The sequence below is a fragment of the Methanobacterium sp. BAmetb5 genome (genome assembly GCF_003491305.1).
In the GTDB taxonomy this organism is placed as follows: domain Archaea; phylum Methanobacteriota; class Methanobacteria; order Methanobacteriales; family Methanobacteriaceae; genus Methanobacterium.
In genome coordinates this window covers 732672-790342 of sequence record NZ_CP022706.1, presented here as the reverse complement: position 1 = coordinate 790342, position 57671 = coordinate 732672, and the positions used below count along the sequence as shown (strand labels likewise).

The window sequence follows — 57671 nt, the reverse complement described above, 5'->3', positions numbered from 1 at the left end:
GGAATGTTATTCTCTTAACCCTCTTTGGGGAATAATATTAACTAAAATTTAATCATTTTAATAATATCTCACCTTACTATAAATTGGTTTTTCTTTCCTGGTTCTACGGTAGACCGATGGAAAGTTTTCATGGTTCGGGTAAACCCAATAAATATGTCTTTATACTTCCCAATTTTTAGTTAGATATAGTTAAAATCATATTTTCAAATAGTGTGGTAATATCAGGGGATAAAACACCACAAACATATCTTACATGATTAATAATCTACAAAAGGTATTTATAGAAAGAGGAATAACATTTTTATCTTCTATTATAGTTGTTGGTCACATTTTAGTTAATTTTTTGGATGGTTTTAATGATTAAAGGCGTAAGAGAAATCTTTAAAAACGATATGAAAGCTATCAAGAATACTCCCGTAGTTTTAATTGTATTAGCGGCGATTATTCTTATTCCATCACTCTACGCGCTCCTGAACATCCAGGCTACCTGGGATCCCTATGCCACAACTTCCAACCTTAAGGTGGCCGTGGCCAATGGAGATTCTGGTTACACTCTTAACGGGACCCAGTACAACGTTGGCAACATGCTGGTTGAAGAATTGAAAAATAACGATAAATTCAACTGGCAATTTGTTGATGAAGAAACAGCACAAAACGGAGTTAAGAATGGAGACTACTACGCTGCTCTCATAATACCGGGTAACTTTAGCCAGGCTGTACTATCCATTGACACCACCAACCCCCAGCAGGCCACCATAGAATATGTGGTTAATGATAAAATCAATGCCATTGCCCCTAAAATGACCAACACCGGGGCAGATACCCTGCAGACCAAAATCAACAGTGAAATCGTGGAAACTGTGGATGGTATCATATTCGGTAAACTCAGTAATGTGGGAGAACTGGCCAAGGAAAACAAGGCACAGTTTCTTAAAACAAAATACATGTTAAATGAGTTGAACGGGAAGTTGGGAGAGGTAGATAACAGTCTCAACCAGGGTAACTCCCTTATGAATACAGTGAACCAGATCTGGCCCCAGTTCAGTGCTAAGTTACCCCAGATACAGAGTCAAGCTAATACCCTTAAAGCCAAATACGACACACTGTACAGCTACATTCAGAACAACCCCTCCGAGGCTCTTTCCACAGTTCAGGACATGGAATCAATTGACACTACCATCATAACTGGTTTGAGATATATTGACTCTCTTTTAACCGCACTTTACAATGCCACCGGGGATGAGGATCTTATACCCATCATAAACAAGGTTGAAGATGGCATTACCAAAGCAAACACAGTGCTCACCCTCCTGCAAGAAGTGGAGCAGGATATAAAAACCAGCAACGATCCTTCCGGTAAGTTAAGCCAGCTTAAAAGTTCCATTGACGAAATGGATGCTGCTATCAACTTACTGGCCAATAATCGAGACAATATAAACCGGATTGTCAGTGAAGCATCATCTAAACTGAGCATGGCCAATACCAAATGGCCGGAGGTTAAAAGTTCCGTTCAACTGGCAACGGCCAAGGTCAATTCCATTGATGAAGCCGATCTCGACCGGTTAATTGCCTTTTCCGAAACCGATCAAAATGGTGTGAAAAGCTACTTTGAAAGCCCGGTAAAACTGGAAAAAACCCATTACTATCCGGTGGATAACTATGGCTCGGCTCTTTCACCATTCTATATTGCCATATCCCTATGGATTGGCTGTATTATCGCAGTGGCCATGATCTCCATGCGGGTTAAATCCAAAAAAGAATACAGTGCCGAAACAGTGTATATGGGTAGGATGGGCTTATTTTTAGTGTTAGGACTATTACAATCGGTGGTAGTTGTAGTTGGGGCCTTGCTCATGCATGTCCAGGTCTCATCCCCGTTACTGTTTGCCTTAACCACGATTTATATTGGTTTGTGTGCCATGGTGGTGGTTTACTCCCTGACATCGGCCTTTGGAAACGCAGGAAAGGCTATGGCCATTGTAATACTGGTTCTGCAGATAACTGCCACGGGAGGCGTGTTCCCCCCAGAACTTTTACCTTCCTTTTTCCAGACCATAAATCCCTACCTCCCCCTGACCTACGCAGTGGGGGCTCTGAGGGAGGTAGTTGCCGGAGTATTATGGGGCAACTTCTGGAGATGCATGGGAGCACTGGCTATATTCCCGGCAGTGAGCTTTGTTCTAACCATGATTATCAAGGAAAAAGTTGATAAACGGGCACAGTGGACAGAAGAAAAGCTTAAAGAAAGTGGACTATTCTAAAACTACTTATTTTTTTTATTTTTTCTTATTTTCTTAGGTTTTTCTTGTTTTCTGAGGATGGATTTATCTCACCGTATATTACATTTATTTTCAAGTCTCGGGTGAGGTTCTATTTTTGTGAATTAGGGGTACTTCTCAACCACACTCTCTACCACAACGCCCATGTCCCGGGGGGTGTATAAATTAGGGCATGTACCTCAACAGAGCAGGTGATTCATTTTGAAAGTAAGCCAGGGAGTACTTTTTGGTAGGGAAGTGTATCTTTATCATCCGGAATACTTTAATGAACATGATGAAGTTATTATTTTCACCAGAGAAGAGTTCAGGCGGATGTACCAGTCTATGAGTGCCCAGATGGAGCAGATCAACCGGACGTACCTGACCATGGATCCGGGTGAAGAATGGAGGGTTATGGGGGTTTGGTTTAAAATCATGGAAAGTATTCACCGTTTAAATTTAAATCTGGATGATATTTTCAGTAATAAACCATTGCAATCCTACTTGGACGCCTATATTCAAGATACCATTGATTCACCACCAATGGTTTTCCCTTCTTCTTTGAACGAAATGGTTACTCCTGAATCCCTGGGTGTTAACTGGTCCCGGGGACAGGTAGAATACTGATAATCTTAGGTTCAGTGGTTATTTAAATAAACTGACATGATAATCGTCTAAGCGTTGATAAAAATGAGGTGCAGTTACGGAATTGTTCAGGAGAAGAAGATAATCACTTATCAACCCCATCTCTTCCAGAATCACCAGGATTTGCTGGTATTCCCTGCAGAGGATTTCCGGAAATGGCACAGCCAGATCACCGAGTACCTGGACGGGGTTTACCAGGTAAATGCCCATAAACAGGAGAAGAAAATACCCGTAGATGAGGATGATTTAAATCTGGTGCTGGGGGTGCTGTGTGAAATTACCCTGGAAATGGAAGAACTCTTTAACCCGGCAAAGGAGACAGATAAAACCTACTACTATATTTCAACCATGGATGAAGATTATAAAAAGATCAAAACCACATTCTATGGAAGATACCGCTATAAAATAGAGAGAAAAGCCCTCCCTATTACACCCGAATTAAAATACCAGCACATCCTGGAAATCGTGGAATACGCTCATAAATTATGGGGTCAGAATAACCGGGGCCTTAAACTGGACATGGGTCCCCGAAAGGAATAATCATTATGATTGAAGGTTGATTGGAAGAGTTTAGGTTCCCTATTTCCACGGAACTTGGCCCCTATAACAAACTATTACTCTCTTTCACAACATATACACAGTGGGAGATGAGTTATATGCGATCCATCTGGTCAGGCTCTATAAAATTTGGAACTATTTTTATACCCATCAGACTGTATGCTGCCAGTGAAAACCTCCATATCGGTTTTCACCTGGTCCATAAAACAGATTGTGGTCGAGTTCACTACAAAAAGGTTTGCGAAAAGGATGGTAAAGAATTAGAACCCCATGAAATCGCTAAAGCAATAGACATCGCCGGGGAATGCATCCAGTTCACCGATGAAGAGATAAAAAATCTCCACCCCTTCTCCACCAGAACCATGGAAATACTGGGATTCTGTGAACATGATGAAGTACCCCAGATATCCCTTTCCAAACCCTACTACCTGGGAACTGAAAACCCCAAAAAGGGGGGCACTGGTCAGAGTTTCCACCTGCTCCGGGAAGTTATGGAAAGGAAGGAGAAGGTGGCAGTGGTGAAATGGGTGCAGCGCAACAACGAGTATATTGGAATGCTACAGTCCTATGAGGAAGGATTCCTCCTGAAACAGTTACTGTATTTTGAACAGGTACGATCACCACAGGAGGTGGAAATCATTCCCGGAGAGGTTGACCCAACTCTCCTTAAAAAGGCTTCTGTGGTGGTGGAGAACATGATCTTTGATTTTGACTGGACCAGTTACACCGAAACCTACACCCAACAGTTAAAGGAACTTATTGAGAAAAAAGCTGCTGGTGAAGAATTAATACCTGAAATCAAGCCTCCAGAAACCAGGTCACTGGAAAAAGAACTGGAAAAAATGTTGGCCATGATGGAAGAGTAGGTGCAAGGCCATGGAAATGATGGAGCCCATGCTCAGTAAACTGGCAGAGGGGGATGTTCACCTGGAGGGTGTCTGGGTAAGCGAGCCTAAACTGGATGGTGAGAGGATCATCGCCATGCGCGAAGGGAACCAGATTGACCTGTGGACCCGCAGACACGTGGAAGTTTCATACAAATTCCCTGAAATCATTTCCAGCCTTAAAAAAAATATAAAGGGGGATAACTGGATTTTGGATGGGGAACTAACTGTTCCCGGGGGGTTCCGGAAACTTTTAAAACGTAATGTTGAAGATAGGTTTAAAATCTCTCTCCTGGCCAAGAAACTCCCGGCAACCCTTAACCTCTTTGATATCCTCCGGTTTCAGGGGGAGGATCTAACCTCCCAAGCACTGGTTCAGCGCAAGAAAATATTATTAAAGGCCGTTCAGGAAGAGGGTCATGTTAAGATAGTCCCCTTTAAAACAGTAAACTCAAAAAAAATTAAAGACCATTTCATTGAATCTATCCAAAAGGGTTATGAAGGATTGATACTTAAAAATGCCAGTTCAAAATACGAATCAGGGAAAAGATCACCCCACTGGTTAAAGATCAAAAGATCAGAGACCATAGATGTTAACGTAGTAGGAGCCACCAAAAGCACGGGAAGCATAGCCTTTGGGGCGTTAATACTGGAGAAAGATGGCCAGTACTTTGGCAAGGTAGGTACTGGATTCAGTGATTTAGATAGAAAGGAGATACTGAAATTTTTAGAAAAAAATAGGGGAGTAGCTGATATTCCATTTCCCTCTGATCTGGATATTCTCCTGACCACCCGACAGTTACCAGCTGAAATAAAGGCCAATGAAATTGTGAAGGGTAAACCCCGGGCCCCGGTATGGGTGCGATTTAGATGGGCTTAATAAATAGGGTTTAAAAAAATAATTTACCTAACATGGGAACCTAACACAATTGAAAATCTAACCCATTGGAAATCCAAACAGTTCTACCTTTAGGATGTTTGTTCTTGTCGAATGGGTGTTTTTTCAACTTTTTTTAGGTCTTACCCATTATAATTTTTCCCCACCAGAAGTGGTGGTTAATTTGACGTGTTCCACACCCTTAAGCCTCATGATCTTTTCGGTTAGGTCCCTGATTTGCTGGGCATCTCCCTTGACTACTATAACTTCCAGGCATTTATTTTCAGTCATATGGATATGCATATTGGCGTTTATATATTCCCGGAACTGGTGCTGGATATTGGTGAGATCTTCCATCACACCGGTGTAATGGTGGTCGTAGATAACAGCCACTATTCCCACCCGATCTCCTTCCATATCCCTCATCCACTGGTAGCGCACTATGTAGTCTTTCAAGGCATCTCTGATACCCTTTGATCGGGAATTGTATCCCCGGTCCTTTAGGACATCATCGAATTCAGTTAAAAGCTTTTTGGGCAATGACATGCTTATTCTCATCATATACACCACTAGTTAATATACTTGTTATAACTATTATTAAGTTATTAATTAATAAATATTTTCCTCCGAGGGCAAAAATTAGTATTAACACAACCCTGCTGTTTCATCTTTCCTTAAAGAACAGGGGTTATAAGGGATGAAAATTATTTTTTCAAGTTTTTCGTGATCTGTATCTGATTTTTTGGAAAATAAGGTCATCAAACTAAATTTAAGGATGTGGAAGAAGGTGAACACATCATTACATTTATATATGCTTCTCCATGATAGTAAGGATGATAATAATTTAAGGGGAGGTGAAATAATGGACAGAAAAATTATAGCCTTAATTATTGTTGTTCTGTTAGTCATTGTGGGAGTGGGGGCTTATTTTATTTATAGCAGTTCTCAAACCCCTAATATAACCGTGAATAATTCTACCAACTTACCAACCACTACTACCTACAAACACAATGAATCCAACCATCCCAGTCACACCAATGTAACCAACAACACCAAGACCAATATTACATCCCAGCAGGCCATGAGTATTGTTAATAAACTGTTAAAAGATGATGGATTCACTGACTACTCAGCATCAACTCCTCATCTAATGAAAGCACCGAACAACAAGATGGTATGGCATGTGCCAGTGTTGGACTCCAACAAAAAGTATGTATGGTCCGTGGATGTTGATGCCCAAACCGGTGAGATTTATACTCTGTATTAAACCCTCATCTAATCCTTATTTTTTTTGATTACAATTAAAAACAGTTTTTAGTTGTAAATAAAGCTTGATTTTGTTATTTGGTAGTAAAAAAGACTTAGCTTACTCTTTTTCAGTAAATAATTTAATAGAAGTTAATATTAACATCACGCCTAATATAATCTTTAACAATCCTGAAGGAGAATAAACAACTAAAATAGCACCTATGGAAGCTCCAATTATGGAACTTATGCCCATGGGCACCACTAACGAACTGATCTCCGACCGTTCAGAGTACATCTTATTGCGGCTATGTCTGGTTATTCCCACGATCATGGTGGGTACACTGATGATTAAACTCAATGTTCCGGCTAATTTAACATCTATCCCAAATATGAGGATCAATATGGGAATTATAACCTCTCCTCCGGCAACTCCTAAAAGGCTGCTGATAATTCCAATTAGTACCCCACAGGCCACCGCTACCAACAGCTCCATATACAGGGTACTGAATATTATTCCCGTTGATGGGAAGGGGAATAGACTCTCGCTGATTAATAGTAATCCCATAATGGCCAGCAGGGTTAGGAGTACTTTTTTAAACAGAACATCAGATATTTTAGTGGATATTCCAATTCCATAGTAGGCCCCGGTTGTGGAACCGGCAATGAGTGCCACCACCAACAGCATCTGGGGATAAATAGCCGAAATATCGAAGTTATTCATTCTAAAGTAAATAGCCGAAACTACGGTAATTAAGCTTACTAACATATTTAAGGCCACAGCCTTTTTGGCCGGTTTATTAAAGGTTTTTAAAAGGAAGGGTAACCTATACTCAGCCCCACCTAAACCTATTAAACCACCTAAACAGCCAATTGGCGCTCCGATAGCAAAAGACAAGAGTGATGTTTTTTTATCCATTGAAGGTACCTGAAAGGAATCTTTAAATTTATTATGGAATTTGTAATGAGAGTTAACTAATTTAGAAATCTTTATATATTTAAACTTTTACATTAATTAATGACGATGCCAATTAGAAAGAGGGGCACTTACCTCCGCTCCTCATCTCTTTTTGGTTTATCTAAATTTATTGATTCTAATTTAAATCTCTTAATTTTGTGCCCTTTTTTTAGGAACTTAAATAAGGAATTATCAAGACTTAAAAAAATCTCTCTTCGTTTAGGTTACAGGAATTACCTGGGAATAACTAATCTTTTAAAGGAATAGAAATCATTAAACCTTAACCGAAGGAAGAAAAGGTAAGAAATCAGGGAAATTTGTTAAATTAAGGAATGATACCAACTTTCAAATACTTTCCCACCCATAAAAAATAATCACACCTACCACGGGTAGCAGTCTGGGGGAAGTCATGAAGACCAAACAAGGAGAAGTTAACCCGAAAAAAGAACCAGGATTTGGGCGGGAACTTTATTCAGTTAGAGAATCTTACTGGATATTTTACCAGGGGATGCGGACCATTAGATTCATGTTTAAGGCCAGAAGGAACAGGGAATTAGACCAAAAATTTACAGAAAGACTCATGTTAAGGGTGACGGAGGTCAATGACTGTGCCCTGTGTTCCTATGCTCACTCCAAAAGGGCCCTGGAGAGTGGAATGACCAGTGAAGAAATCCAAAAAATGCTCCAGGGTATAATGGAAGATGTTCCTGCTTTAGAACTGCCGGCAGTGATGTTTGCCCAGCACTACGCCGATACCCGTGGAAACCCCACCCCCGAATCATGGGAACGTATAGTGGAAATCTACGGGCCATCCAAAGCCAAAGGTATCCTGGGATCCATACGCACCATAATGATTGGAAACACCTACGGTATTCCCTGGAGTTCATTTTTCAACCGGTTGAGGGGTAAAGCAGACCCCCGGAGCAGTTTATCCTATGAAATCAGTATGATTTTAGCCACATTTCTAATTCCCCTATCCTTTATCCATGCCTTACTGTCCGATATCTTTAGAGTGCCCCTCAAGTATTCCTAATCATTATTCCCATCCAATAATATCTTCCGGGAGGTTGAATTCATGGTATCAAAGAAAGTTCAAACAGTAGACGAGTACATATCTTCATTTCCCCCAGATATTCAGGGTATTTTGGAGGAAATAAGGGAAACTATCCGGGAATCAGCACCCGAAGCTGAAGAAACCATTAGCTACGGAATGCCCACCTTCCGTTTAAAAGGTAATTTGGTGCATTTTGCTGCCTATAAAAATCATATAGGATTTTATCCCACTCCTTCTGCAATAAAGGCCTTCAAGGAAGAACTTTCACACTACAACACGTCAAAAGGGACCGTACAATTTCCCCGGGAGGAACCGGTACCCCTGGACCTGGTGAGAAAGATGGTACTTTTTAGGGTGCAGGAAAACCTGAAAAAATAACTCTCCGAAGATACTTGGAATTTTTATTAAATCAGTTTATTTCAAACCCGGTTTATGTAGGGGATAGGGTCAAAAACATTGGAATAGGAATTTATTCCGGGGTGATGGCCACGGCATCTATTTCAACCAGCCAATCGGGATTACCCAGTCCGGATATGAAAAGAACGGTTACGGTTGGGAAATTAGTATTCCCCTTCCATTTTTCCTGGAAAACCTGAAAACCCTCCTGTGGATTCTGTCCCTGAACAAGGTAAATGTTGAATTTAACCACATTCTCCAGTTTAGCATGGCATTCTTCCAGAATGTTGTCAATATTGGATAGGACCTGTTCTGTCTGCTTTTTAAGATCACCCTTTCCTACCAGAACTCCCTTTTCATCAACAGCATTCTGTCCACCAATATAAATTGTCTGATGATTTCCCTTAACTGATATTGCATGGGAGTAACCCGTGGGTTTGACCATATTCTCCGGGTTTATGTAGTTTGTTTTCATTAAAACCCCTCCAACACACTCATTGCTGTTGAGTTTTCTCTTACACGTTTTTCCCCATTTCATAAGCTTCGGCCATGGCCTCACTTTCTTTGATGTCACCCACATTCCAGGCACCAGTTCCGTAGATAATACCCTTTTCATCTGCACCGTTAAGGCAGGATGTGAATCCCCGGAAACCTTCCACGGTTCTTTCCATGGCTTCTTTTTGGGGGTTGGCTGCGGTGAGAATGAAATACATTTCTTTGTTACTGATTTCAGTGTAACGGGCATAGGTTCGGTCAATGAGTGTTTTAAGCTGGGCGTTCATGGTGTAAAAGTAAACTGGTGTGGCCATGACAATCACGTCAGCGGCAGCCATTTTATCCATGATTTCGCCCATGTCATCATTTTGAGCACATTTACCACCGTTTCCCTGACAGGTATCACAGGCTATACAGTAGTTGATGTCTTTATCCCTCAGGAAAATTTTTTCAGCCTTATGACCTGCTCCTTCTGCTCCAAGGATGAACTCATCGCATAAAATATCTGAATTTCCGCCTTTTCGGGGGCTGGCCGATAACACTACTATATTTTTACTCATCAAGTTAACCTCCATTTTTATTTGGAATATCTAATAAAAGCTAAAATAATATCACCTTTTGGCTCGGATTCCCATTAATCCACCCAGGGCTCCCAGAGTGATGCTTATGATCAGGGATAGCTGAAGAATAATATAAGCTGCTACCACAGCATCAACTCCGGGTATCAGGTTGATATTTAGGGATATTAAATTTATGAGGCTGTTAATGGCTTCAAATCCGGTTATCAATATTAAAGTGATAATTAGACCACCAATCATTCCGGACATTGTTCCCACAATAACCCCGTCTTTTATATCTATTTTACTGTAATTTTCATATTTCTGGCTAAAGTACGCTGCCAGGAACCCTCCTATTAACGGGCCTAAAAAGAAGAGAGGGTAAAATAATATAATTAGAACGATAGTTAGGGCTGCGTTAAGGAGTCCACTTAGTCCGATGATTTTCCAGTCTGCCATTATAATCCTCAATTTTAATGATTTATAATATTATGATTATTGTTTTATGCTGCATTATTTTATCGCATTTTGATTAGCATAAATGTTTTAGTGTTTTTCACCGGAAATTATGTATTTGTAGATATGGTGAGAGGATAAGACAAAGTTAAGCATTGATTCAGTGTATTTTCTGGCGGCGTCAACATCTTCCAAGTCGTAATTTTTAAGGGACATGGCCTTATTGAATTTTTTTCTCAATTCTTCTTCTAAAACCCTTTTTAAAAACCCTATGGTTCCAGTGGGGTCTCCTTTTTCAATGTCTTCCTCTGCCCGAGGTACAACTGGCCCCCAATCCAAACCTGCTGGTTTAAGGTCGGTGTAGGGTGCTCCTTCACCTTCACGATGCAGTCGCACTGCGGTTTCAAAGAACCAGAGATCTGCAACTTCTGCTGCGTCTTCACCTAACTTCCTAGCCCTAAGCGTTTTATTAAAACTTTGGCTTAACTCTTTTTCTACAGTTTCAGGTACAAAGGGAAGTACATAATTCACATCCCTCATTTTTAAAGCCTTTTTACAGGCATTAACAACCGGTCCGTCCATGGTATCACAATGGGGGGCCATTTTAAACACCTCCAACTGGTTACATATAATAAAATATGGAGTTCAAAATCATTATCTCTTCCTATTTCCTAATCAGAGTTGATATTAACTCGGTAAGGATTAATGGGAGGAAGTGATGGTAATATTTGATATGTAGTTCTACCTAATGGAGTAAGCCATTTTCAGGAGTGGAACGGTCTAAAACTTAGGGGAGGACCATATCTGAAATTTTCACCTCAGGGTGATGATAATTTTTAATACCCAGATCAGAGTCTCCCGGGTTGATGGCTCCATTCGGGCACCAGTTTAGGCAGGCGAAACAACTTAGGCAGTGATCCGACCACTTTGGCTTGTTATCCACTAGTTCAATGTTGTTCTGGGTGCAGATTTTTTGACAAGTTCCACAGCCAGTGCAGTTTTCATTGGAGGTGAAGGCCAGTGAATCCACACCTTTAAAGAGCACCTGATTAAGGAATCTTAAATAAACAGGGATTAATTTCAAGTTTTGTGTTTTAAACATGTGGAAAAACAGGCTACTGGTCTCTATTTCCCCTTTTTGCCTGTTTTTTATAACCGCAGAAACCTTCTTGACCCTGTTTTTCCATTGACTGAACATCATTTCCTGTTGAGTTTCGGTCACCTTTCTGGATCCTAATCCATTCTGGGGCATACCCACGGCAAATCCTGCAGATAGGTGCCCGCCATATGAATTAATGATTGTTTCCAGATGTTTTAGAGATTTAGAGGTGGTTACTCCGTAGGTGCATAGAGCGAAAATGTACTTGGACTGGATATCTTTAATTTTGGAAATGAATTTTCCCATGAACTGGGGAGGTTTAAAGTCATAAATGGGAAATACAAACCCTATAATATTGGCTTCAGTCTCTATGCTTTCCTGATTGATAACCGCCATAATTGGGGTTAAAACAGCATTTAACTCTAGGGCAACATCTCGGGCTACTGCCAATGAATTACCGGAACCTGAAAAATAGTAGATTTCTACCTTATCCATATCCCCACCCCTGTAAAATGAGTTTCCAAGATTTTTTTGCTTATTATTATATGGTGTTTTCATATTATATCAACCTGAACTTTAGGTTTTAACAGAGGTGGATCCCCATGATCCCTCCCTAAACTAGCAAAGAGAAAAAATTACTTAAAAACAAGTTAAACAATCATTTTAAGGGTATCTGAAAGCATGAAATTTAATTTATAACTCTACAGTATCTCCCGTGGCAAAATACTCCACAATGTCTCCCATAACATTTTTCAAAAGGGGATAACCCTTTCTACCAGTGCAATGCCCGGTATAAACCCTTTCTATTGGATATTCTGCCAGTTTTCTCCCGATATTTTCAATGTTTTCCCTACTCTCTGCAGTGTGATTGAAAAATGGAAGGCCAATAAAATGGAATCCTCCAAAAAGGGCCTTTATCGGAGTGTTGGGGAATTGATCAAGGGCGGCTTCAACCATGTTTAGCACCCCGTGATGTGAGCAACCGGAAAAAATAACTATTCCATCCTCTTCCTGGATAACCATCATCTGCTCATGGGAAAAATTATCAGGGACCAGTTGGTTACCTTTTTCCATGTAAAGATATTTTCCACCAGCAGGAGCAGGATATTTCAGAGGCATATCAGTTAAAAGGTAAGCATCCTTGGAAATTTTAGTGAATTTGTTGATTAAGCGAATTCTATCTATATAATCAGCGAATAACTCTTTATCCAGGCCAACATCTTTTTTTAAAAAATAAAATGCTTTAAAATAATGGTTCCCATTTGCTTGGGGGCGCAGATAAACTGGTGAAGATTTATTTAATTCCATAAACCTGCCCAATCCCCCGCCATGGTCAAAGTGTCCGTGGGATATGGCGGTTACATCAACGGCTGTCAAATCGATACCTAATTTACGGGCATTATCTACAAAAGCACCGGTTACTCCGGTGTCAAAGAGGATATTATCATCTTCCCTTTGAATATGGATTGATAACCCTTTTTCAGCATATAAATCCTCATTATCTGGTTTAATGTCTTCAATCAGGGCTGTAACTTGCATTTTTCCCCCTCCTAGCATTACTGTTATTTTTTCGGCTTATTGATAGGAAGATTAAATAGCCATTACTATTAATCATGAATCTTAATTTGATTTTAGGGGGCTCTAAATATAAATAAAAATTTATTGGTCACTATTTTTTTTATTATAAGTATTATATGCATTTTTCTACATAAATTCGGCAATATATGCCGAGATATCCAATATGATATTTAGTGAAAAATAAATAATTTAATAATCTATCATTGGCAATGAAACGAAAAATGGTGGTCAAAATCAAAATTTATCAATGCTACCGAATGATTCGGATAATAAAAAAACAATTGTAATGAAATATTTAAGGGTTAATTTTTCCAGGTAACATTTTTGTTGTGTTTTTAAGTTTTAATATTGATTTTTAGTCCTAATACTAATTTTTAGTGTCAATTTCACAGTACTGGGCCAGTAATTTTTCTTCTTCCTCTTTTTTGGGGAATTTAAAGAATACTAGGGCTGCTCCAATCATGATGGCAATAATCCCGGCCAGGTAAGCCCAGTGATCCCCGGCTAAAAATGAATATTTGGCTGCGGATATGATCTGCGCAGAATACTGGGGGTGCTGCTGGGCCAGGGTGGCTGCACTGGAGAATGATTTCTGTAGGGTGGTTTCCACGGTGCTGGTTATCTGCTGCTGGGCATAGGTTGGTAAACTGTCAATCTGTGAGGCAATTGACCGGGCATAACCGGCGGTGAGCAGTGCACCGAATATGGAAGTCATTATAGCCCCCCCGAAATCACGTTGCAGATCTGCGGTTCCCGAGGCCATACCGACCCTTTTGACCGGAACAGAACCAGTGAGTGAATGGGAAGCAGGAGTTCCCGCCAATCCCACCCCAATTCCCACAAAGGCGTAGGCCAATCCCACTTTCCAGTAGGGTATGTGGTCCTGCCACAGGAATAGCATGGTTAAAAAACCCAGTAAACAGAAGAGGTAACCGGCCAGGAGGGTGAAGCGGGAACCACGGGATTCAATGAGCCGGGCAGATTGGGGTGCCACTAAAATCATGAATATTGCGGCGGGTAAAATTGCCAGTCCCGCATCCAGGGTGGAATAGCTGAGAACGTTCTGTAGAAACTGCTGACCAATGTACATGGCTCCCATCAGGGCCCCGAAGACTATTATCCCGGCACAGGCTGCTACCCAGAAAATACTGCGACTGGCAACTTTAAGATCGTAAAGGGGATTTTCCACCCTTCGCTGGCGCCTTATGAACAGAATCCCGGAAAGGGCAGCAATGGCTAAGAAACTAATTATCAGGATTCCGGAGTCTGGCACCGGGGCGAAGTTAATGGCCAGAGTCAATGTTCCTAAAAGCAGGAGAGACAGTAAACCTCCCAGGTTATCCACGGGAGCAGTTGTCTCGCTGATGTGATTGGGGATGAACTTAATGGACATCAGTAGGGCTACCACCGCCAGGGGCAAGGTGATTAAAAATACCGAACCCCAGTCATTAAAGGTTAACAGGTATCCGGAGATTATGGGTCCCAGAGCAGCAATGGCTGCCCCAATACCGGACCACAGGGCTATGGCCTTGGTTCGTTTCTGCCCAGACCACAAAGCAGTTATAAGGGCCAGTGTAGTGGGAAAAGCCATTCCTGCGGCTAGACCACCTATGATACGAGCCAAAATCAGGATCTCAATGGAGGGTGCAAAACCAGCAACTATGGAGGCGGGTATGGCCAGCAGAGTCCCCAGGATCAGCATCATCTTTCTACCGTGGTGGTCACCCAGGGCACCGAACCATAGCACTGATGCCGCCAGGCCCAGGGAGTAACCCACGGCCACCAGGTTGATCTGGACCTGGGAAGCATTAAAAACCAGACCTATGGAAGGAAGGGCCACGTTAGCCACGGATAAGTTAAGATTGGCCACTGCCGCCACCAAGATGAGGGTGGCTAAAGCTATCATTCCTGGTTCAGCTATTTTAGAAGTTGGTGTCCGGTTCATTTTAATACTCCCTTTATCCCCTAGTACTAGTAGATATTATGTTCTAAGATGATTTATATAGTCATCCAGTACTGGATTATTAATTGTTGCCATATTTGTTGAGATGCTAAAGAAGGGTTAGGGGTCAATGGTTATTCCTTTTGATTATTTTTATTTTCCCATGTTTTTCGGACAGTTGGGAATTAAACTGATCCCTATTATTCACCAATGGGAAACCAAAAAAAAATAAGAGTGGGGATAATTCTTAAAAAAAGAATAGAAATCGGTTAAACTCTATTCTTGCTTGGTTGGATAATTGAAACCTACTTTTTTGGAGGCCCATACCCATAAAATAACCATGAAAACTAAACCGCAGGCCAATCCTAACAATCCGCTTTCTGGGCTAAAAATGTTGGTTGCTTTAATCCCTAAAATACCAATACTACTACCGAAGCCAAATAGACTGTAAACTATGGTATTCCAGAGGGCATGGGAGAATGATGACACAATTATAGAACCGGAGATGTACCTTAGAAGTCCAAAGGTCAACCCCCCAATAATTCCTCCGGTGATGTATATGGGAAGCATACTCAAGTTGAACGAGGAATTCAGGAAGAATAGTGGTAAATGCCAGGAGGCAAAGGCCAGGGCCGTGAGTAGGAGAATTAACTTGGGATTCATCTTACCCCTTTCCAGTATCCCGTAAAGCCATCCTCTGAAGAAACCTTCTTCAGTGGCGAATGCTAATATAAGTGTGTATAAAAAGAGATAAACAATTTTACCAGTCATTTCATTGGGGTATTTTATTCCACCGATGTTTCCGGTTACCAGGGCAATAACCATAATAACCAGACAAATACTCAGAGGATAGAGAATAGCCCAGATATAATCTCTTAGTCTTCCAAATTCCAAACCCAACTCTTTACCATTCATTTTTGTCCAGTAGGCTAAAATTAGAATTAAGGGAAATATTACCATTACTTGAAGTTGTTCGTTATTGAATATTACTGGAAAAAGTGTGCTGCAGATCATAACCAGGACATATCCAATTAAACCATATTTGTAAGCGTTTTTCATGTTTCACACTCCAATTCAATTTAAGGCAGGTGGAAACAAAAAAAACCAAAACAACCCGCCAACTCCTTATTTAAAAATTATTCACTCGGTTAAAGGAAGAGGTATCTGTTTAAAATCATCTTTTCCCTTAACAATATCACTTCAACTACTAAGTTAGTGATGACCCTCTTTAAATGTTACTATTTGGGTTTAACTTACTAAATTTCATCATATAGTGTGATGCGCCTAAAGTAGTCCCATAATCATAGTGATTTTCTTCATGATTTGTTCTAGGTCCCGAGCTGATATTTGGGGGATTACTATCTTAAAATTTGATCCAGGATAAGGTGAAGATAACCCATTTAAAGATATAAATAAAATTAATCCTACAAAACAAACGATACCACAATTATTGTAGTTTTACGTTTAATGTTTTGTTTATTAAACTTTATTATTTTTTTCTGACCTTTTGAATCCGAAATATATTAAAATAACGCAAATTATTAAGCCAATGATTGCAGGGGTCAATATTGACATTCCTGATTCCCCACCGAACACCGCACTCCACAGAATTTTAGCCAGAGCTATAAATACAATCACGGATATTCCGAAAAGTAAGTTACGCTTCCAGAAAGCAGCACCTAGAACAATCAATGAAATGGGCACAAGCAGGGTCATTAATATTTTACCTATTCCCCAGGGAGCATTCAAATAATCTATTTCTACCTGCAGAAATTGAGTTACTTGTGCACTGGCCATTCCGGGCTCGGAGAACCAGAACATGCTGGATAGGAGTAAGAAAATTGTGGCTGAAATACCAGCCCAACTCCTTTTATAAGCAAAATAACAGAAGGGTATTAAGAATAATGGTCTTATGTACCAACTTAAAATGTTATGATGGCGGGCCCAGGCCCAGCTGGAAAAATCTTTATTGGTGAGGGCCAGAATAAGGGTCAGTGTAAACAGCCCAAAAATTAGGACTATAGCTTTATCATATTTTTTTATTTCCAGGTTTACCATTTTATCACCCCTCTCCTATCTGGAATTATGGGAATCAGTTACCAAGTCCGTCTTTCATGAAATCCACGTAGTTATTGAGATTTTGCACCATGTTTTGGAGTTTGAAATCTTCTTCTGTTCTGAATATCTGGTCAAAATTAAGAAATAAAAAACTCATTACCTTTACCAGGAAATCCTTGGAAAATTTGCCGTCAAAGTCCCCATTTTTTATTCCCTTTTCCACCATTTCCCCCATCATGGCTTCGGTTGTAAGTCCTAAAACATCTTTTACATCTTCGTAGATCTGGCTGCCCTTTTCATGGGCAAACATTAGGCTTAGCCGGTGGTATTTGGGAAAAATAGTGGCAAATTTCATTCCCAGTTCGGCCTGAATTTTAAACCCTTCGAAAATATCATTTTGCTCTATATCAGTGTTATTTTCTTTAATATAATTGTCCACAAACTCCCATTTGGCTTTATTGGCATTTTCAAGCAGATATATGTAAAGTGCTTCTTTGTCCTGGAAGTGGTAATAAAAAGTACCCTTGCTGATGCCGGCATTTTTAAGGATAGTGTTTAAAGATGCGTTTTCATAGGTTTTCAGGGTGAACTCATCTAATGCTGCATCCAAAAGCTCTTTTTTCCTTTCAAATGATTTTTTCTTCATGGAATCGACTTCTAACCCCTGTGTTTATAACTAATATCCCAGTTTCTATTAACTAACTGTAAATTAATGTTGACCTCCAAGATATATAAACCATGTGGTCTAGACTATGTGGTCTAATGAAATGGATGAACACCCCTCTTGAAACATTCCTCTGTAACTCAATTGACAGTTCCCGGCAGAACAGCATTATAAATAATGAAAATAAAGAAAAATTTATTCTAAATTATTATCTGCTATTTTATAGTGAGGATCTTCCCAGAGATTTACATCAATTATTTCGGATGCATTATCTAGAAGAGTTCTACAATCTTCACTTAGATGTTTTAAATGGACACTTTTGCCTAATTTAGCGTATTTTTGTGTCATACAGTTTAATGCTTCGATTGCAGAATGATCCATTACTTTGGACTCACTAAAATCAACCACTATTTGGTCAGGGTCGTTGACATAGTCAAATATTTCTTTGAAGGCGGTTGTTGACCCAAAAAATAGTGGTCCGTCAATTCCATAGTGTTTTACCTGATTTTCATCATAGGTTATATGTGCATGGATTTTTTTGGCACTATTCCACGCAAAGGACAGTGCGGAAATAATAACTCCAATGATCACTGCTATGGCCAAGTTATTGAAGATTACAGTCACTCCCGCCACGATAATCATTACCATCACATCAGTTCGGGGTACCTTTTTTATGATTCTAAGTGAAGCCCATTCAAATGTACCTAGAGCAACCATAAACATTACTCCCACTAATGCCGCCATAGGGATCTTTTCTACAAGTGAAGAACCGGCTAAAACTATTATTAATAGTCCAAGTGCTGCAGTGACTCCAGAAATCCGGTTTCTACCCCCTGAATTAACATTTATAATACTCTGACCAATCATGGCACAGCCACCCATACCTCCAAAGAATCCACAAACTGTATTTGCAACTCCCTGAGCTACACTTTCTTTATTGCCCCTTCCACGAGTTTCGGTCATTTCATCAATAACATTCAAGGTTAATAAGCTCTCAATTAGACCTACTAATGCCATAACAATTGAATAGGGTAATATGATTGCCAAGGTTTCCAGATTAATTGGTACCAAGGGTATGTGAAATGCAGGCAAACTTCCTCCGATTGATGCTATGTCTCCCACGGTTTTTGTTGGAATTTGAAAACCAATTGTAATGGCGGAAACAGCTATAATTGCAGCTAAAGATGAGGGAATAGCCTTGGTAAATTTAGGTAAAAGATAGATTATGGCCATGGATAGAGCTACAAATCCTAACATTGTCCACAGTAAAGGTCCGGTTAACCATCCCCCATCAGCAGCTTGGAACTGTTCAAATTGAGAAGTGAAAATGATTATGGCCAGACCATTAAGAAATCCGAATATCACCGCTTGTGGTACAAGGCGGATGAATTTTCCAAGTTTGAAAAGACCTATAGCTATCTGTATAAATCCCATCAATACCACGGCTGCAAACAGATATTCAACTCCGTGGGTTGCCACTAAGGCAATAACTACTACGGCCACTGCTCCAGTAGCACCTGAAATCATTCCGGGCCTGCCACCTAGCATTGCGGTGATTAAACCAATGATAAAAGCCGTGTAAAGCCCAACTAAAGGATTTACATTGGCAATTAATGAAAATGCAATTGCTTCTGGTACGAGGGCTAAAGCCACTGTTGTGCCGGATAAAATTTCATTTTTCGTGTTTAAATTTTTTGTTTTAGTTTTTAGTTTACTTATAAAGGACATAATATTTACCAATCCATTGGTCTTTTCGAGCGAATGAATGAAACGTTCATTATTTATTCAACGATAATAATGCCCAAAATAAGGTTTACGGGCTATAAATTCAACATATTATATTAAAAATAGATTATTGTAATCAAAAAGCCATAATACTCATTTAAAACTATTTTTTTATAATAAATGAATATTATTTGAAAAAACGATCTCTTCAAAGTTTTATATCTCTTGGAGATTTAAAATAGTTTGATTCTATTTTTAAATACTTTTGTCTATGATTATTTCCAATGCCGCATTGCTGTACTCATTTACTGTATTTTTGGTTCGTTTCATCATCAATTTACTAGTCAAAACCTTAATATAAACTAGTAATGACTCAAGTGTGTTAATTTATCTATATAAAAAGAATAGGCTAAAATCCATCCGATAGTTAAATCATAAAAGATGAATAATCTTTTTTAGTAACCCTAATTTTCCCGGAGAATATATAAAATTTTCTATTAACTCCAAATTTGGTTCCTTAAATCTAAATCAAACCAAATTATATTTGAAACCATTCCACATATTCTCCCGCATATATTCCAGTATCCCCCAGTGGAGTATGATTATTTTATCCTTATTCCTCCATATATGCATAAAAATACGTTATAACAATACTTGTACTCTAAGAAGCTGCTAAATTCAAATTTAAATTATTTTTCGTTAGGTATATAAGAAACTTCCACTTATCAATACATCAACATATGTTGATATATGGTTTTCATCATCAAAAAATTAGAAAGACATATCCACAGATTATGGAGATATATGGGAGGTATCATGACAGGTTGCCAGATTCAGGGCGAAGATAGGCCTAATGAAAGTCAAAAGAAAAGAATTAAAGAACTTATGGGGTCATTACCTGATGATGATCACTATGAAAAATATTCAGGGAAACTTAAAGCCCTATCGGATGCAACACGGCTCAAAATACTGTATTTACTTTCGGACGGAGAATTATGTGTCTGTGAAATAATGTACGCTCTTGATAAGCCCCAGTCAAGCATATCGCATCACTTGAATATTCTAAAAAACTTGGGTTTTATTAAAGGGCGTAAAGAAGGGGTATGGATTCATTACAGTCTTAAAAACCCTGAAATTACAGATACTGTTGAAAAATTAATAGAACTAATTTAACTAGGGTGATATTTTACTGGGACTGCCCTACTGGCATAATTTCGACCATGATGGTATATTTAGATGTAAACATCCTTATTAGGGGTAATATTCATTTAGGTGATTGAATGGTGAAAGAACGAGTTTTATTTATGTGTATTCATAACGCAGCCCGCTCCCAAATGGCAGAAGGACTATTCAGGGATCTTTATGGGGATATTTTTGATGTTTATAGTGCCGGGAGTGAACCCCAGGCCGTTGATCCCCTGGCCATAAAATGTATGGAAGACCTTGGAATTGACATCTCTCATCAAAGATCTAAAAGTCTGAAAGAATTTGAAGGTCAGGAATTTGATTACGTTGTAACTGTCTGCGGAAACCCCTATAATGCATGCCCATTCTTTGTGGGGGGTAAAAAATACTTCAAACAACCATTTGAAGACCCATCAGTTTTCGAAGGCACAGAAGAAGAAAAATTCAAATTATTCCTAAAACTTAGGGATGAATTAAAGGAATGGCTAGAAGATTTGTATTATTCATACATGTTACCCAATGATGAATCCTGTAATTTCTCGGAAGAGTTGGAAGGATGCTGCGGATCAATGGATAAAGAATTTTCATGTAGATAGGGGGTATAATTCATGTTAAAAGTTGTAATAGTTACTGATGGACCCTACGGGGAAAGGGCATTTGAAAATATTAAAAAAAATTTTGAAACAGAATTTGTTGAATTAGAAAAGCCTGCCTCCATGTTCATGGATGAAATCGACATTCCTGAAGATGAACTAGCAAAGATAAAGGATGCCAATGTCCTGATAACTTATACTCAACATCCGGACCTCACCTTGGATCTGGTGGATCTGGTTAATAAAGATGTAGATTACATAATTGTAGCGGCATGGAGGGGTGAAGGCTTTAAAAATCAACTAGAAGTTTATGAAAATGTAACATGTCCTTATATAATGTGTGAATTGGAAGAAAATGGTAATGAAGTATTTGACGAGTTCACTTCTAAAATTGGAAAGCCTGAAGTAGATATACAAAGTGAAAATGGTCAAATTGTTGATATCAATGTAGTCCGTTCTTCTCCTTGCGGTTCAACAACATTTGTAGCCGATTACCTTTTGGACAAATACTCAAATGTTCAGGATTTAGAGAATTTACCTATCGAGGCCGGACTTAAATTACAGCATTACCCTTGCAGAGCTGCCAAAATGAGATTATTCACCGATGAAGAATGTAAAAAGGAAATGGCATCCGGTTTTCATAAAGATGCCTTTGAAAAAGCCTTAAAATGAGATGAAAATCATGTCCTCAGACATAGATCCAGTAACTGATAAAATAGGTGGTACTCCCCAACTGGGATTTTTGGATAGATTTTTAACTCTTTGGATTTTTCTGGCCATGGTCATTGGAATTTCTCTGGGTGTCTTCTGGCCTGCTTTTAAGGGCATAGTGAACCAATTTCAGGTTGGAACCACCAGCATACCCATAGCAATTGGTCTCATACTCATGATGTACCCTCCACTGGCCAGGGTTCGCTACGAAGAGTTACCCCATGTATTCCGTGACTGGAAAGTTTTGGGATTAGCTATGTTCCAGAACTGGATAGTAGCCCCTTTATTGATGTTTGCACTAGCCATAATATTTTTATCTGCCTATCCAGAGTATATGGTGGGATTGATTCTAATTGGAATAGCACCCTGCATAGCCATGGTCTTAGTCTGGAACCAACTAGCAAAAGGGAACAATGAATATGCTGCCAGTTTAGTGGCTTTAAACAGCATATTTCAAGTCCTTTTCTACAGTGTATATGCTTGGTTTTTAATCACCATCGTACCACCATTATTAGGAATTCAGGGAGCTGCAGTTGATGTTAATATCCTGCAGATAGCCCAAAGTGTTTTCATTTACCTAGGTATACCATTCATTGCCGGCTTTTTAACCCGGTTCTTCCTGGTTAGAATCAAGGGAAAAGAATGGTATCATGAAAAATTCATACCAAAAATAAGCCCCATAACTTTGATAGCTCTTCTATTTACCATTGTGGTGATGTTCAGCTTAAAAGGAGATTACATTGTTCAGATACCGTTAGATGTGGTTATCATTGCTATACCTCTAGTGGTATATTTTGTGGTAATGTTTTTCATCACATTTTTCTTAGGATATAAATTAGGTGCTGACTACACCAGAACTACAGCTATATCATTTACAGCAGCTAGTAACAACTTTGAACTTGCAATAGCAGTTGCAATAGCAGTTTTTGGAATTGGATCCGGAGTGGCATTCGCCACCGTAATAGGGCCCCTGATAGAGGTTCCCGTCTTAATAAGTCTGGTAAATGTCGCACTAATATTCCAAAGAAAATATTTCGCCAAACAAAAGGTTTCAACGGAAAGGGAGTTATAATTTATTGTAAAATAAAAGAATTTGAAGCAATCTGGTTTTGTTTTCCTTAATTAATTAACATATAAACAATTTAAGAGGGTTATAAAATGGCAGATAAGAATAAAAAGGTATTTGAAGGTAAAAGTGCTGTGGATTCGGCTTTACATGATTTTTGCATAAAAACAAAAAAACCAGGATTTATAGATGCCATCTGTGAAGTTTGCGAGAAAGTCTATGAAACTGACCAAGATACGTATATTTGTCCACAATGCCGGGAAAAATTGAAAAATAAAGGGATTTAAAAGATAAACCTCTGTTAATAGTTAAATTGATGCCAATCCTAAAAAATGAGTATCTCGCATGTGCATCAGGAATATAATGAAAATCTTATCTTTTTAAGTGAAGGTTCTAAATATATATACAGAAAAACTACTGAGGAAACCCCTAAATCTTAACTGAAGTTATTTCATCTAAATTAGAGCCATAACTACTAACAAAAATCTGGGGATTAACCATGGAAAAACTAAACACTTATGAAATTGAAGATGAATGCTATGCCTCTTTTGCTAAAAAACCAAAGTTATCAATAGAAAAAGGTGAAGGAGTCTATGCTTATGATGAGAATGGTAAGAAGTATCTAGATCTTACTGCTGGATGGGGAGTGACCAGTTTAGGGCATGCCCATCCGGTTATCGCCGAAGCCCTTTGCCAGCAAAGTAAAAAAATTATACAGAATCCCAACTCCGGAGCAACCTATTCCCCAGCAAGGTCCAAACTTCTGTTACTGATGAGAGAGATACTACCCGATAATTTAACCCGTATATTTTTTTCAAATAGTGGTGCAGAGGCTAACGATGCAGCAATTAAACTTGCCAGAAAAGCAACCGGGAAATTGAATATTATATCGGCAGAGAAAAGTTTCCATGGGCGAACTATTAGCACCGTGTCTGCAACCGGTCAAAATGTCCATAGAAATAAGTTTAATCCCCTAATTCCCCATCATATATTCGTTCCGTATAATGATATCGCGGCAGTTGAAAGAGTGATAGACAACGATGTTGCGGCGGTAATAGTTGAGCCTATACAGGGTGAAGGTGGTATCAATGTACCTGATTCCGATTACCTGGCTAAATTGTCTAGTTTATGCACAGAACATAATGTCCTTTTAATAGTAGATGAAATTCAAACTGGTTTTTGCAGAACCGGACCCATGTTCCTGTCCGATGGTGTTAAAATTGATATTTTAACCATGGCTAAGGGTATTGCCGGAGGATTCCCTTTCGGAGCATTTGCATTCTCGGAAGAAATACACGATAAGCTCGAAAAAGGAGATCATGGTGGCACATACTGTGGTAACCCACTAGGTTGTGCAGTTGCCTATTCAGTTATCAAATATATGCTGGACAATGAAATCTGGGAAAATGTTGATGATGTAGGGGGATACGCCCTTACAGAATTAAATAAATTGAAAAATGAATATCCTCATCTTATAAAAGATGTAAGGGGAAAAGGGTTATTGATTGCAGTGGAGGTAGTGGACGAAAATACCGCGGCATCCATATATTCTAAATGTTTGGATTGGGGCCTTATTCTAAATGTTACCCAGGGCAACATAATTCGCTTATTTCCCGCCTTGAACATATCAAAAGAACAACTGGAAGAAGGATTAGTTATATTTAAAAGGGCTTTAACCACCAGTTGAATTTGTAAACCCCTTATGGGGGGGTTATTCAAACAGAGAAAATAACTTTATTTGTATATAAAGGAGATTAAGAATGTGGAAGTCTATTGGAACCTTAATACATGGTGGTACTGTAAATAAAACACATGTAGAACGGATTAGGGATCTTGTATTGTATGAAGGTTCTGAACTTAAAAATAAACTAGTGAAATTTTTCTTACTCCTAATTTTTTCCTCAGGTATTGCTACCTACGGACTTCTTGGAGATTCTGTGGCAGTTATTATTGGGGCCATGATAATCGCCCCATTAATGTTGCCTATAATGGGTCTTGCCTACAGTATTAGTGCGGGTGATATCAAAGCCATGAAGAATTCTCTACTTTTAAGTTTAGGTGGAATAATCGCTGCCATCGCAGTAGGCTTCATTCTAACATTGCCCATGAATAGTTTATTTCAACCTGAAAACATTAACCAGATCTTGATCCGAACTTCACCCGGCCTTATTGATCTCCTTGCAGCTCTGGTCACTGGATTTGCAGGGGCATTTGCCATGTCCCGTAGTGATGTGTCGGATACACTTCCGGGAGTGGCCATCGCAATATCACTTGTTCCTCCACTGGCCAATGTAGGAATTCTCCTTGCAACATTCAACTATTCCCTGGCTTTGGGGAGTTTTTTGCTTTTTGTGACTAATTATTTAGCCATACTCGTTACTGGGGCGGCCCTTTTTGGAATAATGGGCTATTCACGGGTAACAATTTTAGAAAAATCGTCAAATGCCAAGAGAAATGGTTTGATCGTTGTTTTAATAAGTTTAATTGTAATTACTGTTCCATTGGGTTACAATGGTTACAACGTTGTTACTGACAACAGCATTACCCAAACTGTGAATAATGCATCCACTGAATGGCTTGAAGGTAGTGGATATGAATTACAATCAATTAACATTCTATCCTCAAATAATACTGTGGTGGTAAAGATCATAGGAAATGGACCGTTACCCCCTATTGAAAAACTTCAAGAACAGGTAAAAGGGAAAATTTATGGAAAGAATATCAAGTTAGAAGTTGTTTATTCTGATACATACCTTCTGAACACATAATAGATATTATTTGGAAGTCCAATGCACGCATTATGGATTTTAATCTATTTCTGGTATATATGGATATTTTTAATGATAGTGAACCTATCTTTTTACAAACATCTTATATCTTTACGTAAAAAGTAAAAGTTTAAATATTTAAAGTTTTTTATTATATTATTATACAACTAGTTGAAGGACCAATTAACCTGGCTTTTTACCCCCGTACAACATGATAAAAGAATATCAGGATAAGGAGTGGATGAAATTAAATCTAGATTCATAATTCTGTTAATGGCTTCTTTTTTATTGATTAGTAGTTTAGGGTTTGCATTTTCAATAAATGATAATCAGCAAACTTCCCTTAAAGTTTCTAATCAACCTGAATTTACAGTCAATGAAATAACGGATGCCGCTTCAAGAGTGAAAACTTACACTGAAAATAATCACCAGTTACCTAATTACGTGCAGATTTCATCCCGACAGGTTTCCATGCCTGATTTTCTAAGATTAATGGCGGTATGTACCAAGAGAATTAACAGCGGTTCCTCCTCTAAGATTGTTGCTAAAAATATCAAGTCTCCCTCTAGTCCTTCTGAGAACTTAAAAAATGGGAATATTTACAGATCGGAGTACATTGACATGGCCCAAAGGATTGAATCATTTTCTGATGGGAATAATATGGCACCCAATTATGTAAGATCCTCCCTTGGAAACATAAGGTTCGAAAACTCGGTTTATATTTATTCTAAAATCTTAAATTATTATAAAGAACACAAAACACTCCCTAACTACGTTTATGTTAGTAAATGGAATAATAATCCAGATCCTAACCTATTACCCTACTTAAAACCCAGTTTAAACTGCCAATCTAATGATAATTCTATTATTTCATTATCTAGAAGTGTTGCATCCGGTTCAGATTATGATAAAGCCACTAAAGTTTTTAATTGGGTTAGAGATAAAGTCAGTTACTCTTTTTATTACAATACAAAAAAAGGTGCTTTAGGGACACTCAATCAAAGGAAGGGTAACTGTTGTGACCAAACTCACCTTCTGATTGCGCTTTGTCGAGCCACGGGATTACCCGCTAAATACGTCAATGGAGAATGCACATTTAGAAGTGGTAATAGGTATGGGCATGTCTGGGCCCAGGTTTACGTGAATAATAAGTGGTATACTGCTGATGCTATAAGTTCTAGTAATTCTTTTGGTGTAATAAACAACTGGAATACTGCTACTGCATCAATTAATGGTTATTATAGAGAATTACCATTTTAATGTTTTAATTTCACTTTTTAGCCATATAGGGGGCATGAAACTAAAAAGTCTTTGGTTTTAATGAAGCTTTAAAATGTTTGATAAAGTTTTGGAGTTAAATCTCGAGAGTGAATTAACAGAAAAGTGATAGAGATCAAACTTTGTAAGCCAATTTCTGACAACAATAAGTATTTGGGAGTTTGAAAGGGAAGACATAAGACAGGGTGATGTACTATTCTCCCGTATAAATCCTGGCGGTGACCACATAACCACAATGGCCATCCAGCACTCCCACTGTGACATAAATAAATTCCTTAACTGGGATCGAAAGCAGAATATCTAGTTGAAAATAATAAAATAGGTAATTTAACAGATAATAAGATAAAAAAATAGTATTTATTCTTCTTTTCGTTTACTGGTGGTTTTTAGAAGCAAGATCCCTATAAAACCAACACCCAATATTAATGCAAGTAGCCAGTCTAGGGAGCTTAAAGCATGGGCATAGTAGGCATAGAAGATGGTCACCACACAAAATGGGTTTAAAACCAACCAGGTGGTTAAAAATCCAGGATTATACCCTGGTTTTTTAATCTGGAAGATAATGGTATGTTGTATGCCATTTATGAGTAACTGGAAGAATATTAACCCCATACCAACCCATGGTAAAACAGTAACCAGTAACGCACCCAGTATAGCCCAGATCCATATGGACATGTTTACAAATAGTTTGTAAGCCGGGGATAGGGGTGAGTCTTCTTCTGGTGGATCTTTACTTAATACCGTGTAGAAGTTAGCGAATTTTTCAAATCCAATGGGAGAGAGGATATATTCTTCTGTTTCATGGATCATGACCAGGGGTAAATGAATCCAGTATAAAAAAGCCAGCCATGAAAAATTAGGGTCTGTAAATTTGAAGCAGATAAAAATAGTTATTAATATGGGCCCTAGAAAAATCCCCATTCTTTCCCAGATGTTATTATAGGTTTTATACATATTTTATACCTTTTTGGCCTGAATTTTCCCATTTAAGGAGAATACTCACCATAAATTAATTTTTTTCATCTTCATCTGGTCCATAGGTTAAAGCAGCAATGGTTAGAATAATAATTGCCGCAACTATGATCACGATGGCGATATTGACAATGGTCAATGCAGAAATACTATGCAGATAAAACAAAGTCGAAACTAACGATATCAACCACACCAGGGTAATAACCCCTCCTTGCCACGTTCTTGGAGCCGGCCCCCAGCCAACATGTTTAGGCCCAAACCAGCGTTTATTAGTTATTCTTTTCATACTTCCCCGTCCTATTATTATGTATTAAAAGATATGTAATTGAATACTTAATAAATATGTACTGCCATGAGCAAAAAAAGTGACAGTACTAAACATATAAGCTTCCGGTTTATGATATGCATTTTAACCATCTATTTTCCAGGGAATGATATTTTCAACCTATTTTAACTAATTACCTGTAATTTAACCGGGCATATCCAACAGATTTGCGATCTAGTCATCAGCAATAACCTCCAGAATATAATTCTAGTCGGGCACAGTTATGGGGGCATGATCATCACCGGTGTAACCTCAAAAATCCTGGAAAGAATTGACAGGCTTGTTTATCTTGATGCTGACTGGCCCGACCCGGGACAATCGCTATTTGACGTTCTCAAACTCAGCGGATTGGGCCCTGAGGTCGCGATTCCAGGGCTTGAACCTTCCCTGGCGTATGTGGAAAAAATCCAATACGACCCGGAAAAAGCGAAGTCCCTGAAAAAGTTTTTTTATTCGCTGACACCGAAGGTGACATCGCCATCTTCCGGGATATTGTAGTTAAAAAAATTCAGAACAGCAATGAAGATTGGACCATATGGGACCTGCCAACAATCCATATTGCCCAGGCCACCATGCCCGAAGAACTGGGCAAACTACTTCTTAAAGCCGCACTTGAAAGATAATTAACAACTGCATGAATAGAGTCTCCAAGATGAAGCCGGAGTTAAAAAATTGAAAAGTGAGGTTTAAAGCAGAATATCAAAATTAATTTATACCTCCTGATTCATTGGAGCGAAAAATTCAATAATATTCTGTTGTGAATATAAAATTAAGTCTATTGAAAATAAAGGGGGTACATGTATGGACGTGGGAGGGTATTCTAAGTGTGACGGGGTTGCTCTAGCAGCTTTAGTCAGAAAAGGTGAGGTGTCACCGAAAGAACTTACACATCTTTTTGTGGAAGCAGTTGAAAAGGTAAATCCAAAAATCAATGCAGTTCTAGAGGTCTACTTAGACCGTATCGAAGCACCGGATGATCAACTAATCGCTAACGGCCCATTTGAAGGTGTGCCATTCTTGATGAAGGATATTGGGGCTGGTGAAAGAGGAAGACTTCAAGAAAGCGGATCTAGGCTCATAAAGGGGCACGTTGCAGAGCAGGACTCATTCTTAACTTCGTTTTTCAAAAAAGCGGGTTTGAATCTGTTGGGCCGTACAACAACACCAGAATTCGCCTTGGGAATCTCGACAGAATCAGAATTGGTTGGAGTGACCTGTAATCCCTGGGATCTGGATGTCATGAGTGGTGGTTCCAGTGGTGGGGCTGCAGCGAGTGTTGCGGCTGGTATTGTTCCAATAGCACATGGTAGTGATAACGGGGGGTCAATCCGCATTCCGGCAAGTGCTTGCGGCCTAGTAGGGTTGAAACCCTCCCGTGGACGCGTGACACTTGGTCCGGATATTGGAGAGCTTTGGCCAGGAATGTTACAGGAGTTTGTTTTGAGTCGGACTGTCCGGGACACAGCTTTTATGTTAGATGCTGTGTCAAAACCTGTATCTGGTGATCCTTTCATCATAAAACGCCCGGTTCGACCTTATGCTCATGAATTGGATGCTCCAACCGAGAAACTTAGAATAGCTTGGACCATTGATCCTTGGCAAGCGGATGGCTCAGTGGATTCAGATGTAGTCTGCAGTGTGGAGCAAGTAGTTTCTGAATGTGAAAGAGCAGGTCATGAAATGGTTCAGGACACCCCTGTTTTCGACTATGAGGAGTATCTTCACGCGGTATGTGTAGCATGGGCATTTGGGATGTATATGGGAATTGATATGTTCGCAGCAGCGATGGGACGAAAAATAAGCGAAGAAACAGTTGAACCCGTGATGTTGTCTTTTTACGAGTACTCCCAGGGACTAACAGCTGCTGACATGTTCATGGCGGAATTCGTCTTGAACCAATTCCGAAGAAACTTTGGGAAATTCTTTGAACAATATGACCTGTTACTCACACCCACCTTAAACCAATTACCCGGGCCCCACGGTAAGTACTCGAAAATGAGGACAGATGTTGGATACGAGGAATATATGCGTCTTTGTGAGGAAACCAAAGTGCATACAACTGCGGCTAATGTGACCGGACAACCAGCAATGACCTTGCCTCTGGGGCAAAGTAGATCAGGTTTACCCATAGGGATCCAGTTTATGTCCCGATTTGGGGAGGAAGGCACACTAATACGTCTGGCAAGTTCCCTTGAAAAAGAAATGCCCTGGAAGGATCGAATTCCACCAGTACATGCAAGCCGATAGTGAGATTACGAAGCATGCCAGATTAAGCCTTGAAATTAAATGTGAAAAGTTCCCCCATTAATTTTTCCTGAACAAATCAGGGGATCTAAAAACAGAATAACAGGTTAATGAGGGCTATTTTTCTGCAATTTTTTAAACAAAAAGCTACTTTTTAAAATAAATAAAGAAGAGAATATAAATTCCATTTTCAACTAATTTTGATAATTTATATCCTGTGTTGTTAGATAATGACATTTTATTAATTCATCACCATCCAAGTCTTCTTTATGCATATCAACGGCATTTATTCGGCTATTTCCATAATTTTTGTAATAATAGATGCCGTTTTCCTGGTCCATACAAGCAGAATATGTTGTTTTTTCTGCCATTCCCTCTGTTAAAACCCCTGCTTTTACCATTTTTACATAGTCAAGCATGTGCATACACTGGGTCACGGCACTGATATCATCCTCCAGAACTGGCATATGAGCTCTAGCATAGGCAATTCTCACAAATCTTGCAACGCTATGAGAATCTCCGGGAAGTCCCAGAGTACCAGCTCCAACACCATGAATCTGCAATAACTGGTCACTCCACTTGACTGGTTCTGGTTGATTAGGACTAATAGATATGTATCTGTTTAGATTCATTAAATGCCAGTCAAAGGTTGGTTGATTGGTCATAACTCCCACAGGGTTATCAAAAACTGCAAGCTGTTCTTTAGTTTTTTCAACCACAATTGACGCACCGGTTTTATCAGCTATCATCCAGTGGAGTGTGGGAACTGGTGTCTGGTCATTTAAGGGCACATCTACTAAATCTATGTTAGAAAGAGCACTTTTAACTTCATCAATTGTATCGTAGTTGGAGATTACCCAGTAAATGAAGTCGTAAGGTGTGATATTTGTTTTTCCCGGTACTGGCTTTGCTTCAAAATGTGCGAATCCTTCAAAATTCAGACCAGCACAGACTAATCCATTTTCATTCATGGCATCAAACATGGAGGGATGATCGTCAATTACAGCTCCAATGCCAATAATGGCTTTGTTGGTCGTTTGCATATCTCCGGTAACTTTATCTTCCAGAAGGTAATTTCTCGGAAGAATTAGGGGAGATTCATTTACATTATATGCCAAGTCCAAATTTCGTCCAACAAAATTATTCCCCTCTTCGGTTTGTATACTAAAGGTCGTACACATTTTTTCACCCCAATCTTTTTTTATCTTTTTTTAATTATTTATTTTTTCAGGGAGTGCAGAGGAAATCAGGCGAGCAATGGTGGACATAAATTTAAGGATAGGGTTCGGGACGCATACCCTCTAGCCGACCCCGATGACCTACGAAAAACTTACCAGAGGTATATTGATTACTTAAAGTGAATAGTTTCCCGGTTAATTATTCAATGGGTGAATCAGGATTTACAAAAAACAGGGTCTTTGAGATGAATAAGGAGCTGAAAGAGTTGAAGGGTGAGGTTTAGAGTGGCTTATTTTTTAAATTAATAATTTTTAAGGAAAGGGCTAATTTATTTGGGTGAAAATGCAGGTTAATTTTTCTTGATAAGTGGAAAAAAGTTGGTTTTCCTATCTTTTTCCTTTTCTCTTTTGTTGTATCATGGTTGGGACATACATCACTGCAAAACCTATGATTACGGACAATACTAGGTCTAGGTTGTTTAACATTCCAGATACTAAAAAGTTGTAGTAAATATACAATGAAACCGGAACATATATTGCACTGGCAGTCACCACCCCGGGAGAATATTCACCGGTGCGTAGGGTGTAGTATGCATGGATCAAGAAGTTTGAAAATATCCATGCAGCGGAGGATAATCCGATAACCAGGGTTAATTCGCTGGGATAAAAGATTGCAAGTGATGTGGCTATGATAACGTAAGCCATGAAAATAACATTTCCAATAACGAACTGGCCGAAGGTTTCAGGTGCACCAATATATTTAATGGCCCACGGAACGAAACGTGGTGATTCTTCTAAGATATGTATAAAATATGCTACCGGTACCAGCCATAAAATTGTTAAATCCATTATAACATCCCCCACTAATATTCATACCTAATCTGTACTTTTTTTTATTTATATTAATGTAGTATGTTTTGAATCGAAAATTTGGGATGTTCCTCATTAAATAATTAAAACGTCCAATATTAGATGCTCATTTTGTTTGGATATTAAGTTGCTCTGATTGCGAGGTAGCTACCTAAGGTTGGAGCTAAAATATATCCTAAAGTTGCTAATAGGGTAATGATCGGGCTGGATGAGTCGAGATTTGAATGGCCTTGAATAATTAAATACACATGGGATATGATTGAAATAAGAATAATTCCTAACCCTACACAGATTCCATTTAATAATTGTTTTTCTTTTCCAATGTATGTAGCTATAAATCCTCCAATAACTGAAACTCCAATAACTTCAATTGCATTAATTAGATTAATTTCTAATATGCTTAAGTTGTTTGAAGGAATAATTGTGTAAGTTATCAAGGATATGAAAAAACAAATAACAAACGTGACAATGATTCCAGTAATAATAGAAACGAGATTAAATCCTTTATCCAAATATTTAGTTTTGAAAGATTGTTTTTGCTTTTTATCTGCCATCAGCCAACCCCTAAAATTATAGATAAGATATCCTACTCATATTTCTTAAAAAAATTTGTTAAGCTGGCCCAAAAGTACTTAGAACCGCACCCACACGAATTACATTTGCTAAAATAAACACAAGAACAATTACAACCGCTGCTATTAATATGTATACTCCTTTTTTATTGGTCTTTTTTTGCACAGCCACTGCGATGATTCCACAGATTGTACCAATGAACAGGAATAGTATGAAACCTGAAATTGTTCCCAATATATATAAAATAGCAGTGATTGTTTCTGGTGATATGTTTAAATTAGCCACTTGAATGTTTGTTTGATTTGGTGATAAGAAAAAGACCAATGGGGTGGATATAAGTCCAGCTATGCTTGTTGGCAGTCCTCCGTAGAAGATTCCATTAATATAACTCACTTCCACAAGATAAAGAGCAATGAATCCACCGATTACTGGTGCTATCAAACCCATTTTTGGTAAATACAATCCAGTAAATAGAGCTATTAAAAATGTAACCCCAAATCCAACAATAACCGCCTTCCAATTCACCTTTATTTTTTCCCCACCTACTTTACCCCTATTAAATTTGTAACCTCTTATTTCTGCCCCAATACCTCCAAAAATTGAGCCCACAGCGGAACACACGATTAATGTAATAATGAGTGCATAAATCTCTCCCATAATAACTATGCTTGCTGGAGCCTCACGGGGAAAAATTAAATCAAAGATCATTGAAACTCCCCCTAATATTATGGCAGTGACGATGCCCATCACTATCCCGTGTTTTGCTCCTTCCACATAAGTTCCTCCGACCATATAACCGGTTAATAGAGCACCGATTAGGAATCCAACGTATATTCCATAGGAATAAATTGGAGATAACATCAATAAAAACGAAGATAAAACACCTAGCACTATTGCAGTAGCAGAACCTGCCAGTACTGCTTTCCAATTAATATTTTCCATTTTGATTACCCCCTTCTCCCCCTCATAATAAAATTTTCCAGGTAATTTTAGATTACTATGATTATCTTATTTATTAATATTGTAAGTTGATTAAAATTTTAATTATTAATCAAATTATTTAGCAGGGTTAATCACAACCTTAGGTTACAACTCTAAAACAGCCCTACAAAGCTTCGAGAAGCATGAAAAATCTAAGAACCTAAATTATTAATAGTTTCAAAATAAAAGGCATTGTTAAATAAGGAGAGCGATTTATGGCAAATATAGTAATCTTTCATTCGGTTTTAGGGCTTCGAAGGGGAATAATTGAAGCTGCAGAAATGTTAAAGGATAAAGGACATAATGTTCTCACTCCAGATCTTTATAATGGTGAAACATTTGATGATATGGAACTAGCACTCGAAAAATTTGAGGAAATTGGAATCAAAGAAATGGTGTCTCGTACCATTTCTTCAGTTAAAGATTTTCCCAGTGAAACAGTTTATGCCGGATTTTCGAATGGAGGAACGTCGGCTGAGTTACTTGCTGGAACAAAGCCTGGTGCCAGGGGATGTCTTTTATTTCACGCTGCTTTACCCCTTAATATGATTGGAATTGAAAGGTGGCCATCAAATGTCCCTGTTCAGGTTCATTATGCCGCTGAAGATCCGTGGAAAAATCAACAATTTATCGATGAATTTTCAAAGAGCATTCATCAATCTGGCGCCAGTTATGAATATTTTGAGTATCCGGTCACAGGACACCTGTTCACTGACCCAGATTCACAAGATTACAACAGAAAATCATCTGAATTGTTGTGGCAACGGGCAATACAGTTTTTACAGGATATTAAATGAATTTATCAATTATAAAAGCAGCCGGCCACATGTTCGGAAATTCTCACAACACACAACTAATAAATGCGGGAATGGCTGAGGAAATCAGGGAACTGCAAATACTTGTCGTGGAGATGAGAAGGAGTTAAAAGAACTGAAGAGTGAGGTTTAGAGGGTCATTTTTTGGGATTTAAAGAGGGATTCATCATATATATCTCTTAAGAATTCAAAAAATGGAAAAATAATATATGAATGAGGGCACATACTTATAATTAATCATAAAAATTTAAATTATACGAATTGGGGGGTGAAAATGATGGTTGAAAAACAACAGGCAACTGGGGGTTCACTGGTTGGATTTGCTTTAATAATTCTGATTCTTTTTTTAATATTCCCGGTGTTTACTTGGTACCTCATATGGGTTGCGATTATTGTAATGTTAATAGGCGGAATCATTACCATGGTGACCGGAGGTGCGGAATAAGCAATTAGAAGATATTATTTCCCTTTTTTATCTTTTTTTTTAATTTAACAATACTCCCCAATACCAAAACTCCTTTTTCGGACTTCATTACCTATAAAATGAATAAATATAATTTATCTAACCTTTTATTTTTTCTTCTAAAAAAATAATACACCAAAATCCAGAAGTTTTACTCAGAGTAATGAATTTTACTTTGGAAAGACTAAAAACAGGCCGTAATACTCAAATATTCATATTATCATAAGTGGCAAATAATGATGGTAAGAATTGTTAATTGTGACATATTTGGGCTGATCTTGATATAAAAAATATAATAAGTTATTAAAATTTTAAATAAAATCATATCTTTACCAAATTTTATTACATTAATGGGCTCTTTAAAAAAAGGAGTTATAAAATGATTGAAGATTTGAAAACAAAATCGTATGTGTGGCAGATTATGATCATTGCTGTTATTTTCGTGGCAATTATAGGAATGAAATATACTTCTGAGATTTTAGCACCAATACTGCTTTCCATATTTATTGCCATAATCATATATCCTGTTTTGAAGTGGCTTATGAATAAAGGCCTTTCATACAACCAGTCTGTATTAGTAACTCTGGTCGGAACCTTGGTTTTAGGTGCTGGAATTTTAGCTTTTTTAGCGTTTTCACTCGTTCAATTAGTAAAACAATTGCCAGATCTCACCATAACCTCAGGGGGAATTCTGGCACAATACGGAAATGAAATAATAAAATTCATTGTCACTCACATCCCCCTAGAGAATATTGCCGGGCTAATGGCCTTGGGAATTTTCATGCTGTTTGCTGTAATATTCCTGGTGTATGAACTTCCCATAATAAAAGTTAGGCTTGTAAAAGGGTTAGGTGCTGATAGTCCCACTTTGAACAAGATATTTGATCTTGTTCAAGCTAACATCACGTACTTTATCATAAGGGCAAAAGTAAACTTCATTTATGGAATTGGTGTTTCAGCTATTCTTTTTGTCTTTGACATTAACTTTGCAGTTCTGTGGGGATTATTAACCTTTGCCCTGGGGTTCATCCCCTATTTAGGCATTATAATAGCAGCCATACCTCCGGTATTAGTAGCCTGGGCTAAATATGGTATAGGGGGAGCTATCGCCATGGGGGTTTTCTTCATAATTATTAATACTGTAGCGGAAAGCTATATCTTCCCCAGGTTAACTGGAAAAGGACTTGAGATGTCCGTTTTTGTAGTGTTTGTTTCATTATTTGTATGGGGCTGGATTTTAGGGCCCACTGGATTTTTAATTGGGGTTCCATTGACTTTGGTGGTCATAAAGTATCTCCAAAACTACGATGAAACACGATGGCTGGCCTTATTAATGGGTAGTGAAGAAGAAGAAAGAAAATAATGTTAAACCCTTCCCTAATCATATAATGCGCAGAATTGAAAGAGGAGGAAGAAAAAAAATGAAGAATATGGAATCAAATGCCCTACCTTTACCAGCATATGCTGGAGGCCATCTCGCCATCACTTTGAGTCCGGTGGTTGGAACTCTTGGTAAAGAGCATTCTGAGATGTTCATTCCGGGTGAGGAAGAGCTTGCAGATGGTGAGATGCGAGTGACAGTACTGGGTAGTGGTAATCCCTGGCCCACACGCGCCCAAGCTTCGGCTAGTATTCTTGTTGAGGTAGGCAACCCCGAACGTGACATGTTCCTTTTTGACCTGGGAACCGGTGCTGTGGCGAACTTTGCCAGTCTTAAACTCCCTGTAAATGCTCTTAATAAGTTATTCATTTCTCATCTGCATGCCGACCACATTGGTGACTTGCTCACACTTAGTGGCAGTTTATCCAAAGTTGGGCGAGCTGACGGACCAGTTTATGTATGGGGCCCCAGTGGTTCCGAGCCACGTCTGGGTACCAAGCACTTCTGTGCTGCGATTGAAGAAGCATTGGCTTGGAACAACGCTGCGGATAAAGGAGCTATTAATCCAGACAGCCAGAAGATCGTGGCATCTGAGTTTGATTTCAGCCAGACACAAGTTGTTTATGAGGCCAACGGTGTTAAAGTAACATCATTCCCTGTTGTTCATTGTATCAGTGGTTCAGTTGGGTATCGTCTAGATTTCGCTGATCTTTCATTCTGTTTTTCCGGCGACGCACGTCCTTCCTGGCCGCTGGTAAATGCCTGTCAGGGTGGTGTTGATTTGTTGATCCATGAGTGCTTCCCACCTGCTGAGGCTCTTGCTGCATCTTCAGGCCTCTCTATCGAAAGAACCGCTATGGCTCTTAATGCAGCCCATACATCGCCAAAGGCTGCAGGTAAAGTATTTAATTTGGTAAAACCACGTGTAGCTGGCCTATATCACACGTTGCTCTCGCCAGAGATCATTAACATGATCTTTAATGAACTGGGCAGTGTATATGAAGGCCCTTTTGTTCAGACTCAAGACATGACCGTGTTCAACATTACTAAAGAATCTATCATCACCCGTCAGGCAAAACAAGTAGACCAGTGGCCACCAATCCCCGGAAAACAACGTGCTCCTTACACTCCAGTAGTGGAAGAACCTCCTGAATGGTGGGCAGATGCCACTATTTCCCTTGATTAGTTTTCATCCGGGTAGAAAAGTGGGAAATGCTGTGATTGGTAGGTTTTATGAGGTATGTAGTACTTTTAAAATGTCCAATTACATTCTAAGGTATCCTTAACATGCTACGTAAATTCTTCAACACCCAACTAATAAACGCAGGAATGGCCGAGGAAATCCGGGAAAGCGTGTGGGCCACAAGTTTAAAGACAGATCAGAGATGCATACTACCTATCCGACCCCGATGACCTCCGAAAAACTTACCTGAGGTATATTGACTACTTAAATGTGAAAAGTTCACCCGTTAATTATTCCGTGGATGAAATCCGGGAACTGCAAATACTTATCGTGGAGATGAAGAAGGAGTTACGGGAGTTGAAGGGTGAGGTTTAGAGAGAATATTTTTTTTTGGATTATTGAGAAGAGCAAAAATTTATATTGGTATTATCACCAAATCTACCACAAATTAAATCTAGTTTTCCATTCTTTGTAATCTTTAGAAAATATTTGCGATTCCATTTCTTTTATAAGTTCATTCAGGATTTCAGAAGATTTTTCATGGTTACTTAATCCCATAACTAGACGATAAGTTAGTTCATCCCTTTTAGGATGAGGATAGATAATATAAAGAATAAGTTCATTAAATTTAGATATTATTTCTGAGTCACGCTGTCTATTAGGAGAGTTATGGCCTTTACTCTTTAAAAATTCTTCTTTTGCCATTGAAGCGTCTTTATCGACCACTGTATATTTGGATATCATCAGTTGGATCTGTTTTATAGTCAAGTCATATCCTTCTTTATTATACTTTTCAATAAATTTGGGAGAACTGACATATGTGCCCCACAGTATAGCATTTGGATGATTTCCCAAAATTTCTGAATATTCTCTCTGGCTTTCTTCAAGTGACTCGATCTGCTTTTCAAAATCTTCTAGCACATTTTTTGATGTGAATTTGAGATCAGGTTCTTCTTCATATTGTTTCTCCTTCAGAACAGATAATAACACATTTAATTTATCTAAAACATCTTTTAATGGCATATTTATTATATTTTTTTTCAATCGAGACCATTCCAATTCCTCATTATCCTCAATTTCTCTAATTTTATTTATAAACATCCTTCTCATTCTTTTGCATGCTGTTAATCGTTTCCAATCATCATATTTTGAAAATTGGTTTATAATAAGGCTTATTTCAACGGGATGTTCAGGATCATTCATTGTAACTTTAAGAACGCTATCTGATAACCAATTAGGTCGTATATAAGGTATAATATACGTTAATGCCCAAACTAGTACAGAAACAACTAATGGAATAAAAATTGTTAAAAATATTTGTAGCTCATCCATTCAATCCTATCCTATAATTATTGAGTTTAGTTCTTAATTTGTTGAATCAAAATTTTTGATTGTTCCATGTCTCCAATAAAAGTATTATCCTAACTCAATATCTATTTAATCTTTGACTTTATGTAAACCACAACAATTATTAATAATTGTGCTCAAATATGAAAATTGTTTCATACTTGAACAATTTTGTTTAGGATCTTACATTAATCTTTGGAGGGTGTAAAACGAGTTATAAGATTCGAGTCCTACGGAGAAATGAAAAATTTCTACAAGAATTGTATAAAAAAGTTATAACTAAATTTCCGGATGTTAAAATCAAAGGAATTAGTCTTCTTGTGGGTAAACATAAAATTGTAGAAGTAATTGAGTTTATAAACTCTCAAAAACCTGAATATCCTAATAAAAGAATAAATTTTGAATTAATTACTCCAATTGGAGATAAATATCAAATAGAATCTGCTAAAGACGTAAAAGATGTTATTAACTATTTAAATAAAGAAAAATAATGACGTGGTTTGATGAGTGATAATGACAGAATGGTCTATAAAAAAGACGGTAAATGGGTAAATAAAAAGAACCAATCAGACAAAGCATCTAGCGTCCATAATACACAACAAGAGGCAGTAGATGCAGCTTCGCAGATGTTGGAAAACCAAGGTGGAGGAGAATTATCAATAAAAGGATTAAATGGTAAAATAAGGGATAAAAAGACTATTTCGCCAGGAAAAGATCCATATCCTCCAAAAGGGTAGTGATATTTAATGAATGTCGGAGCTATATTTAATGAAGTTTCAAAGAAGATGTGTTCCGATCTCGAAATGGCTAGAGCGAGTATTAGTCATCCTGGAATGAAAGGGGGTTCAGCTGAAGCAACTTTCAGAGGTTTTCTAAAAAATTATCTTCCTAAAAATTTAGATATTTCAACTGGAATTCTTGTTAACGCTCAAGGAGAATCTTCGAGACAACTAGATGTCATAATATCAGATAGTCTAAAAACTCCTATTTTTTATGAAAAAGATAAACAAAGAGTTATTCCTGTGGAATGTGCATATGCTGTCATTGAAGTTAAAACTAAGTTAGATAAGAAAGAACTGGAAAAATCTTTTGAAAATATGAAAAGTGTTAGGAAACTTAAAAAAACTGCATATACACGTAAAAAAGGACCAGTAAAACATTTTCATGTAATGTATGGTAAAGAATGGGAAATTTGGCCCATAAACTATTTTATATTTGCTTATGAATCTATTAATCTACAAACTTTATCAAAACAGGTTAGACATATACATAAAAAAGAAAATTTACCATTAAATTCCCGAATTGATACAATATGTGTTCTTAATGGAGGTGTGATCTGCAATTTAGATATAAATGGGCAATTATCTGCATTACCTGATGAGGGATCTAAATTAGTGTATTTAAACAGTGAAAATTCATTATTATTGTTCTATACTTTAATCATGCATTATATGAATCAAACAGAGTTGCTTCCTAATTTTAACTTTACAAACTATCTGGGTAATATTGATTTAGGTAATATAACAATACCCAAATAAACTTGGCACTGATTCTCAAATATTTAGCCCAATCCCAAAACTTCTTTCCAATTTACATTTTAACTAAAAATGAGAATAAACTAGGGGCTAGCCCTCCCCTAACAATTTATTACTTCTCCAACAAAATTCTGATGGAAAATCCTCAAGTATTAACTTATCTTACTAATTTTCCTTTTGATATCCTTAAAAATAAGGCGTTTTACCCAAAATCTTTATATAATCATTAGTGACAATTAATGATAATTATAAATAATTATAAATAAGGGTAAATCATAACTACGTTCGGATAATAAATAATAATTGAAAATTAATTGAAAAATATAAATAACATTCGGGTATTTATGTATTAAATTACGGTGGTTCAATGCTTACATCAGTTCAAAAGGAAATACTACAGAGTCTCATAAATTTATACCGCAACTCAGAAGGAATGTCAGTTAAAGGAGAAGAAATAGCTGAGTTGATGAACCGTAACCCTGGAACCATCCGTAATCAGATGCAATCCCTCCGGAGTTTGGGCCTGGTCAAAGGAGTCCCCGGACCCCGCGGAGGTTACAAACCAACTATCAAGGCATACCACACCCTCAACATCCAGGACACCGACAAAAAGAGTCTGGTACCCATATATAAAGAGGGAGAACCAGTTAGGGATATTTCAGTGGCCAAAATAGAATTCACCAGTATCCCCCACCCCGGAGAATGTGAAGCAGCCATCAAAGCCGTGGGAAACATCAAAACCCTGGATCTGGGTGATAAGATAAGGGTAGGTCCCACACCAGTAAACAAACTGGTAGTGGATGGAGTGGTAGTAGGCCGGGATGACATGGACAACATAATCCTCCTGGACACCACTGGAATCCGCAGCATCCCCAAAAGAAGGGTAATGGATGTAGCCACACCCAACCTCATAACCCTGGATGGATTAACCACCATCCGAGATGCAGCCCGGGTTTTATCCACCAACAGCATAGAAGGCGCCCCGGTAATGGATGACGGGGAAGTCAGGGGAATGGTAACCCTCTCCGATATCAGCCGAGCCCTGGCCGAGGCACGGGAAGATATGAAAGTAGTGGATATCATGACCAAAAACGCCATCACCGTGGACGAAGACGTGGTCATTGCCGACGCCATTGAACTCATGAACAAAAAACACATCGGCCGTTTAATTGTGGTGGACAAGGCCGGAAAGGCACAGGGCATTGTAACCCGTACTGATCTCCTGGATAAAATCGCCGGATTAAAATAAAAGATTAAAATAAACTCTTTTTCCCTTAAATCAACTAATTGCACCGTTCAATCATTTTCAGGACGGATTGATCATTATAGATCGTGGAGTGATTCCTACCTAAGATATAGATTGGGAGCTGATTCTCCCCAATAAATAATTTTTAAATTTGTAGGGTGATTTCATACCTAACCCAATTTTTAAATAAATCATTAAATAAACCAAAACCCAAACTATATTTTTCAAGGATTCTCATCAAGGATTTCCTTTTCCTATAGATCCACAGGATCTTTACATATTGCTGGTCTTTTAGATCTCTTTATAACTTTATAGATCCACCCGATCCGTTTATAACTCGGCAGGAAGGATTATAAATCAACAAAAAGTATCATTACTCAGTATAAATTATTATAAATCAACAGGAAGTGCAGAATTGAAGATTAATCATATGAAAATAGACCCTGGAATGACCACCCTCCAATTAATTGAGGAAATGGGTAAAAGTGGGGTTCTAGGGGCTGGCCGAATGTACAGGGCCACCGAGCTCCTGGCAGAAGTAATCAGTGATGAGGACACCACGGTTTTCCTGAGCATTGCCGGGCCCATGGTTCCCGGAGGCCTCCGGAAGATCATCCGGGACTTGATAGCGGATGGCCACGTGGATGTGGTTATAACCAGTGGGGCCAACCTCACCCACGATCTTTTGGAAACATTTGGTGGTTCACACTACCGGGAACATGATGAAACTGATGAAGAACTCTGTCAGATGGGCATGGGCCGTATCGGTGATGTTTACACTAAAGCCCAGGACTTCGAGGTCTTCGAAAAAAAGATAAGCATCCTCCTGGAGGAAATTGCCCAAAAACACAATCAACTCAATATCCGGGAGTTTATAACCGAGATAGGAAACAGTATCCAGGACCCGGAATCCATAATCTGCACTGCCGCGGAAAAAAATGTCCCTATCTATGCACCAGGCCTCATTGACAGTATGCTGGGCCTGCAACTGTGGATGTTCACCCAGGAAAACCAGCTAACCCTGGATGCCCCTGGAGACATGCACGAATTATCCGACATAGTCTACAGTTCAAAAAAGGTGGCCACCGTGATCCTGGGAGGAGGACTCCCCAAACACTATGCCCTGGCATCCAACATCTTAACCGGTGGAGTGGATGCCGCGATACAGGTGACCCTGGACCGCAGTGAAGCCGGCAGCCTGGGAGGAGCACCCCTGGAAGAGGCCAAATCATGGGCCAAGGCCAAATGCGGATCCAAACTGGTGACCGTAATTGGAGATGCCACCATAATCTTCCCCCTCATGGTGGCCGGAGCCCGGGAAAAACTAGATAAATAGAATAGATTAAAAAAATAACGTTAAGGAGTCTTAATAATCATGATTTTAGAGGCAGTACTCTACGCATTATCCGGATTTTTCATGAAATTCTCGGACGATGCCCTGGACATGGAGAACAACACCCGGCTGGGCATCATCGGTGGGTTAATATGTGTAGCGGCCATAGGATACCTCTCGGTGAACTTCGCTGATGCAGCCACCATCTTCCTGGCCATACTGCTGGGAACCCTCCTGGCAGGTAAAGTGGACAAACTGGGCCACCTGGTCACTCTAGCAATTTTTGTGGGAATTCTATTCATATTTGGCATACCAGAAATAGGGCTAGCCGCACTCATCATCTGCACAGCTGCAGCATGGCTGGACGAGGTGGGGAATGACCGGGAAAGTCTAAAAGGAGTAAAAATAGTAGAAACCTTCTTCCAGTACCGTTGTGTCCTCAAAATAGCAGTCTTGTTGCTGGCGGTAGGGGGAGGATTGCAGATGATCTACCCCTATTTCCAGATCCCGGGAGTGAACCTTTTCCAGCCAGTAACCTTCCTTTATTTCATACTTTTTGATGTGGCCTATGAAATGGCTGGCCTAAAATTCAATAGAATCTATGATGGACTCAAGGGACTCTACCGGGTCCGGGGCTAGGTATATGCTCCGGCCAATAATCAGTGCATCAGCAAATTTCAGGGTATCCTTGGGGTCTCCTCCCTGAGTACCCACACCCGGGGATATGAGGAATGAATCCTCCCCAATAATATTTCTTATTTTTTCCAGACGGTCCAGGCGAGTGGAAGGACCCACATAGTTCTGGATACCCATCTCCACCCCCATACGGGCTATGTCCATGGAAACTGGCTGCAGGAACTGGGATGCACCAGGATGTGACATTTCTGTCAGGAGAAAAACCTCCTTTCCCTGTTTTTCAGCAGATTCCACACAGCTGGCCACACTGTCCGGCCCCACAAAGCCGTGCACAATCAGGGCATCGGCACCAGCCTGGAAAGTCACATCGGCGATCTTCTGATTGGTGGCCGGTATATCCGCCACCTTGAAGTCAGTGATGATCTTACACTGGTATTCTTCTTTCACCTGGGTTACTGCTTCCAGACCCTCGGCTAAAACCAGAGGATAACCAATTTTAATGGTGTCCAGGTAGTCACTAATTTCATCCAGTAATTTTCTGGCCTGGTCCATGCTGAGGACATCCAGAGCCAGTATTATATTGTTTTTAACCTCCATGAAGGTAGTATGTCCCTGGTTATTAAATTACTTTTGTACAGATCAGGATCGGTTTACGGGAGTATAACCTAAACCTGGAGTAAAACTTGAACAGGGAGTAAAACCTAAATCTTGGAAGGTTATAATTAGTAGTAAGTACCAGCTCCAAAAAGGGGCCTACTCAGCTTCGTTATACTGACATGAGTGTGAGTTTTTCCACATCATTGTCCCTTTTTGAGTGTATGCATCTATCCCAATTATACCACTCCCTATAGAATTTAGTCAAAAAAGGCCAGAAATTTAACATACCTTTATAAGCATCCAGTTCTATAGTAAAGTCAGCCATTTCTAATGGCAAATTTGGAAGTGAATAAATGTTCGGAAATGATTACGGAAGAGATGAAAGGGAAAATTCCTCCCCTATTAACGAAGGGGAAGAATACGATGTTAAAATTGAAGATTTAGGTAGAGATGGTGACGGCATTACTCGTATAGAAGGTTTTGTTGTTTTCGTTTCAGGAGCTAAAGTTGGAGATGAAGTTAAAATCAAAGTAAACTCCGTCAGGAGAAACTTCGGTTTTGCAGAAATTGTAGAATAAAAACTAGAAATTCTTGAAGCGGAATAAAATCAATTTTATTAAGTTTTTTAAGAATTCATGAATTTTTTAGCCATTAGGCAAATTATTTGGAAGTGAATATAAAATGTTTGGAAGTAGTTACGGAAGAGATGAAAGGGAAAATTCTGCCCCTATTAACGAAGGGGAAGAATACGATGTTAAAATTGAAGATTTAGGTAGAGATGGCGACGGCATTACCCGTATCGAAGGGTTTGTTGTCTTTGTTTCTGGAGCTAAAGTCGGTGACGAAGTTAAAATCAGAATCAACTCCGTCCGCAGGAACTTTGGTTTCGCTGAAGTAGTAGAATAAGGTAATTACCTTTTTCAAAGTAATCTTCAAATATTAAGGAATAAAATCTGATTTTATTCCTTTCTGACTATTTTTTTTTAAATTTCTTTAAATTCATCCCTATTCAAGTTTACCTACTAGTTTTTGCTTTAGGTTGTTAGATTAATTTCTTAGGTTTAGTTTTAGTTGTTATCTTCTTTTATTCGATTGTTTTTAGTATTAGCTTGTTTTTCTTAAGTTCTAGGTTGTCAGGTTTTTTTCATGGGTTTTTAGCTATGGATTCTTTTTTAGCTTAGTTTTCGTTCTTTTTTAGCTTAGTTTTCGTTATCCCATTGTTTCTAGCTTGGTTGCCTTGGTTAGATTATGGTTTTTGCGAGGAGTAAAACTCCGTATTTTATTATGGTGAAATGTTAGTCCCGGAGATTTATCCGGGAATTATTACTTTTGACAGCCATAGATATTTAATCTGCATAATAACGTATTAATTTCGATGGATGGTTATTTATGGTACTGTAGAATTAATTGGGGACAAATTGGGATAGATTTGGGCATATCCATTTAAGTGATAAAGGGGTATGTAGTTAATGTGTGGTGTTTTCTTAACACCACACGCCCCCCCCCCTTCATATTTTTACTGGAGAGGTTTGCTATTCAGCCATATTTTTTAGTTAAAACCTTTCCTTTTTTAATTTCAAACTTCTATTTTCATATTTCAAATCTCTGTTTTAATTTCAGGTTATATTTTTTCATTTTACCCTTCCTTTTCCAATCCAAAACCTTCCTAAATCCAAAACCTTCCTAATTATTTTAATTTTAAACTTTTTCTGAAAAGATTACCCTTGATGATTTTCCCCAACCACAAAATCAAGTTTTCCTGATTTTTTTTAAATTAAAAGTGAAACTTTATAAAGGGCTTATTCTAAATGGGATATTACAGGAAATTTAATGGAATTTACTCGTGTGTTGTAGCAATGATTTAAATTGTAAAAATTATGGAAGGAGGATTTAAATGCATATTATGGAAGGGTTTCTGCCCTGGCAATGGTGCCTGGTATGGTACATAATATCCATTCCAGTGGTAGCTTACGGTGTTATACAGATCAAAAAGATAACCGATGAAAATCCGGAATCAAAGCCATTACTGGCAGTCTCCGGTGCATTTATGTTTGTTTTGTCATCTTTGAAACTACCTTCAGTAACTGGTAGTTGCTCCCATCCCACCGGGTCTGGTCTGGGTGCAGTGCTCTTTGGCCCGGCAGTGGCCAGTGTAATGGCCGCCATAGTTCTGGTGTTCCAGGCCTTGCTCCTGGCCCACGGTGGACTGACCACCCTGGGGGCCAACATATTCTCCATGGGAATTGTGGGACCGGTGGTAGCCTGGCTCATATACAAAGGTGTTAAAAATGCAGGGGGATCTCCCCTACTGGGAATATTCCTGGCAGCAGCCTTAGCTGACCTTTTAACCTATGTTACCACGGCCCTGCAGTTATCCCTGGCATTTCCAGTACCCACCTTCACGGTTGCCTTCACCAACTTCATGTGGATATTCGCCGTCACCCAGATACCCCTGGCCATTGCCGAAGGACTCCTGACAGTGGTGATATTTGATTACATTATGAAACTGCGACCGGACATCCTGGAAACCCTGAAGGTTATTGGCCCCAAGGTGAAAGAGAAAGTCAAAGGAGTGGTGTGAATGGATAGCAAGTACTACATTGTCATACTGGCCATTGTCGCGGTAATTGCCATCCTCCCCCTGGCCATGTACAGTGGCCTGGGTGAAGAAGAGGGCTACTTCGGTGGAGCCGATGATGCCGCAGGCACAGCTATCGAAGAAACAGGATACGAACCTTGGTTCAGTTCCATCTGGGAACCACCAAGTGGTGAGATTGCCAGTCTGTTATTTGCCATTCAAGCAGCCATTGGAGCCATAATAATTGGTTACATATTGGGATATTTCCATGGGCAGGCCAATGAGCGTAAAAAAATGGAAAAAGAAGGTGAAAAATAGGTCCAAAAACATATTAATTAAGGAAAAAGGGGAGGTACCATTAAGGTATGGTTGAATTTAAATAAAGTAAAGTATAAGTAAAGTAAAATTGATAATATCTAAAGTAAAGTAGGATGGGATCAGATGCATTCAATGTTTGAAAACACTCTGGATAACTACGCACACTCCAATGGCCTTAGGGAGACCAACACTCTCTTTAAAGTCATATTTGCGATTGCTACCATGCTGGTGAGTCTGGCATCCACCTCTCCCATAATACCCCTACTTATAACTTTAGTAATTTCATCTTTACTCATTTTCCAGGCAAAAATTCCCTGGAAGTTCTACCTGAAATTCTTAGCAGTTCCCTTCTTTTTTGGATTCCTGACCTTCATTTTCATGGCCCTGTTCTTTGGAGTAGGGGCCCATATACTGGATCTGGGAATATTCAACCTGGCCGTAACTCAAGATGGCTTCAACCGTGGATTGCTCCTTTTCTCCCGGGTATTGGGTGGTTTCACCTGCATGGCCTTCTTAGCCCTGACCATTCCCATGACCGAACTTTTCAGTGAATTAGAACGTTTCAAAATACCCCAAATAGTCCTGGAACTGGCCATGCTCATGTACCGCTACATCTTCCTGTTTTTAGATGAAGGCATTAACATGTACCATGCCCAGGAAACACGTTTAGGGTATTCTTCCCTGAAAAAATCCTTTAAATCCATGGGCATGCTGGGCAGCAACCTGTTCATCAGAACCTGGATTAAAGGTGAACAGGCCCATATTGCCATGGAATCACGATGCTATGATGGTTCCATAAAAACCGTAAAAGAACCGGAAAGCATGAGAACTATAGGGGCCCGAAACCTGGTGTTACTAACCCTCTTTGAGGTAGGTCTGGTTATTGGGCTGTACTTCACTGGAAACTTCACCCTATTCTAATTAAATTTATAATAAGCATTTATTGTTTTTAAAGCAAAAGCAGGAGTGCAATTTAGCATTTAAATGCATTTTTAAATCTACAGAAACCTTTTTATTTAATTACCCTAATTGAACCATTATGGAAAATAAATTCAGGGTAAAGATCATTTTTTATATCATTTGAACTTAGTTTAATTAGAATATTATTTGTGTGGGAATAGAAACTTTACACGGGTATAATATGAATGTTTTAGAAACTAAGAATGTTAGTTATCGTTACCCCGATGGTACACCGGCCCTGGAGGATGTAAACTTCAGTGCAGCCCAGGGAAAAATGGTGGCCCTGCTGGGTCCCAACGGGGCAGGAAAATCCACCCTATTTTTACATTTTAATGGAATCCTCCGACCATCTGCAGGCACAGTTATGGTGGATGATGTCTCACTCACCTATGATAAGAAATCCATAATGAAAGTGAGGCAGAAAGTGGGAATCGTATTCCAGAACCCGGATGATCAGCTCTTCGCCCCCACTGTGGAAGAAGACGTGGCTTTCGGACCACTGAACGTGGGTTTGGATCAGGATGAAGTGGAAAAAAGGGTGGCCGAATCCCTGGAAAGGGTGGGGATGGCTGGATTTGAAAAAAAACCCCCACATCACCTCAGTGGAGGTCAGAAGAAACGGGTGGCCATAGCAGGTATACTGGCCATGCGTCCGGAGATCATGGTGCTGGATGAACCCACCAGTGGCCTGGATCCCAAAGGAGCCTCCCGGATCCTCCACCTCCTGCACAAGCTCAACCAGGAGGGAATGACCATTGTCATATCCACCCATGATGTGGATCTGGTGCCCCTCTACGCATCCCAGGTTTACATCATCAGCGAGGGCCATATAATTAAGGAGGGAACACCACAGGATGTGTTCAGTGATGTGGAAACCATTAGAAACGCCAACCTGAGATTACCCCGGATTGCCCACCTCATGGAAATACTGCAAAAAAAGGATGAACTTCCCTTTGAAAAACCATACCCCCTGACCATTGGAGAGGCCCGGAAAAAGCTATTAAAAGAATTCGATGAATGAGATTTTTAACTTATTTTATCCACTTTTCAAAGAGGTGTAGCATTATGGGAAAAACACAAGTGGCCGTGGCTGAATGCCATTCTTATTCTGTACCCGAAGTTCAAGAGGCCATTAAAACCTGTTTAGATTCACTGGGCGGTTTAAAGAGATTTATCAAACCCGGAGACAGGGTACTGCTTAAACCAAACCTGCTCCAGGCCCAACCCCCTGAAGAGTACATCACCACCCACCCCGCCCTGGTGGAAGCGGTCATCAACCTGGTGAAGGATGCTGGTGGAATACCCCAAGTAGGAGACAGTCCCGGTGGATTTGACCGGAACATAGAAAAATACTGGAGGGTAACCGGCCTTATGGAAGTTTGCCAGAGACTGGATGTGGAACTGGTCAACTTTGAAACCAGTGGAAGCTACTCTAAGCAGAGAAATGGCCAGAAGTACCATATAGCCCGCCCAGTACTGGACGCGGATCTGGTTATTAACCTGCCCAAGATCAAAACCCACGGCCTCACTACTTTCACCGGTGCCATTAAGAACCTTTACGGAACCATCCCCGGATTCACCAAGGTCGAATACCATAAGCAGGCACCCCAACCCTTACAATTTGCAGAAAAAGTGGTCGATATCTATGCCTTAAACCAGCCCTGCCTCCATATCGTGGATGGAGTGGTGGGGATGGAAGGTGCCGGTCCATCCGCAGGCAAACCCCGTAAACTAGGTATGATCCTGGTAGCTGTGGATGGTGTGGCTTTGGACAGTGTTATTACCCGTGCACTGGGGCGCGACCCCCTGAAAATACCCACCACCCGCATTGCCTACCAGCAGGGTCTGGGAGAAGCAGATACTGATAGAATAGAAGTTCGGGGAAATATCCCCCCTATAGACAATTTTAAATGGCCTCCTAAATTGTCTTCAACTCTGGAGGTCATACCGGCCCCGATTGCCCGGGGTATTATGAAACTGTGGTGGACCCGGCCAGTCATTGATACTGAAAAATGCAACCAGTGCCGGAAGTGCCAGAAAAGCTGCCCCACACAGGCCCTTAAAAGACCGGAAAAAGTGGAGAAGGACTGCAAAGCTTATCAACCTGAATTTTACTACGATGATTGTATAAACTGTCTGTGCTGCATGGAGATGTGCCCCCAGAAGGCAATCTACCATAAACAGAGCCTCCTGCACAGGTTAACTTCCCTATTCTCTAAGTCGTAGTGGTGGCGAGAAGTAAAAGAAATTCCGCGCTTTTATCCTGGATCTGACCCTATTACACCTTTTTTTTATTCTGGATTTGGCCTTTTTTCACCTTTTTTTTTATCCTGAATTTAGTCCTGTTTCACCTTTCTTATTCTGAATCTGGCTTACTAATTGATGATGTAGGCCAGGGCAAAGAGGAGGAGTCCGTTGATAATCAGGATTACCGGTACCAGCATGCTCGGGATCAGACCGGGCATGATCATGGATAAACCAAAGGCAATGGCCACCAGGTTCAGCAGGGTCTGGGTTACCATAAATTTCTTAACTGTGGAGGAAGGGGGGCCTGTTTCAGGGTCATGTTTTTTCCTTCCCCTGATTATGGGGACAAAGCGCATAGTGAGTAATATAACCCCTCCCAGGATGTTCAGAGCTCCTATGAGTATTTGGAGCACTCCCGTTAGAATACCGGGAACAATGCAGGAGAAAATCCCCAGGGTGGCAAACACAATCCCCACTATGATTATTATCACCGAACGCTTGAACTGGCCCAGGGGTGTTTCCCCCAGTGTGGTCATCTGGAGGGCCATTATAACCGTTAAAAGACCTAACTCCCCGTCTGAAGAAAAGGGCAGAGTACCCTGATTAATGGGGAACAGAAGGCATCCCAGGAGGAATAGAAGAACACCGATCATGATCACCACGGCCGGTGATAAGGATAGGGATACACTCTGTAATGATTTAAATAACCCACCCTTTTCTTTAGAAATTGATTTTAAATTTTCAGGGGGATAAGACCGGGCCACCTTTTGAATGCACCAGGCCAGGTAAAAGATACTGATTCCATAGATCAATAAAAACAGGGCAGTTTGGGGATTGCTGGTTATACCGGGGATGAGGGTTATCAGTCCCAAAACAATGGTTATAACGTAAACCACACCACAGGCCACGGTTAGATGCTGCAGTACTCCTGGAATTTTTATCCAGGTCCTGGCCTTCCCTTCAAAGAACAACAACTGTAAAAGGAGGGATATTCCCCCGGCAAAGAGCAGTACTCCCACCAGGATCCGGACCAGTTCAGTCAGTTGTCCGGGGATGAAACAGGCCACCATTCCCAGTATTGCCGTGATTATACCGATTAAGACCAGTACCCATGAACGGCGAAGGTCACCAAAGGGGGTCTTACCCATGGTAATAACCTGGAAGGAAACAATTACCAGGAAGAGTCCGTAGGTACTGTCCGGTGTGTAAGGCAGTTCCCCCGTATTTATTTTAAAAAGGAGGAGGCCGAAGAGGAACATGAAAACACCCAGGATCAGTAGGATAACTACCTCCAGGGAGAGGTCCGATTCCTCCCTTATTTTAATATAATCATGGGTTTCCCTTTTAATATTCAAAGAAACATTCCCCCTTAAATGGGTAACATTTCATGTTAATAATAGGTTCCACCCTTTTCATAGGCTTCCCTGCGATCTCGTGCCATCTGCAGCATTATCTCTTCCACTTCCTCATTTTGCTGACAGTACAGTTTCCACTGTTTGGTGTATGGTTCTTCGGGAACCACTATGATCCCCTTGTGCTCTGAAACACGGTCAAGGATAAGCTGGGCTGCTTTATCCACGGGATAAGCATCATCGGGTATTTTAATTTCATCATGGGTGGTGCCATCTATTGATTTTTTGAAGATGGGAGTGGCAATGTTGGCCGGGCAGATGGTGGAAAAGTGCAGCCCCTTTTCTGCATACTCGTATCTTAAACATTCGGTCATTCCGGTGACACCGAACTTGGTAAGGGAGTAGAGTGCCTGGAATGGTGGTGGTAGCAGACCGGCAATGGAGCTGGTGTTAATGATATGTCCAGAGCCCTGTTTCAGCATGATGGGCACTGCAGTGTGCACACCGTAGATAACACTCCACAGATTGACATTTATTATGTTTTTCCAGTCTTCCATGGTGGCAGTTTCAAACTGCAGAGTTCCACCCACCCCTGCATTGTTAAATAAGAAATCTAACCTACCAGTTTCGGCTACAGTATTGTTAATAGCATTTTCCACCTGTTCCTGGACAGTGACATCGACAATTATGGTGTGCACACGATCCTTGAACTTGGAAAGTTTTTGGGCGGCTTTTGAAACTTTATCCGGGTTACGTCCGGCCATGTAAACAATGGCTCCTCTTTCCAGGAGTTCTTCACTCAGTGCGTATCCAATACCCGAATTTGCACCAGTCACAATACAGATCTTGTCCTTATAATACTCGGGATTACTCATGACATTACCTCCAGTTACAGGGTACTTAATATTCTTAATAAAGAGTTATGGAGTCATCAATAACTTAAATATTTGTATTAAGTAGTTAACTACTGGTAAATTTTTTTAAAAAGCAGGCATTTCCCAAATTTCATGACTTTTTCTTATCTTGCCATGATTAGAAGAGATTATAATAAAAAACGAGTTAAAATGGGATATTGGGGATTTCAATGTCTTAAAAATGAGAGTTCATGGCTTTTAAAAAAATTCATGTAAAAATTATCTAAAAATTATTCTGGTAAAATCACTTAAAAGAAGGAGATATTTTAAAAAATAAGGTATTTTAAAAAAAATATTTTAAAAAAGAACGGTAAAAAAAGGGAAAAGTTGTTTAATCCGCAATTTTAATGGCCTTGGTGGGGCAGGAAGTGGTACAGAATCCGCAACCAATGCATTTCTGGTTATCCAGTTCCACTGACCAGTCTTCCTCCATCTTAATGGCTTTCACCGGGCAGAGGCTGATACATTCCCCACAATCCATACATTTCTCTTCATCCTTCTTAACTACCTTTTTTATGGGATTAAGTTGAATACCTTCTTTTTCCATGTATTTTATGCCTTTTTCTGCTTCACTGCCACTGATCTCAATGAGCATCTTACCTCCCTTGGGGGTGATGTCCGCCCGCAGGATGTTGAAGGTCACATCGAAGTTTTTGATCAAATCCGATATCACGGTCTTACTCACAATACTGGGTGAGAAATTAAGCCAGGCTTTCATTATTAATCACCTTCCTCGTTGTTCTGGGAGCAAATTAATCGGGAAATATCCTCGGCAGTGATCATGCCCTTGACCAGATTGTTACGGTCAACTATGGGAACACCTGATATCTCGTGTTTGTCAATGCGCCGGGCAATGACTTCCACTGGTTCATCTTCCATGGCCACAATCACCTTTTTGGTCATTATCTCCGTGAGTTTCTGGCTGTCCTTGGCCACGGCCTGGGCAATATCCCAGCTAGTTACAATACCCATTAGTCGCCCGGCATGATCCACCACGGGAAGGTGGTTGATGTTATTATCCACCATCTTCCGGGCAACTTCAGAAATGGCCTCTTCAGCCCGGGCAGTAATGGCGGTTTTGCTTTTAAGGTCACGGACCATGATGGATGGTCGTTTGATTTCCAGGGGCTGGACAGTGAATCCCGAGGATGGGAGGTTCTCCACTGGACTGGTCAGGAAGAATTCACCATTATCCATCCATTTTTTAAGTTCTTCGGCTATTTCCAGTGCCTTTTTAAAGGAGGATAGTGGTGAAGTTTGCACCTCATTTCCATTGATTTCAATCTTCCCGGTGCGAAGCTCTTCATAATTGGTTTCCATCACTGCCGGACGGTCACGACGGGGAGTACCGTAATCGTAGATCTTGCAGGCTATGTCAGCATCACTGACTCCTGTGCGCCGGGCAATTTCCTCGTTGAGAACCGGGATGGGAATACCGGCACCCACATACAGGGTGGGACCGTACTTGGGCATGGTTGCTCCCCGGATGTAATCAGCATCCATCTTCTTCATATCCCCCTTGAGCATCAGTGTACCAGCCGATCCCACGGGAACACCGTTCCGGCGTTCACCTTCCGTGGCGTGCTGGGTTCCCTCACCGATAATGTAGCCCTGACTTCCGCATAGGAATATCCTGGTCCCCAGACCTATAGTCTGGAAATAGGGATCATTTAAGAGAGGGCTGAGCTCCCCTGCACTGGAATAACTCACATTACCCATCTGGGGCAGTAAGGTGCCCATGTAGGTGTAAATGGTTTCTTCAGTGGAGTTGGTGGCGGCAGCGTAGTTCTGATAACAGTTCCGGGGGTTAATCATAGTGGCCTGGTTAAGGTTTTCCAGGCTCAGGAAAGTGTGAACATCGGTACGGGGATAACAATCGGTACCATAGGCTTCGGCTACCAGTTCCACTTCTTTCCCTCTAATGAGGTCCTCCAGTAAGTGGGCTCCACCATAGTCCAGGCCGATATCCGGGTTACGGTGGGGTTGAGTAGCCCCGAGATAGGCATCCACAGCAGCCAGACCAGAATAAGCTTCCACGCCATTAATGTAGGTCCTACTCATCTTTATAGGTGGATCAGAATGTCCGAAGTTGAAAAATGCACCAGAGGAACACATAGCACCGAAAGTTCCGGTGGTAACAACATCCACCTCTTCTGCAGCTTTTCCTGCACCATTTTCCTGTACTATACGGGTCATTTCTCTCGCAGTAACCACTACTGCGTTCCCGTCTTTTATTTTCTGGTTTATTTCCTCAATGGTCTTCAATTTTTTCACATCCGGTGCTTTTTGGTAATAATAATCCTCTGATAAGAAAGAAATAATAATATTAGTAGGGTCTAAGTATTTAAGCCCCACATTATATATCTATTTTTCTCTAATAAAAGCGTAAGTTAATTCCTAATCTGGGAACAGAATTGTTTTAAGTTCCTTTAGATTCATGGTAATTAACTCTTCGGCACTGGGATCAGCCAGTATTTTGAACTGCTCCAGATCAGTTTCCTTATATAATTCATTCAGGACCCTCTGAAGTTGGGGTACTGGTTTATCTATTATTCTCTCTATTTCCTCCAGGTTTTCCTCAGTTAATTTAGATCGGTACCCTTTTATTCCTTCTTCATATTCTTTCACGAAATTTATGTTCATGGAAACGTAATCCCTTATTACAAAGGGAGGGAGCTGTTCAACACCCCTTAGTATCCTCCACATGTCTTTGGTTTTGATTTTCACTTCCAGTAACTCCTCCACACAGTCCCGGGCCTTTATGGCCCGTTCATTACTACCACGACCATAGACAAAGGAGGCCAGTATCACCCCTATTAAAACAGCGAAGAACACGTATAACTGATGTTCATAAAGTGATGATAGGGGATACCCACCAAAATAGAATATGATAAATACAGAAAGTATGGTTCCAGCTATAAACGTTAAAACTGCAGAAATAATTGCAATTATTCTATTCTCGATCAATTCTTACACCACTTAATTATCATACAACTGTTTATTTATATTTAAACCAGGATTACCAATCTTATTAAATCCCTAATATTCCTTAAAATTATATGTCATGAACAACATATTAGAAGTGGAGATATCATGAAAACGGAGCTTGATCTGGACTTACTGGAAAAAACACTGGATTCAGTGGATAAACATGTTGACTATGCTGATATAAGGGTCAATGAAAGCCAAAACACGGTTATTGTCATGAAGGATGGGAAGATCCAGGAAATCAGATCTGGTCTGGATCTGGGGGCCTGTATCCGGGTATTAAAGCATGGTGCCTGGGGTTTTTCCTACACCACCCGCCTGGACCGCCTGGACCATGTGGCAGAATCAGCAATTAAACTAGCCAACTCCCTTTCCAGTGATGTGGAAATGGCACCGGCGGAGGTAAGAACCGATAAAGTACCCTCCAATGCCCGTATAAAATTGTCGGATGTGTCCCTGGAAGATAAGAAAACGGTTATGACTGAGGTGGAACAGGCTGCCAACCTGGATAAAGTGGTCAGTACCACCGTGAACTATGTGGATGGGGAAGGAACCACCTTCTTTATAAATTCAGAAGGATCATCCATCACCATGGAAGAAAACCGGGTGGCACTATTCTTAAACGCAGTGGCGGCATCCGAAAGTGGTATACAGTTCGGCCACAAAAGCACGGGCGGAGCCAAGGGTTTTGAAGCAATTGAAAAGGAAGACCTGGAACTCATGGGTAGAACTGCGGCCACTAAAGCCGTGCAGTTACTGGACGCCAGTCTCCCTCCATCAGGACGTTATCCCATAATAATGGACCCGGAACTAACTGGGGTTTTCATACACGAGGCCGTGGGTCATGCTTCCGAGGCGGATCTGATACTGCAAAACGACTCCATACTAAAGGGAAAAATGGGAACCTCCATTGGCTCACCACTGGTTACCATTGTGGATGATGCCAGTATGGATGCCTTCGGGTACTATGCCTACGATGCCGAGGGAGTTAAAACCAGTGAAAACATCCTGGTTCAGGACGGTGTGTTAACTTCCCTTTTAAGCTCCAGGGAAACCGCAGCCAAACTTAACATCCAGTCCAGTGGAAACGCACGCTCCGGAGTTGGTGACCAACCAATAGTACGTATGAGTAACACCTACCTTAAACCCGGCCAGACGAGCTTCGAAGAATTGATTGAAGATATGGATCACGGAATCTACCTTAAAGGATCACGTGGTGGTCAAGTGGACACTGGTAAAGGAGTTTTCCAGTTCAACGCTGCCGAATCATTCCTCATTGAGAAGGGTGAAGTTAAGGATCCCCTTCGTGATGTGTCACTTTCCGGGAACATACTGGAAATTTTGCAGAAAGTGGATGCTGTTGGCTCTGACTTCAAATTAGGAGTAGGTTTCTGTGGTAAAGCCGGGCAAACAGCCCCCGTAGGAGATGGAGGTCCCCACACCAGGGTCAGTGAAGCCACAGTGGGTGGGGCCAGTTAAGGATCTTATCTGAACCATCGTGGCATTCATTTAGTCCAAATCTTACTATTCCTTAATCCTGAAGGGTTCATTAATCCTGAAGGGTTCATTAGTCTTGAAGGGTAGT

At 39.9% G+C, this 57671-nt stretch carries 63 protein-coding genes; 37 read left to right on the top strand and 26 right to left on the bottom strand.

Going from position 1 to position 57671, the window contains the following annotated elements; translation table 11 throughout:
- Window positions 1–356 precede the first annotated feature (356 nt).
- The 5 genes from CIT02_RS03795 to CIT02_RS03775 all read left to right on the top strand — a co-directional run bounded on the left by CIT02_RS03795 (window position 357) and on the right by CIT02_RS03775 (window position 5225).
- Window positions 357–2261 (top strand): YhgE/Pip domain-containing protein, encoded by a 1905-nt coding sequence (locus CIT02_RS03795; RefSeq protein ID WP_292614165.1) that lies wholly within the window; start codon window positions 357–359, stop codon window positions 2259–2261.
- A 219-nt stretch (window positions 2262–2480) separates the two neighbouring features.
- The gene (locus CIT02_RS03790) at window positions 2481–2885 is read left to right on the top strand and encodes a hypothetical protein (RefSeq protein ID WP_292614164.1); all 405 of its coding nucleotides are present in this window, start codon (window positions 2481–2483) and stop codon (window positions 2883–2885) included.
- A gap of 63 nt (window positions 2886–2948) precedes the next feature.
- Window positions 2949–3443, top strand: coding sequence for a hypothetical protein (locus CIT02_RS03785; RefSeq protein WP_292614162.1), 495 nt, complete (start codon window positions 2949–2951; stop codon window positions 3441–3443).
- Between the two features lie 116 nt (window positions 3444–3559).
- Entirely contained in the window at window positions 3560–4327 is a 768-nt protein-coding gene (locus tag CIT02_RS03780) for a Ku protein (protein ID WP_292614160.1), read from the top strand.
- 10 nt (window positions 4328–4337) lie between these two features.
- On the top strand, window positions 4338–5225 hold the full coding sequence (locus tag CIT02_RS03775; protein ID WP_292614157.1) for an ATP-dependent DNA ligase: 888 nt from the start codon (window positions 4338–4340) through the stop codon (window positions 5223–5225).
- Window positions 5226–5372: 147 nt separating this feature from the next.
- Here the strand turns inward: CIT02_RS03775 and nikR are convergent, their stop codons facing one another.
- Window positions 5373–5783: a nickel-responsive transcriptional regulator NikR gene (gene nikR / locus CIT02_RS03770; RefSeq protein ID WP_048073609.1), complete on the bottom strand. Its 411-nt coding sequence runs from the start codon at window positions 5781–5783 to the stop codon at window positions 5373–5375.
- A 301-nt stretch (window positions 5784–6084) separates the two neighbouring features.
- Here nikR and CIT02_RS03765 point away from each other — a divergent pair, with 301 nt between their 5' ends.
- Complete coding sequence (locus CIT02_RS03765) at window positions 6085–6489, top strand: hypothetical protein (protein WP_292614153.1); 405 nt, start codon at window positions 6085–6087, stop codon at window positions 6487–6489.
- 99 nt (window positions 6490–6588) lie between these two features.
- On the opposite strand, the gene CIT02_RS03760 is transcribed toward CIT02_RS03765, so the two are convergent.
- On the bottom strand, window positions 6589–7386 hold the full coding sequence (locus CIT02_RS03760) for a sulfite exporter TauE/SafE family protein (protein ID WP_292614152.1): 798 nt from the start codon (window positions 7384–7386) through the stop codon (window positions 6589–6591).
- Window positions 7387–7834: 448 nt separating this feature from the next.
- On the opposite strand from CIT02_RS03760, the gene CIT02_RS03755 reads away from it, so the two are divergent.
- Window positions 7835–8458 carry a carboxymuconolactone decarboxylase family protein gene (locus CIT02_RS03755; RefSeq protein ID WP_292614150.1) on the top strand — a complete coding sequence of 208 codons (624 nt, stop codon included), beginning with the start codon at window positions 7835–7837 and terminating at the stop codon, window positions 8456–8458.
- A 42-nt stretch (window positions 8459–8500) separates the two neighbouring features.
- Window positions 8501–8857, top strand: coding sequence for an iron chaperone (locus CIT02_RS03750; RefSeq protein ID WP_292614148.1), 357 nt, complete (start codon window positions 8501–8503; stop codon window positions 8855–8857).
- A 91-nt stretch (window positions 8858–8948) separates the two neighbouring features.
- Here CIT02_RS03750 and CIT02_RS03745 read toward each other — a convergent pair whose 3' ends face one another.
- The 11 genes from CIT02_RS03745 to CIT02_RS03695 all read right to left on the bottom strand — a co-directional run bounded on the left by CIT02_RS03745 (window position 8949) and on the right by CIT02_RS03695 (window position 19452).
- Window positions 8949–9350: a RidA family protein gene (locus CIT02_RS03745; protein ID WP_292614146.1), complete on the bottom strand. Its 402-nt coding sequence runs from the start codon at window positions 9348–9350 to the stop codon at window positions 8949–8951.
- A 40-nt stretch (window positions 9351–9390) separates the two neighbouring features.
- Window positions 9391–9930, bottom strand: coding sequence for a flavodoxin family protein (locus tag CIT02_RS03740; protein WP_292614144.1), 540 nt, complete (start codon window positions 9928–9930; stop codon window positions 9391–9393).
- A 51-nt stretch (window positions 9931–9981) separates the two neighbouring features.
- On the bottom strand, window positions 9982–10386 hold the full coding sequence (locus CIT02_RS03735; RefSeq protein ID WP_292614143.1) for a DUF5518 domain-containing protein: 405 nt from the start codon (window positions 10384–10386) through the stop codon (window positions 9982–9984).
- Window positions 10387–10473: 87 nt separating this feature from the next.
- Window positions 10474–10986 (bottom strand): DUF6448 family protein, encoded by a 513-nt coding sequence (locus CIT02_RS03730; protein ID WP_292614141.1) that lies wholly within the window; start codon window positions 10984–10986, stop codon window positions 10474–10476.
- Window positions 10987–11170: 184 nt separating this feature from the next.
- A complete protein-coding gene (locus CIT02_RS03725) occupies window positions 11171–11977 on the bottom strand; it encodes an EFR1 family ferrodoxin (protein WP_292614139.1) in 807 nt (268 codons plus the stop codon).
- 198 nt (window positions 11978–12175) lie between these two features.
- The gene (locus tag CIT02_RS03720) at window positions 12176–13021 is read right to left on the bottom strand and encodes an MBL fold metallo-hydrolase (protein WP_292614137.1); all 846 of its coding nucleotides are present in this window, start codon (window positions 13019–13021) and stop codon (window positions 12176–12178) included.
- Between the two features lie 406 nt (window positions 13022–13427).
- Window positions 13428–15005, bottom strand: a complete 1578-nt coding sequence (locus CIT02_RS03715) for an MFS transporter (RefSeq protein WP_292614135.1) — start codon at window positions 15003–15005, stop codon at window positions 13428–13430.
- Between the two features lie 273 nt (window positions 15006–15278).
- A complete protein-coding gene (locus CIT02_RS03710) occupies window positions 15279–16061 on the bottom strand; it encodes a CPBP family intramembrane glutamic endopeptidase (RefSeq protein ID WP_292614134.1) in 783 nt (260 codons plus the stop codon).
- Between the two features lie 420 nt (window positions 16062–16481).
- Entirely contained in the window at window positions 16482–17060 is a 579-nt protein-coding gene (locus CIT02_RS03705) for a hypothetical protein (RefSeq protein ID WP_292614132.1), read from the bottom strand.
- A 34-nt stretch (window positions 17061–17094) separates the two neighbouring features.
- The gene (locus CIT02_RS03700) at window positions 17095–17706 is read right to left on the bottom strand and encodes a TetR/AcrR family transcriptional regulator (RefSeq protein WP_292614130.1); all 612 of its coding nucleotides are present in this window, start codon (window positions 17704–17706) and stop codon (window positions 17095–17097) included.
- A 213-nt stretch (window positions 17707–17919) separates the two neighbouring features.
- Window positions 17920–19452, bottom strand: coding sequence for a SulP family inorganic anion transporter (locus CIT02_RS03695; RefSeq protein WP_292614128.1), 1533 nt, complete (start codon window positions 19450–19452; stop codon window positions 17920–17922).
- Between the two features lie 813 nt (window positions 19453–20265).
- Here CIT02_RS03695 and CIT02_RS03690 point away from each other — a divergent pair.
- From CIT02_RS03690 to CIT02_RS03655, 8 genes are all read left to right on the top strand, one after another.
- Window positions 20266–20622 (top strand): helix-turn-helix transcriptional regulator, encoded by a 357-nt coding sequence (locus tag CIT02_RS03690; RefSeq protein WP_292614126.1) that lies wholly within the window; start codon window positions 20266–20268, stop codon window positions 20620–20622.
- 107 nt (window positions 20623–20729) lie between these two features.
- The gene (locus tag CIT02_RS03685; protein ID WP_292614124.1) at window positions 20730–21230 is read left to right on the top strand and encodes an arsenate reductase ArsC; all 501 of its coding nucleotides are present in this window, start codon (window positions 20730–20732) and stop codon (window positions 21228–21230) included.
- 12 nt (window positions 21231–21242) lie between these two features.
- Entirely contained in the window at window positions 21243–21899 is a 657-nt protein-coding gene (locus tag CIT02_RS03680; protein WP_292614122.1) for a DUF166 domain-containing protein, read from the top strand.
- Between the two features lie 10 nt (window positions 21900–21909).
- Window positions 21910–23010, top strand: a complete 1101-nt coding sequence (arsB, locus tag CIT02_RS03675) for an ACR3 family arsenite efflux transporter (protein WP_292614120.1) — start codon at window positions 21910–21912, stop codon at window positions 23008–23010.
- Between the two features lie 86 nt (window positions 23011–23096).
- The gene (locus CIT02_RS03670; protein ID WP_292614118.1) at window positions 23097–23291 is read left to right on the top strand and encodes a hypothetical protein; all 195 of its coding nucleotides are present in this window, start codon (window positions 23097–23099) and stop codon (window positions 23289–23291) included.
- 212 nt (window positions 23292–23503) lie between these two features.
- A complete protein-coding gene (locus CIT02_RS03665; RefSeq protein ID WP_292614116.1) occupies window positions 23504–24691 on the top strand; it encodes an aspartate aminotransferase family protein in 1188 nt (395 codons plus the stop codon).
- Between the two features lie 73 nt (window positions 24692–24764).
- Window positions 24765–25772 (top strand): DUF389 domain-containing protein, encoded by a 1008-nt coding sequence (locus CIT02_RS03660; RefSeq protein ID WP_292614113.1) that lies wholly within the window; start codon window positions 24765–24767, stop codon window positions 25770–25772.
- 237 nt (window positions 25773–26009) lie between these two features.
- Window positions 26010–27032 carry a transglutaminase domain-containing protein gene (locus CIT02_RS03655; protein WP_292614111.1) on the top strand — a complete coding sequence of 341 codons (1023 nt, stop codon included), beginning with the start codon at window positions 26010–26012 and terminating at the stop codon, window positions 27030–27032.
- Between the two features lie 375 nt (window positions 27033–27407).
- Here the strand turns inward: CIT02_RS03655 and CIT02_RS03650 are convergent, their stop codons facing one another.
- Both CIT02_RS03650 and CIT02_RS03645 read right to left on the bottom strand, forming a co-directional pair.
- Window positions 27408–28004: an HXXEE domain-containing protein gene (locus tag CIT02_RS03650; RefSeq protein ID WP_292614109.1), complete on the bottom strand. Its 597-nt coding sequence runs from the start codon at window positions 28002–28004 to the stop codon at window positions 27408–27410.
- Window positions 28005–28059: 55 nt separating this feature from the next.
- On the bottom strand, window positions 28060–28308 hold the full coding sequence (locus tag CIT02_RS03645) for a hypothetical protein (protein WP_292614107.1): 249 nt from the start codon (window positions 28306–28308) through the stop codon (window positions 28060–28062).
- A 171-nt stretch (window positions 28309–28479) separates the two neighbouring features.
- Between CIT02_RS03645 and CIT02_RS03640 the strand changes: the two genes are divergently transcribed.
- Both CIT02_RS03640 and CIT02_RS03635 read left to right on the top strand, forming a co-directional pair.
- The gene (locus tag CIT02_RS03640) at window positions 28480–28845 is read left to right on the top strand and encodes an alpha/beta fold hydrolase (protein ID WP_363124189.1); all 366 of its coding nucleotides are present in this window, start codon (window positions 28480–28482) and stop codon (window positions 28843–28845) included.
- Between the two features lie 303 nt (window positions 28846–29148).
- Window positions 29149–30594: an amidase gene (locus CIT02_RS03635; RefSeq protein WP_292614103.1), complete on the top strand. Its 1446-nt coding sequence runs from the start codon at window positions 29149–29151 to the stop codon at window positions 30592–30594.
- A 191-nt stretch (window positions 30595–30785) separates the two neighbouring features.
- Here CIT02_RS03635 and bsh read toward each other — a convergent pair whose 3' ends face one another.
- From bsh to CIT02_RS03615, 4 genes are all read right to left on the bottom strand, one after another.
- Window positions 30786–31772, bottom strand: coding sequence for a choloylglycine hydrolase (bsh, locus tag CIT02_RS03630; protein WP_292614101.1), 987 nt, complete (start codon window positions 31770–31772; stop codon window positions 30786–30788).
- A 384-nt stretch (window positions 31773–32156) separates the two neighbouring features.
- Window positions 32157–32618: an HXXEE domain-containing protein gene (locus tag CIT02_RS03625; protein WP_292614099.1), complete on the bottom strand. Its 462-nt coding sequence runs from the start codon at window positions 32616–32618 to the stop codon at window positions 32157–32159.
- Between the two features lie 143 nt (window positions 32619–32761).
- Window positions 32762–33193, bottom strand: coding sequence for a DUF3792 family protein (locus tag CIT02_RS03620; RefSeq protein ID WP_292614097.1), 432 nt, complete (start codon window positions 33191–33193; stop codon window positions 32762–32764).
- Between the two features lie 58 nt (window positions 33194–33251).
- Entirely contained in the window at window positions 33252–34154 is a 903-nt protein-coding gene (locus CIT02_RS03615) for a DUF5518 domain-containing protein (protein WP_292614095.1), read from the bottom strand.
- Between the two features lie 254 nt (window positions 34155–34408).
- Between CIT02_RS03615 and CIT02_RS03610 the strand changes: the two genes are divergently transcribed.
- From CIT02_RS03610 to CIT02_RS03590, 5 genes are all read left to right on the top strand, one after another.
- Window positions 34409–34990 (top strand): dienelactone hydrolase family protein, encoded by a 582-nt coding sequence (locus tag CIT02_RS03610; protein WP_292614093.1) that lies wholly within the window; start codon window positions 34409–34411, stop codon window positions 34988–34990.
- 292 nt (window positions 34991–35282) lie between these two features.
- Entirely contained in the window at window positions 35283–35453 is a 171-nt protein-coding gene (locus tag CIT02_RS03605; protein WP_292615051.1) for a hypothetical protein, read from the top strand.
- A gap of 397 nt (window positions 35454–35850) precedes the next feature.
- On the top strand, window positions 35851–36834 hold the full coding sequence (locus tag CIT02_RS03600) for an AI-2E family transporter (RefSeq protein WP_292614092.1): 984 nt from the start codon (window positions 35851–35853) through the stop codon (window positions 36832–36834).
- Window positions 36812–38038, top strand: a complete 1227-nt coding sequence (gene gntH, locus CIT02_RS03595; protein ID WP_292614091.1) for a guanitoxin biosynthesis MBL fold metallo-hydrolase GntH — start codon at window positions 36812–36814, stop codon at window positions 38036–38038. The genes CIT02_RS03600 and gntH overlap by 23 nt, the downstream gene beginning before the upstream one ends.
- A gap of 101 nt (window positions 38039–38139) precedes the next feature.
- Window positions 38140–38265, top strand: coding sequence for a hypothetical protein (locus CIT02_RS03590; protein WP_292614090.1), 126 nt, complete (start codon window positions 38140–38142; stop codon window positions 38263–38265).
- 208 nt (window positions 38266–38473) lie between these two features.
- On the opposite strand, the gene CIT02_RS03585 is transcribed toward CIT02_RS03590, so the two are convergent.
- Entirely contained in the window at window positions 38474–39367 is an 894-nt protein-coding gene (locus CIT02_RS03585) for a hypothetical protein (RefSeq protein WP_292614089.1), read from the bottom strand.
- Window positions 39368–39642: 275 nt separating this feature from the next.
- Here CIT02_RS03585 and CIT02_RS03580 point away from each other — a divergent pair, with 275 nt between their 5' ends.
- From CIT02_RS03580 to CIT02_RS03555, 6 genes are all read left to right on the top strand, one after another.
- Window positions 39643–39873 (top strand): hypothetical protein, encoded by a 231-nt coding sequence (locus tag CIT02_RS03580; RefSeq protein ID WP_292614088.1) that lies wholly within the window; start codon window positions 39643–39645, stop codon window positions 39871–39873.
- A gap of 12 nt (window positions 39874–39885) precedes the next feature.
- Entirely contained in the window at window positions 39886–40119 is a 234-nt protein-coding gene (locus tag CIT02_RS03575; RefSeq protein WP_292614086.1) for a DUF2188 domain-containing protein, read from the top strand.
- A 9-nt stretch (window positions 40120–40128) separates the two neighbouring features.
- The gene (locus CIT02_RS03570) at window positions 40129–40920 is read left to right on the top strand and encodes a DUF6602 domain-containing protein (protein WP_292614085.1); all 792 of its coding nucleotides are present in this window, start codon (window positions 40129–40131) and stop codon (window positions 40918–40920) included.
- 364 nt (window positions 40921–41284) lie between these two features.
- Window positions 41285–42166 (top strand): CBS domain-containing protein, encoded by an 882-nt coding sequence (locus CIT02_RS03565; protein ID WP_292614083.1) that lies wholly within the window; start codon window positions 41285–41287, stop codon window positions 42164–42166.
- A gap of 427 nt (window positions 42167–42593) precedes the next feature.
- Window positions 42594–43499: a deoxyhypusine synthase gene (locus CIT02_RS03560; protein ID WP_292614081.1), complete on the top strand. Its 906-nt coding sequence runs from the start codon at window positions 42594–42596 to the stop codon at window positions 43497–43499.
- Between the two features lie 39 nt (window positions 43500–43538).
- The gene (locus CIT02_RS03555; RefSeq protein WP_292614079.1) at window positions 43539–44135 is read left to right on the top strand and encodes a hypothetical protein; all 597 of its coding nucleotides are present in this window, start codon (window positions 43539–43541) and stop codon (window positions 44133–44135) included.
- On the opposite strand, the gene pyrF is transcribed toward CIT02_RS03555, so the two are convergent.
- Entirely contained in the window at window positions 44079–44729 is a 651-nt protein-coding gene (gene pyrF / locus CIT02_RS03550) for an orotidine-5'-phosphate decarboxylase (RefSeq protein WP_292614077.1), read from the bottom strand. The two genes, CIT02_RS03555 and pyrF, sit on opposite strands and share 57 nt — an antisense overlap.
- A 353-nt stretch (window positions 44730–45082) precedes the next feature.
- Here pyrF and CIT02_RS03545 point away from each other — a divergent pair, with 353 nt between their 5' ends.
- The 7 genes from CIT02_RS03545 (at window position 45083) to CIT02_RS03515 (ending at window position 50811) form a co-directional block, all read left to right on the top strand.
- Window positions 45083–45307, top strand: a complete 225-nt coding sequence (locus tag CIT02_RS03545; protein WP_048073570.1) for a TRAM domain-containing protein — start codon at window positions 45083–45085, stop codon at window positions 45305–45307.
- Between the two features lie 103 nt (window positions 45308–45410).
- Window positions 45411–45635, top strand: coding sequence for a TRAM domain-containing protein (locus CIT02_RS03540; RefSeq protein ID WP_048073569.1), 225 nt, complete (start codon window positions 45411–45413; stop codon window positions 45633–45635).
- 988 nt (window positions 45636–46623) lie between these two features.
- The gene (gene cbiM, locus CIT02_RS03535; RefSeq protein WP_292614074.1) at window positions 46624–47310 is read left to right on the top strand and encodes a cobalt ECF transporter S component CbiM; all 687 of its coding nucleotides are present in this window, start codon (window positions 46624–46626) and stop codon (window positions 47308–47310) included.
- Window positions 47311–47625, top strand: coding sequence for an energy-coupling factor ABC transporter substrate-binding protein (locus CIT02_RS03530; RefSeq protein WP_048085332.1), 315 nt, complete (start codon window positions 47311–47313; stop codon window positions 47623–47625).
- A gap of 132 nt (window positions 47626–47757) precedes the next feature.
- Window positions 47758–48546 carry a cobalt ECF transporter T component CbiQ gene (gene cbiQ, locus CIT02_RS03525; RefSeq protein WP_292614070.1) on the top strand — a complete coding sequence of 263 codons (789 nt, stop codon included), beginning with the start codon at window positions 47758–47760 and terminating at the stop codon, window positions 48544–48546.
- Between the two features lie 220 nt (window positions 48547–48766).
- Window positions 48767–49606, top strand: coding sequence for an ATP-binding cassette domain-containing protein (locus CIT02_RS03520; protein ID WP_292614068.1), 840 nt, complete (start codon window positions 48767–48769; stop codon window positions 49604–49606).
- Window positions 49607–49650: 44 nt separating this feature from the next.
- A complete protein-coding gene (locus CIT02_RS03515) occupies window positions 49651–50811 on the top strand; it encodes a DUF362 domain-containing protein (protein WP_292614067.1) in 1161 nt (386 codons plus the stop codon).
- 149 nt (window positions 50812–50960) lie between these two features.
- On the opposite strand, the gene CIT02_RS03510 is transcribed toward CIT02_RS03515, so the two are convergent.
- The 5 genes from CIT02_RS03510 to CIT02_RS03490 all read right to left on the bottom strand — a co-directional run bounded on the left by CIT02_RS03510 (window position 50961) and on the right by CIT02_RS03490 (window position 56065).
- Window positions 50961–52187, bottom strand: a complete 1227-nt coding sequence (locus tag CIT02_RS03510; protein WP_292614065.1) for a DUF308 domain-containing protein — start codon at window positions 52185–52187, stop codon at window positions 50961–50963.
- A 35-nt stretch (window positions 52188–52222) separates the two neighbouring features.
- Window positions 52223–53059 carry an SDR family oxidoreductase gene (locus CIT02_RS03505; protein ID WP_292614063.1) on the bottom strand — a complete coding sequence of 279 codons (837 nt, stop codon included), beginning with the start codon at window positions 53057–53059 and terminating at the stop codon, window positions 52223–52225.
- Between the two features lie 370 nt (window positions 53060–53429).
- Window positions 53430–53816 (bottom strand): 4Fe-4S dicluster domain-containing protein, encoded by a 387-nt coding sequence (locus CIT02_RS03500; RefSeq protein WP_292614061.1) that lies wholly within the window; start codon window positions 53814–53816, stop codon window positions 53430–53432.
- Window positions 53817–53818: 2 nt separating this feature from the next.
- A complete protein-coding gene (locus tag CIT02_RS03495; protein ID WP_292614059.1) occupies window positions 53819–55363 on the bottom strand; it encodes a homocysteine biosynthesis protein in 1545 nt (514 codons plus the stop codon).
- Window positions 55364–55495: 132 nt separating this feature from the next.
- Window positions 55496–56065: a hypothetical protein gene (locus tag CIT02_RS03490; protein ID WP_292614058.1), complete on the bottom strand. Its 570-nt coding sequence runs from the start codon at window positions 56063–56065 to the stop codon at window positions 55496–55498.
- A gap of 126 nt (window positions 56066–56191) precedes the next feature.
- Here CIT02_RS03490 and CIT02_RS03485 point away from each other — a divergent pair, with 126 nt between their 5' ends.
- Window positions 56192–57565 carry a TldD/PmbA family protein gene (locus CIT02_RS03485; RefSeq protein WP_292614055.1) on the top strand — a complete coding sequence of 458 codons (1374 nt, stop codon included), beginning with the start codon at window positions 56192–56194 and terminating at the stop codon, window positions 57563–57565.
- Window positions 57566–57671 lie beyond the last annotated feature (106 nt).

Bases quoted from the DNA above. Each gene is read 5' to 3' on its own strand.
- CIT02_RS03795 (WP_292614165.1), top strand. From the start codon at position 357: ATGATTAAAGGCGTAAGAGAAATCTTTAAAAACGATATGAAAGCTATC.
- CIT02_RS03785 (WP_292614162.1), top strand. From the start codon at position 2,949: ATGAGGTGCAGTTACGGAATTGTTCAGGAGAAGAAGATAATCACTTAT.
- CIT02_RS03780 (WP_292614160.1), top strand. From the start codon at position 3,560: ATGCGATCCATCTGGTCAGGCTCTATAAAATTTGGAACTATTTTTATA.
- CIT02_RS03775 (WP_292614157.1), top strand. From the start codon at position 4,338: ATGGAAATGATGGAGCCCATGCTCAGTAAACTGGCAGAGGGGGATGTT.
- nikR (WP_048073609.1), bottom strand. From the start codon at position 5,783: ATGATGAGAATAAGCATGTCATTGCCCAAAAAGCTTTTAACTGAATTC.
- CIT02_RS03765 (WP_292614153.1), top strand. From the start codon at position 6,085: ATGGACAGAAAAATTATAGCCTTAATTATTGTTGTTCTGTTAGTCATT.
- CIT02_RS03760 (WP_292614152.1), bottom strand. From the start codon at position 7,386: ATGGATAAAAAAACATCACTCTTGTCTTTTGCTATCGGAGCGCCAATT.
- CIT02_RS03755 (WP_292614150.1), top strand. From the start codon at position 7,835: ATGAAGACCAAACAAGGAGAAGTTAACCCGAAAAAAGAACCAGGATTT.
- CIT02_RS03750 (WP_292614148.1), top strand. From the start codon at position 8,501: ATGGTATCAAAGAAAGTTCAAACAGTAGACGAGTACATATCTTCATTT.
- CIT02_RS03745 (WP_292614146.1), bottom strand. From the start codon at position 9,350: ATGAAAACAAACTACATAAACCCGGAGAATATGGTCAAACCCACGGGT.
- CIT02_RS03740 (WP_292614144.1), bottom strand. From the start codon at position 9,930: ATGAGTAAAAATATAGTAGTGTTATCGGCCAGCCCCCGAAAAGGCGGA.
- CIT02_RS03735 (WP_292614143.1), bottom strand. From the start codon at position 10,386: ATGGCAGACTGGAAAATCATCGGACTAAGTGGACTCCTTAACGCAGCC.
- CIT02_RS03730 (WP_292614141.1), bottom strand. From the start codon at position 10,986: ATGGCCCCCCATTGTGATACCATGGACGGACCGGTTGTTAATGCCTGT.
- CIT02_RS03725 (WP_292614139.1), bottom strand. From the start codon at position 11,977: ATGGATAAGGTAGAAATCTACTATTTTTCAGGTTCCGGTAATTCATTG.
- CIT02_RS03720 (WP_292614137.1), bottom strand. From the start codon at position 13,021: ATGCAAGTTACAGCCCTGATTGAAGACATTAAACCAGATAATGAGGAT.
- CIT02_RS03715 (WP_292614135.1), bottom strand. From the start codon at position 15,005: ATGAACCGGACACCAACTTCTAAAATAGCTGAACCAGGAATGATAGCT.
- CIT02_RS03710 (WP_292614134.1), bottom strand. From the start codon at position 16,061: ATGAAAAACGCTTACAAATATGGTTTAATTGGATATGTCCTGGTTATG.
- CIT02_RS03705 (WP_292614132.1), bottom strand. From the start codon at position 17,060: ATGGTAAACCTGGAAATAAAAAAATATGATAAAGCTATAGTCCTAATT.
- CIT02_RS03700 (WP_292614130.1), bottom strand. From the start codon at position 17,706: ATGAAGAAAAAATCATTTGAAAGGAAAAAAGAGCTTTTGGATGCAGCA.
- CIT02_RS03695 (WP_292614128.1), bottom strand. From the start codon at position 19,452: ATGTCCTTTATAAGTAAACTAAAAACTAAAACAAAAAATTTAAACACG.
- CIT02_RS03690 (WP_292614126.1), top strand. From the start codon at position 20,266: ATGACAGGTTGCCAGATTCAGGGCGAAGATAGGCCTAATGAAAGTCAA.
- CIT02_RS03685 (WP_292614124.1), top strand. From the start codon at position 20,730: ATGGTGAAAGAACGAGTTTTATTTATGTGTATTCATAACGCAGCCCGC.
- CIT02_RS03680 (WP_292614122.1), top strand. From the start codon at position 21,243: ATGTTAAAAGTTGTAATAGTTACTGATGGACCCTACGGGGAAAGGGCA.
- arsB (WP_292614120.1), top strand. From the start codon at position 21,910: ATGTCCTCAGACATAGATCCAGTAACTGATAAAATAGGTGGTACTCCC.
- CIT02_RS03670 (WP_292614118.1), top strand. From the start codon at position 23,097: ATGGCAGATAAGAATAAAAAGGTATTTGAAGGTAAAAGTGCTGTGGAT.
- CIT02_RS03665 (WP_292614116.1), top strand. From the start codon at position 23,504: ATGGAAAAACTAAACACTTATGAAATTGAAGATGAATGCTATGCCTCT.
- CIT02_RS03660 (WP_292614113.1), top strand. From the start codon at position 24,765: ATGTGGAAGTCTATTGGAACCTTAATACATGGTGGTACTGTAAATAAA.
- CIT02_RS03650 (WP_292614109.1), bottom strand. From the start codon at position 28,004: ATGTATAAAACCTATAATAACATCTGGGAAAGAATGGGGATTTTTCTA.
- CIT02_RS03645 (WP_292614107.1), bottom strand. From the start codon at position 28,308: ATGAAAAGAATAACTAATAAACGCTGGTTTGGGCCTAAACATGTTGGC.
- CIT02_RS03635 (WP_292614103.1), top strand. From the start codon at position 29,149: ATGGACGTGGGAGGGTATTCTAAGTGTGACGGGGTTGCTCTAGCAGCT.
- bsh (WP_292614101.1), bottom strand. From the start codon at position 31,772: ATGTGTACGACCTTTAGTATACAAACCGAAGAGGGGAATAATTTTGTT.
- CIT02_RS03625 (WP_292614099.1), bottom strand. From the start codon at position 32,618: ATGGATTTAACAATTTTATGGCTGGTACCGGTAGCATATTTTATACAT.
- CIT02_RS03620 (WP_292614097.1), bottom strand. From the start codon at position 33,193: ATGGCAGATAAAAAGCAAAAACAATCTTTCAAAACTAAATATTTGGAT.
- CIT02_RS03615 (WP_292614095.1), bottom strand. From the start codon at position 34,154: ATGGAAAATATTAATTGGAAAGCAGTACTGGCAGGTTCTGCTACTGCA.
- CIT02_RS03610 (WP_292614093.1), top strand. From the start codon at position 34,409: ATGGCAAATATAGTAATCTTTCATTCGGTTTTAGGGCTTCGAAGGGGA.
- CIT02_RS03605 (WP_292615051.1), top strand. From the start codon at position 35,283: ATGATGGTTGAAAAACAACAGGCAACTGGGGGTTCACTGGTTGGATTT.
- CIT02_RS03600 (WP_292614092.1), top strand. From the start codon at position 35,851: ATGATTGAAGATTTGAAAACAAAATCGTATGTGTGGCAGATTATGATC.
- CIT02_RS03590 (WP_292614090.1), top strand. From the start codon at position 38,140: ATGCTACGTAAATTCTTCAACACCCAACTAATAAACGCAGGAATGGCC.
- CIT02_RS03585 (WP_292614089.1), bottom strand. From the start codon at position 39,367: ATGGATGAGCTACAAATATTTTTAACAATTTTTATTCCATTAGTTGTT.
- CIT02_RS03575 (WP_292614086.1), top strand. From the start codon at position 39,886: ATGAGTGATAATGACAGAATGGTCTATAAAAAAGACGGTAAATGGGTA.
- CIT02_RS03570 (WP_292614085.1), top strand. From the start codon at position 40,129: ATGAATGTCGGAGCTATATTTAATGAAGTTTCAAAGAAGATGTGTTCC.
- CIT02_RS03565 (WP_292614083.1), top strand. From the start codon at position 41,285: ATGCTTACATCAGTTCAAAAGGAAATACTACAGAGTCTCATAAATTTA.
- CIT02_RS03560 (WP_292614081.1), top strand. From the start codon at position 42,594: ATGAAAATAGACCCTGGAATGACCACCCTCCAATTAATTGAGGAAATG.
- CIT02_RS03555 (WP_292614079.1), top strand. From the start codon at position 43,539: ATGATTTTAGAGGCAGTACTCTACGCATTATCCGGATTTTTCATGAAA.
- pyrF (WP_292614077.1), bottom strand. From the start codon at position 44,729: ATGGAGGTTAAAAACAATATAATACTGGCTCTGGATGTCCTCAGCATG.
- CIT02_RS03545 (WP_048073570.1), top strand. From the start codon at position 45,083: ATGTTCGGAAATGATTACGGAAGAGATGAAAGGGAAAATTCCTCCCCT.
- CIT02_RS03540 (WP_048073569.1), top strand. From the start codon at position 45,411: ATGTTTGGAAGTAGTTACGGAAGAGATGAAAGGGAAAATTCTGCCCCT.
- cbiM (WP_292614074.1), top strand. From the start codon at position 46,624: ATGCATATTATGGAAGGGTTTCTGCCCTGGCAATGGTGCCTGGTATGG.
- CIT02_RS03530 (WP_048085332.1), top strand. From the start codon at position 47,311: ATGGATAGCAAGTACTACATTGTCATACTGGCCATTGTCGCGGTAATT.
- cbiQ (WP_292614070.1), top strand. From the start codon at position 47,758: ATGTTTGAAAACACTCTGGATAACTACGCACACTCCAATGGCCTTAGG.
- CIT02_RS03520 (WP_292614068.1), top strand. From the start codon at position 48,767: ATGAATGTTTTAGAAACTAAGAATGTTAGTTATCGTTACCCCGATGGT.
- CIT02_RS03515 (WP_292614067.1), top strand. From the start codon at position 49,651: ATGGGAAAAACACAAGTGGCCGTGGCTGAATGCCATTCTTATTCTGTA.
- CIT02_RS03505 (WP_292614063.1), bottom strand. From the start codon at position 53,059: ATGAGTAATCCCGAGTATTATAAGGACAAGATCTGTATTGTGACTGGT.
- CIT02_RS03500 (WP_292614061.1), bottom strand. From the start codon at position 53,816: ATGAAAGCCTGGCTTAATTTCTCACCCAGTATTGTGAGTAAGACCGTG.
- CIT02_RS03485 (WP_292614055.1), top strand. From the start codon at position 56,192: ATGAAAACGGAGCTTGATCTGGACTTACTGGAAAAAACACTGGATTCA.